Below are 54,928 nucleotides of genomic sequence, written 5' to 3' on the forward strand. Positions count from 1 at the left end.
TTAGCTCTTCGCGCGCATGGTCAGGCCAAAATAGAGGCACACGGCCAGCCCGATGAACACGGCCAGGATGCCGTGGGGACCGACCCCTGCCGGAGAGCTGGCCAGCCCGAAGTTGTGGGCGAAGGCCGCGCCCGCGATCATGCCGAAGACAAAGACCGCGGCATCGCCGTCGCCCTCGCCCGCCAGGAAGAGCTGACGGCCCGGGCAGCCGCCCGCCAGGGCAAAGCACCAACCGGCCAGCAGCATGCCCGCGAAGTTCCAGACCTGCTGGGTGTGGGCCACGGGCTGGTCCTCGAAGCCGATCTTGACCTGTCCGAGCAGCGCGTTGACCACCGAGGCGGCCACCAGCAGGGCGATGACGCCCAGGAGCAGGTGGGTCTGTTTGAAGAGAATCACGTCGCGGAAGGCACCCATGGTGCAGAACCGGCTGCGCTGGGCGATGAAGCCCACGAACAGCCCTGCCAGCAGGGAGATGAGCAGGGGCGCGTGCATGGCCCCGGGCCCCTTGACGCTGTAGAAGAGCACGCCGCTTTTGAGCTCGCCCTGCAACTGGGGCGAGGCGAGCATGAGGGCCAGCAACCCGGCCATGCACAGGGGCAGGATCAGTCCCACCGAGGGATACGTCTTCTGGGCGCGGCCCAGGGTGTAGCCCTTGCGGAAGAAGATAGTGCCGATGAAGATGCCTGCGATGAGGCCGAGGATGCCGAAGATGGCGCTCAGGTCGCCGCCAGCCAGCCGCAGGATGGCCCGCCACGGGCAGCCCAGGAAGACCAGGGCCCCGATCATGGCGAATGCGCCGAGCACGAACCGGGCCACGGGCGCGGACCCGGCCCGGGGCCGGAAATCGCGGAAGAGCAGCGCGGCGATCAGGGAGCCGACGACGAATCCGATGATTTCCGGCCGGATGTACTGGACCACCTCGGCCCGGTGCAGACCCAGCGCGCCGGTGATGTCGCGCTCGAAGCAGGCCACGCAGATGCCCATGTTGCCTGGATTGCCCCAGTATTGCAGCAGCGGCGCGAGCACGCCGATGGCCACACCCACGGCGATGATGCCCGCCCTGGACGAAAAGAATGTCTTCATGGTCCCCCTCGCACGGTTTGACGGTGGCACCGAAGCCCCCTTCGGCACACGGATTATTCTCATGATTGTGTAGGGGATGCCTCGGCCAATGACAAATCGATTTCTGCCGACCTGTAGCGGGCTTGATATAGATAATATCTATTGAGTGGATTGAGAAGAGCGGCGTGCAGCTGTGCGGGCGCCCCTTCGTCCTTTTGCCCCCTTGTGGATATGTTGAGCGTGGGGTAGCACAGGCAAAAAACGGGGCCATCCATGCTGACGATGTTCCGACTGCACTTGCACCGACCAGGGGCCTTGGCCAAAGGGGAGCGCCCGTGAGCGCCGCGCCCATGAACATGGGCGAGGGCAGGGTGCTGTCCGTGCTGCTGCGCCTCGGCGGCCCGGCCATGGTCTCCATGTTTTTCCAGAACCTGTATTCGCTGGTGGACACGGTCTTCGTGTCCTGGCTGGGCACGGCCGAGCTGGCCGCCCTGTCCTTGTCCGTGCCGCTGTTCTATGTGGCCCTGTCGCTGTGCAAGGGGCTGGCCGTGGGGTCCACGGCCCTCATGAGCCACGCGCGCGGGGCCGGGGATCAGGCCGGGGCCGGGGTCGTGGCCCGGGCCGCGCTGCCGCTGGCCCTGCTGGTGCTGACTCCATTTTGCCTGCTGGCGCTTCCGGCCCTGAATCAGCCGCTCTTCGCCCTGTTCGGGGTGGGTGGTGACGTGCTCGAACCAGCCGGGGAATTCGTCTTCTGGCTGGCCTGGACCTTCCCGGTCATGGGCTTTGCCATGCTCTGCGAGTCCGTGTTCCTGAGCCACGGCGATGCCCGCACGCCCATGCTGGCCATGATCGCGGGCAACGTGGTCAACATCGGGCTCGACCCGCTGCTGATCTTCACCTGCAAGATGGGCATTGCCGGGGCCTCGCTGGCCTCGCTCATCGGCTGGGGGGTGACCGGGGCCATCCTTTTCACCGTCCTCGGCCGACGCGGCATGGACCGCCCGACCCTGACCTGCGGCCGCGAGGGCGTGGCGGCCTGGGGAGGCATGGTCCGGCTCGGGTTTCCCGTGAGCCTGACCATGCTCATCATCCCTGCGTCCACGGCCGGGCTCAACTATGTGCTGGCCGGTTTCGGCCCCGCCTTCGTGGGCGCGTGGAACCTCTCCTCGCGCATGGAGCAGATGCTCATCCTGCCCATCTACGGCCTGACCTGCGCCCTGATCCCCTTTGTGGGCTTCAACATGGGCCAGGGCAACATGGAGCGCATCCGCGAGGCCGTGCGGCTGTGCATCCGCGCCTGCTACGCGGTCCTGATCCCTGTGGCCGTGCTCATGGGCGTGTTTGTCCACGCGGTCTTCGCCGTCTTCAACCCCGGACCCGAGGTGGCCACCCTGGCCGCCCACGCCTTCCGGCTGGCCCTGATCGGCATGGCCCTGGCTCCCTTTGACCTCGTGGTCCTGGGCGTGGCCCAGGGGGCGAGACGGCCCGGCTATTCCCTGTTCCTCGGCTTTGTCCGGCTGCTGGCCCTGCGGCTGCCCCTGGCCTTTCTCTTCGGCCACCTCCTGGGCGGCGAGGGCGTCTACCTGAGCCACCCGGCCTCTCTGGTCGCCTCGGGCCTGCTCAGCCTTTATCTGCTGCGCCGCCTGCTCAGTCACGTGGACGAGACCATCGCTGCCGGAGCGCACCGGGTCGCGGCCTGATATCCGGCCTAGAAATGGGCTGAGGGCGGTTTGGCATGGCGATCACTCCCTGCCGCCTTCCCGGCACATTGCGGCTGGCGCGGCGACGGGCTTTGCTGTAAGGTGGTGAGCCGTATCCCGCATCCACCACCAGCGCCGCCAAAGGGAACCCATGGCCGACACCACCCGCGTACCTGAACTGCTCGCCCCGGCCGGGGACATGGAAAAACTCGAAACCGCCATCCTCTACGGCGCGGACGCCGTGTATCTCGGTGGCGACGGCCTCAATCTGCGCAGCGGCGCGGGCGGGTTCTCCGATCAGGCCCTGGCCGAGGGGCTGGCCAAGGCGCGCGCGGCCAAGGTCAAGGCCTACTTCACCCTCAATGTCTACCCCCGCGAGAGCATGATGAACGAGGTGCGCCGCGTCATCGACAGGCTCGGCGAGTTGAGGCCCGATGGCGTCATCGCCGCCGACCCCGGGGTGGTCCGCCTGCTGCGCCGCCAGCTGCCGGAAATCCCGGTCCACATCTCCACCCAGGCCAACACCTCCAATTCCGAGGCCGTGCGCTTCTGGCGCGAGTGCGGGGCCAGACGGGTCAACGTGGCCCGGGAGCTGCGCGCCCAGGAACTGCTGGAGATGCTGGCCATCGCCCGCAAACAGCTGCCCACCATGGAGCTTGAGGTCTTTGTGCACGGGGCCATGTGCATGGCCGTGTCCGGCCGCTGCTACCTCTCGGCCTTGCAGAGCGACCGGCCGGGCAACCTGGGCCAGTGCTCCCACCCCTGCCGCTACGAGTACCGCCCCCTGTCCATGACCTTTGAGGAGCGCACCCGGCCCGGCGAGCCCATGTGGGAGGTGCGCGAGTACGGCACCGGCGAGGACTTCACCTTTGAGCGGGCCGAGGACGACTTCGCCTTCGAGCCCTTGGGTGACGACGAGCCGCGGGCCGTGACCCCGGCCGACCCGGCCCTGTCCCTGGCCCACGACACGGGCGGCTGGTCCGCCTTTTTCGCGGCCCAGGACCTGTGTCTGATCCACTATCTGGAATGGTTCGCCCGCATGCGCGTGGCCTCCCTCAAGATCGAGGGGCGGACCAAGAGCAGCGCCTATCTCGCCCAGGTGGTGGACGCCTACAAGACCGCCCTGCGCGACATCGCCGCCGGGAAGTTCGCGCCCGAAAAATACCTCTCCGAACTGGTCAACGCCGCCTCGCGGCCCCTGACCACCGGCTTCTTCGACCCCGAGCGCCGGGCCGCCATCGCCCTGCCGCCCGAGGAGGGCGAGAAGCGGGCCGTGCTCGCCCGCGTCCTGGAGCAGGCCGGGGACGGCCGGTGGCACGTCCAGACCAAGTCGCGCTGGCAGACCGGCCAGGACATGGAGCTGCTCATCCCCGGGCTCGTCCGGCCGCGCATCGCGGCCGAGGACTACGGCGTGGAGAACGACCTTGGGATCGGCCTGACCGTCTCGCACCCCGGCCAGCGCGCCCTGCTCATCTGCGACCACCCCGAGATCAGACCCGGCATGTTCATCCGCCAGCCCTGGGACCTGGACGCCCTGGACTGATTCCCGCCCCGTTCCGAATCCCCTTTTTTTCGCCCGGCCGTTGTCCCGAAAAGATGGCGAAGACTGTGGCGCGAGGACGCAAGGCGTGGTAATCATGGAGTCTGGATGTATGCAATGGTGGGCGCATGAAGCGCACAGGAGGTCGCATGCGGGCAGTCATCGCCGGGGGGACCGGCTTCATAGGGCAGGCACTGGTGGCCGAGCTGCGCGGCGCGGGCTGGGAGATCGTGGTCCTGTCGCGCTCTCCGGCCAAGGTGGCCGAGGTGTTCGGGCACGGGGTCATCGGCATGCGCTGGGACGGCTCCGGCTGGCTCGAGCTGCTGGGGCCGGACACGGCGGTGGTCAACCTGGCGGGCGAGAACATCGCGGCCGGGCGCTGGACCGCCGAGGTCAAACGACGGATTCTCGAAAGCCGCGTCAACGCGGGCCGCGCCCTGGTCAAGGCCGTGGCCGAGGCCCCGGCCAAGCCGGGCGTCTTTGTCCAGGCGTCGGCCGTGGGGTATTACGGCCCGCGCGGCACCGAGCCCTTGGACGAGGGCGAGGGGGCGGGCAACGGGTATCTGGCCGAGGTCTGCCGCGCCTGGGAGGCGTCCACGGCCGAGGTGGAGGCCATGGGCGTGCGCCGGGTCATCGTGCGCACGGGCATGGTCCTCGGCAATGGCGGCGCGCTGGCCCGGATGCTGCCGCCCTTCCGGTATTTTGTGGGCGGCCCGCCCGGCTCAGGGATGCAGGGCGTGTCGTGGATTCACCTGGACGACGAGGTGAGGGCCATCCGCTTTCTCATGGAAAACCCGGTGGCGCGCGGCGCGTACAATCTGACCGCGCCCGCGCCGGTGCGCTTTCGCAGGTTCGCGCGCATCCTGGGCCAGACCCTGGGGCGGCCCTATCGGCTCAAGGCCCCGGCCTTTGCCCTGCGCCTGCTCTTTGGCGAGATGGCCGACGAGGTGCTGCTCTCGGGCCAGCTGGCCCTGCCCACCCGCTTGGTCGAGGCGGGCTACGAGTTCCGGCACCCGGACCTTGAGGGCGCGCTGGCCGACCTGCTGGGCAAGGGTCGGGCCGCGGCCTGAAACGGTCGAGTCACTCCTTGAAGGAAACGGGCCGCTCCGGTATGACGGGGAAGGCCACGGCGCACGGGCCGGGCCGAATTATCACCGCGAGGAGCTGAGATGGGCGGCAGGATACTGATCATCGACGACGAGGAGGGCATCCGCTTCTCCCTGCGCGGCATCCTTGAAGACGACGGCCACGAGGTGATGGAGGCGGAGTCGGGCGAGCAGGGGCTGGAGCGGCTCGGCGCGGCCACGCCGGACATGGTCTTTCTGGACATCTGGCTGCCAGGCATGGACGGGCTGGCCGTGCTCGACGCCATCGCCCGCGACCAGGAAGGGCTGCCGGTGATCATGATCTCGGGCCACGGCACCATCGAGACTGCGGTCCGGGCCCTCAAGAAGGGGGCCTTTGACTTCATCGAGAAGCCGCTCTCGCTGGAAAAGGTCGTGGTGACCACGCGCAACGCGCTGGAGTTCTCCCGCCTGCGCCAGGAAAACCTCGCCCTCAAGACCCGCATTTCTTCCGAGCAGCCAGTGGTGCTCACGGGCCGGTCCGAGTCCATCGTTTCCCTCAACGACGTCATCTCCCGGGTGGCCCCCACCGACTCCTGGGTGCTCATCACCGGCGAGAACGGCACGGGCAAGGAGATCGTGGCCCGCTCCATCCACCATCAGTCGAGCCGCCGCCACAAGCCCCTGGTGGCCGTCAACTGCGCGGCCATTCCCGAGGAGCTCATCGAGAGCGAGCTGTTCGGGCACGAGAAGGGGGCCTTCACCGGCGCGGACAAGGCCCAGGCTGGCAAGTTCGAGCTGGCCGACGGCGGCATCCTCTTCCTCGACGAGATCGGCGACATGAGCCTGAAGACCCAGGCCAAGATATTGCGCATCCTCCAGGAGCAGTCCTTCGAGCATGTGGGCGGGCGCAAGACCATCACCGTGGACGTCCGCGTCATCGCGGCCACCAACAAGAACCTGCTGCGCGAGATCGAGGCGGGCACCTTTCGCGAGGATCTGTACTACCGGCTCAAGGTCTTTCCCCTTGAGGTGCCGCCCCTGCGCGAGCGCATCGAGGACATCCCCCTGCTCATCGACGATTTCATCGCCATGCTGGTGCGCCAACACGGGTTCAAGCCCATCGCCTTTGACGAGGGAGCCATGGAGGCCCTCGTGGACTACCCCTGGCCCGGCAACGTTCGCGAACTCAAGAATTTCGTGGAGCGGATGTTCATCATGTTTGCTGGCGAGACCGTGACCCGTGACAGGCTGCCCCCGGAATTCACCGGCGGCCGCCCGGCGCGGCCCCAGGCCCGGACCGGGGCGGCGGACGAGGCCGAGAGCGGCTCCCTGGACGCCCTCATCGCCGAGGGCCCGACCGACCTCAAGCAGGCCCGGGCCGAGTTCGAGGCGCGGTTTCTGGCGGCGCGGCTGCGCGAGTTCGACGGCAACATCTCCCAGCTGGCCAAGGCCGTGGGCCTTGAGCGCAGCTCGCTGTATCGCAAACTCAAGGCCTATCGGATTCAGATCGACTGATTCGGTCCGCCCCCTGGCCCGTCCTTCGGGCCGCCGGGGTCGGGTCGTAGTGCAACAGACCGGCCCGGGTGGCTGGTCCTTCAAAGCCTGAAGGAGAGGGCATGGGTTGGGACCCGGAACACTACGAGCAATGGTTCGACACGACCGAGGGTCGCTTCGCCCTCGACTGCGAGACGCGGCTGCTTCAGTCCGTGCTCGCGGGGTGGCCCCGGCGCGGCCACAAGCTGGTCGAGCTGGGCTGCGGGACCGGGCTGATGCTCGAGACCCTCTACCAGATGGGCTTTGACGTCACTGGCCTGGACAGCAGCCCGGAGATGATCATGGCCGCCCGCAAGCGGCTGGGCAAGCGGGCCGTGCTGAACCTGGGCGACGGCGAACTGACGCCCTACGCGGACAACGAGTTCGACTATGCCATGATCTGGTCCGCCCTGGAGTTCACCGACGAACCCGAGGCCATGCTGGCCGAGGCCGCGCGGCTGGCGGAAAAGGGCATCCTCGTGGGCTTTCTCAACAAGAATTCCCTCTACTACGCCATGAACGTGCGCAATACCGGCTCCACCCTGGACTCGGGCACATGGCACACCTGGTGCGAAATTCAGGACATGATCCGCCGGGCCACCGGGTTCCGGCCCACCCTGGCCCGCTCGGTGCTCCCCGGCCCGACCCGCACATGGCGCGCGGGCCGCGTCTGCCGCGCCATCAACTGCGCCCTCTACCCGCCCTTTGTGGGCGCCTTTGGCGCGGTGCGCGTGGATTTCGTCAACATGCGCCCCCTCAATCCCCTCTTTGCCTGGCGCACCGAGCCCGAGATGGGCTGATCTCCGTCGAAAAGCCCCTCGGAAAATCCCTACCTTTCGCCCTTCCTGAAGGGAATCAGCAGCGCCTTGGGATAGGCGGCGCGGCGCGACATGACGATCAGCGCGATGATGGAGAAGACGTAGGGCATCATCAGATAGAACTGGTAGGGGATGAGCATGCCCGACTGCTGCTGCACGCGCATCTGGATGGCGTCGAAGGCGGCGAAGAGCAGGCAGCCCAGCAGGGCCTTGCCCGGCTTCCAGGAGGCGAAGACCACCAGGGCGATGCAGATCCAGCCGCGGCCGTTGACCATTCCGATGTAGTAGGCGTCAAAGGCGGACATGGTCAGAAACGCGCCGCCCACGGCCATGAGGGCGCTGCCCGCCATCACGGCCCAGGTGCGGATGGCGAAGACCGAGAGCCCCTGCGCCTCCACGGCCATGGGGTTTTCGCCCGCCATGCGCACGGCCAGCCCGGCCGGGGTGCGATAGAGGACATAGGAGACCACGGCCACGGCCGCCAGGGCGACCATGGTCAGGGCGGTCTGGCCGATGAGTATCTGGCCCAGCACCGGGATGTCGGCCAGCAGGGGCGGGGCAAGGGGCTGGAAGGGCACGATCTTTGGCGGGGTGGTGGCGCTGGGCAGGAGCATGCGGAAGACAAAGGACGACAGGCTGGCCGCCAGCATGGTGATGCCCAGGCCGGTGACATGCTGCGACAGGCCCAGATGCACGGTGAAGAGGGCGTGGAGCAGGCCGAAGAGCGCGCCGATGAAGGCGGCGAAGAGCACCCCGGTCCACAGGTCGCCGCCCATGTACACCCAGGTCCATCCGGCCATGCACCCGGCGGCCATGATCCCCTCGATGCCGAGGTTGAGCACGCCCGCGCGCTCGCAGATCAGCTCGCCCAGGGTGCCGAGGATGAGCGGGGTGGCCATGCGCAGGGTGGCCATCCAGAAGCCGGTCTCCAGGAAAAAGGAGAGGATGTCCATGCTACCTCCACCTGATCCGGTAGCGGGTCAGGAACATGGCCACCAGCACGGCCAGCAGGCAGACCGCGGTGGTCACGTCCGCGATGTAGCTTGAGATGTTGATGGACCGGCTCATGGAGTCGGCCCCGATCTGGATCACGGCCACGAACAGGGCCGAGGCCACTACGCCCAGCGGGTGCAGGGCCGCCAGCATGGCCACCACGATGCCCGAGTAGCCGAAGCCGGGGGAGAGGTCCAGGGTCAGGTAGCCCTTGACTCCGCACAGCTCTGCCACGCCCGCCATGGCCGCCAGCCCGCCCGAGAGCAGGGCCGTGCGCACCGTGACGGCGGCCACGGGCATGCCCGCAAAAGCGCTGGCCCTGGGGCTCGCGCCCACGGCCCGGATCTCGAAGCCCCAGGTGGTGGCGCGCATGAACCACCACACGCCCACGGCGCAGAACAGGGCGATGAAAAAGCCGAGGTGCAGCCGGGTCTTGTCCAGCACCTGGGGGAGCAGGGCCTGGTCCACCACGGGCGCGGCCTGGGGCCAGCCCATGGCCATGGGGTCTTTCCACGGTCCGAAGACCAGCCAGTTGACAAAGAGGATGACGATGAAGTTCAGCAGCAGGGTGGTCACCACCTCGTCCACCTGGAGCCGGGTCTTGAGCAGGGTGGGCAGGAGCAGGAGCAGCCCGCCGCCCATGGCCCCGGCCAGGAAGAGATAGGGGATCATCAGGTACGGGGGCATGGCGAACGGCCCGGTGCCGAGCCATGTGGCCACCACTGCGCCCATGTAGAACTGTCCCTCGCCGCCGATGTTCCAGAGCTTGGCCCGGAAGGCCACGGCTGCGGCCAGTCCCGTGAGGATGAGCGGGGTGGCCCGGGTCAGGGTCTCGCTGAGGGCGAACTTGGAGCCCAGGGCGCCGCTGATCATCAAGACCCAGCCCTGGGTGGGCGAGGCCCCGGCCCAGACCAGCAGGGCCGAGCAGACGAGCATGGCCGTGCCCACCGCCATCAGCGGGGCAATGCCCTTCATGGCCAGGGACACTGATTCGCGTGGTTCGATTCTCATGCGGCGCTCCTGGCAGTGGTGCCGGTTGCGGCGTTGGGCGAGGCGTGGGAGCCGGACATGAGCAGGCCCAGTCCGGCCCGGTCCACCCCGGCTGCGGGCACGGGCGCGGACAGGGAGCCCTGGTACATGACCTGGATGCGGTCCGCCACCTGAAGCAGTTCGTCCAGGTCCTCGGAGATGAGGACCACGCCCGCGCCCCGGGCGGCCGCGTCCAGCAGCTGCTGGTGGACATAGGCCGTGGCGCCCACGTCGAGGCCCCATGTGGGCTGGTTGACCAGGATGACCGAGGGCGCGCCCGAGAGGACCCGGGCCAGGATGAGCTTTTGCATGTTGCCGCCCGAGAGGGTGCGCACCGGCGTGTCCACGGACGGGCAGCGGATGTCGAAGGCTTGGACCAGCTGGCGCGCCCGGGAGGCCAGGGCCTTGAAATTCATGATGCCGCGCCGGGCAAAGGCGGGCAGCCGATAGACTTCTGTGGACAGGTTTTCGAGCACGGTCATGTCGGCCACCAGTCCGGTGCCGGTGCGGTCGTCGGGCACCCGGCCTACGCCGTGGGCGAGCATGGCCGCCGGGCTGGGCGCGTGGACCCGCTTGCCGTGGATGACCATCTGGCCGTCGTCCGGCACGATCAGGCCCGAGAGCAGGTCGGCCAGCTGGGCCTGTCCGTTGCCCGAGACCCCGGCGATGCCGAGGATTTCGTGGCTGCGCAGGTTCAGGTTCAGCCCGTCGAGCAGGGGGGTCGCGCCCCGGCCGCGCACGGTGATGGCGTCGAGATACAGGATTTCCTTGCCCTGCCTCGGTTCCGGTCGGCTGGTTCTGGGGATGTCGCTGCCCACCATGGCCCGGGCCAGCTCGCCCGCCGAGGTCTCGGCCGTGGCTGCCTCGAAGACCACCCGGCCGTGGCGCAGGACCACGCAGCGGTCGGACGCGGCCATGACCTCGCGCAGCTTGTGGGTGATGAAGATGACCGACAGCCCCTGGTCCACCATCTGGTGCAGGGTGGCGAAGAGGTGCTGTGCCTCCTGGGGCGTGAGCACGGCCGTGGGCTCGTCCAGGATGAGGATGCGCGCGTCGCGGTACAGGGCCTTGAGAATCTCCACGCGCTGGCGCTCGCCCACGGACAGGCTCCTGATCATGGCCCGGGGATTGACGCGCAGGCCGAAGCGTTCCATGAGCCCGGTCAGCCGCGTGAGGGCCGCCCCGGTGTCGCGGGTGGGGGAGAGGAGCGATTCGGTGCCGAGCATGACATTGTCGAGCACGGTCATGTTGTCGGCCAGGGTGAAGTGCTGGTGGACCATGCCCACCCCGGCGGCCAGGGCGGCGCGGGGCGAGCCAGCGGGCAGGGCGCGGCCAAAGACCTCCACCTCGCCGCTGTCGGCCACATAGTGGCCAAAGAGGATGGACATGAGAGTGGTCTTGCCCGCGCCGTTTTCGCCGAGCAGGGCGAGCATCTCGCCGGGGCGCAGTTCAAGGGTCACGTTCTCGTTGGCCATCACCGGGCCAAAGGCCTTGGTGACGCCCGAGAGCTTGAGCACTGGTTCGGTCATGGAGTCCCGGTCGCAGGACGGGCCGCCCCGCATGGCGCGCGGCGGCCCGGTCATGGAATGCTAGAAGGTGGACTTGGGCTCGTCGTCGTTGATCTCCACCACGAAGGAACCGTCGAGGATGGCGGCCTGGGTCTCGGCCACCTTGGCCTTGATCCCGGCCGGGATGATCTCCTCGAACTCGTAGTACGGGGCCAGGGACGCTCCGCCCTTGGCCATCATGGTCCACTCGCGGTAGTCCTCGGCCTTGAACCCGCCCTTCTTGACCAGGGCGATGGCGTGGTTGATGGCGGGCTCCATGTGCCACAGGGCGGAGGTAACGACCACACCCGTGCCGTTCTCCTCCTTGTTCATGTCGTTGACGTTGCCAAAGGCGATGATGCCCTTGTCGCGGGCCGCGTCCACCACGCCGCCGCGCTCGGCGTAGAGCACGTCCACCCCGGTCTCGATCTGGGCAAAGGCGAATTCCTTGGCCTTGGGCGGGTCGTACCAGGAGCCGATGAAGGAGACCTTGAACTCCACGGCCGGATTCACGGCCCTGGCCCCGGCCATGAAGGCGTGGAAGAGGCGGTTGACCTCGCCGATGGGATAGCCGCCGACCATGCCGATTCGGTTGGTCTTGGTCATGGTCCCGGCGATCATGCCCATGAGGTAGCAGGGCTCGTGGATGTAGTTGTCAAAGACGGCCACATTGGTGCCGCGCGGGCCAAAGGAGTCGCCCATCAGGTAGGCCACGTTGGGGTAGTCGGCCGCGGCCTTGGTCACGTCGCGGGAGATGCCGAAGGCCTCGCCCACCACAAGTTGGACGCCCTTTTCCGAATACTCGCGCATGACGCGCACGTAGTCGGTGTTGGAGACCTTTTCGGAATAGACGTACTCGATCTCGCCCGCGTCGGCGGCCTTTTGCAGGGCCTTGTGCAGGCAGGCGTCCCATTTCTGCTGGATGGGCTGGGTGTAGATGCCCGCCACCTTGATCTTGCCGGAGGCCATGGCGGCCCCGCCCATGGCGGTGATGGCCAGACACAGGGCGGCGGCCAAAGTCAGAAAACGTTTCATGCGGATTCCCTCTCCTCGGTTGGGGTAAGCGTATGGGCCGCATCAGTGTCGATTGCGCGGCGTCACAGGACTGCAACGCTAATGCCAGAAACGCGCACCGGAGTAAATGGCCTGAAAGCCCCGCCGGTTGCGGAATCGCCCGGGGCCGACCGCGGGCCGGGACGCCTCCCGGCACCAGGCGATTGTGACAAAATAAGGAAAACCGAACTGCGAAAACCGCGGGTTTTGACAAGCCTGTGCACAATGAACCGCCCCGGCTGCCGGGAGCGGCCCCCGGAAGACAGGAAGAATCACCGAAAACAAACGGTGTTGCACGGCGTCGTCGTGAGCTTGTCGATAAGTCGTCGGCAATGACGAAAGGCTTGTCGGCAGGTGGTTGGCTGCGGTTCAGACCGGCAGGCCACGCTCGCGGCGATGGCGCTTCATGGTGTCGAGCAGGGCGGTGGGCACATGCAGGCCGCCCTTGCCCCGGCCCAGGGCAATCCTCGGTTTGACAGCCCCGTGAAAGTCGGAACCGCCGCTGATGAGCAGGCCCAACCGCTCGGCCATGGCTTTGAAGGCGCGGGTGGCCGCGTCGTCGTGCTCGGGGTAGTAGACCTCCATGCCGTCCAGGCCCTGGGCTTGCAACTCGCGGACCAGGGTCTCGGTGCCGGGCAGGTCCAGGCCGAGGATGAAGGGATGGGCCAGGACGCTGGTGGCCCCGGCCCGGCCGAGGATGGCCAGGGCGTGGTCGGGCTTGAGCTTGCGCTTGGGCACGTAGGCGCGGCCGTTGTCGCCCAGCCAGACCTTGAAGGCCTCGTCCATGGACGAGACCACGCCAAGGGCGAGCATCTCCTGGGCAAAGTGGGGGCGGCCAATGGTGCCGCCAGCCCGGGCGGCCACGGCCTCGTAGGTGATGTTCACCCCCAGGGTGCGCAGCTTGGCCACGATCTCGTGGTTGCGGATGCGCCGCCCCTCGATGACCCAGTCAAAGGCGGCCTGCAACTCGTCGGCCTGCCTGGGCACCCACAGGGCCACCATGTGCAGCCAGCCCGCGCCGCGCGGCGATTCCAGGCTCAGTTCGCATCCCCGGATGACCTCGATGCCCAGGGCGCGGCCCGCCTCCTCGGCCTCGTCGAGTCCGGCCAGGGTGTCGTGGTCGGTCAGGGCGATGGCGTCCAGGCCGATGTCCTTGGCCAGCGTGACCAGCTGGGTGGGGGTCAGGGTGCCGTCCGAGGCGGTGGAGTGGGTGTGCAGGTCTATCATGCGGGGCTTCCGTGGTCTGAGTGGGGCGGCAGGATGGCCGTGGGGAACAGTAGCAGGCAGGGACGGGGCAGGTAAAGGGCGGGAAGCCGTCCGGCCGGGATTTTGGGGTGCATGACGCGGGAGGGCGCATGCACGGCCCACTGCCAGCCCGGCCGTTGCCAGCCCGGCCCGATGGGTGTAGGTTCGGCAGATCGCAAGGAGGAACCATGACCCTGGACAAGGAACTCATCGACATGCTCGCCTGCCCCCGCTGCCGGGGCGCGGTGGCCCCGCTTCCGGCCGACGACGGCCTGGCCTGCCCGGCCTGTGCCGTGGTCTATCCGGTCAGGGACGGCATCCCGGTCATGCTCGCGGATCAGGCCGTGCCCGAGGCGCAATGGTCCGAAGGCAAGGCCAACGCTCAAGACTAGCCCCCTCGCCAACGCCGCATAGCTTCCGCCCGACCGGGCCGGACCTGTCGAGGTCCGGCCCGGTCGGCGTGTTTTTTTCCACAGGGAAACTTGACGCAATGAAAACCGTGCCTATTTTCGGGAAAACAACGACAAAGGAGGTGTCTCCCATGGTTATCGACTTCAACACCCTGTATCATTTCCCGTCCCGGCTCGACCGCGTGTTCGAGGAGTTCTTCAAATCCCCGATGGGGGATGACCGCCGTCTGGCCTATCCCCCGCTCAATCTGAGCAACGACGACGAGAACATCTATGTGCGCGCGGAGCTGCCCGGCGTGGAGCTGGCCGACGTGGAGCTGACCCTGTCGGACAAGACCCTGGTGCTCAAGGGCGAGCGCGCCGCACCCCAGGGAAAATACTATCGCCAGGAGCGGCAGAGCGGTGTTTTCCACAGGGTTGTCAACATTGCCGTCCCGGTGGACAGGGACAAGGTCAAGGCGGTCATGACCGACGGCATCCTGACCGTGACCCTGCCCAAGGCCGAGGACGTCAAGCCCCGTTCCATCAACATCGAAATTGCCTAAGGGAGGTGCGGACATGAGCGAGATCGTGAAAAACGAGGAGAGGAGCCCGGCCCGCTACCGGCCCGCAACGGACATTCTGGAGCGCGAGGACGGCTTCCACATCTACATGGACATGCCCGGCGTCAGGCGGGAGGATCTGAATATCGACCTACAGGACGACGAGCTGACCGTCCGGGGCCGCACCAGCCTGACCCCGGGCCAGGACGAGCGCTTCGCCGAGATGCAGTTCGGCGAGTGCGAATACGTGCGCTCCATCTCCATCACCGACATCGTGGACCGCGACAGGATCAAAGCCAACCTCGCCAGCGGGGTGCTGGAACTCCACCTGCCCAAGGTGGAGAAGGTCCTGCCCCGCAAGATCGAGATCACGGCCGGATAGCCCGGACAGGCGCGGCAGCAAGCCGCGAGCCGACACAACGAAAACAGCCCCTTCGCATCTGGCGAGGGGGCTGCTTGCGTTTCGTCGGTGCCGGAACTCGGCCGGTCCGATCAGCTTCCCGGCTTCCGGCCCGGGAGATCGGCCAGGCGCAGGAGCAGGTTGCCCGCCACCTGTCGGCGGTAGTCGGCAGTGGCCCGCACGTCCGAGATGGGGGCCACGGCGCGGCGGGCGGCCCGGGCCGCCTCGGTCAGGGCGGTCAGGGTCAGGCGGCTGCCCCTGAGGATTGCTTCGGCCTCGGGGCAGCGGACGATGGTCGGTCCCACGCTGCCCCAGGCGAGGCGGGCGTCCCTGATCCGGCCGTCTTCCACGGCCAGCATGGCGGTCAGGCTGACCACGGCGATGGCCATGGCCTGGCGCTGCCCGACCTTCTCGAAATGATGGATGGTGAATATCCGGGGTACGGGCACGACCACGCCCGTGAGCACCTCGTCCGGCTCCAGGGCGGTGCGGCCCGGGCCGGTGACGAAGTGGGGCATGGGCAGGATGCGCGCCCCGCGCCGCGAGGCCAGCTCCACCGAGGCGTTCATGACGTGCAGGGCGGGCAGGGTGTCGGCCGCTGGCGAGGCGGTGCAGATATTGCCGCCGATGGTGGCCGCGTTGCGCACCGTGGGCGCGGCAAAGGCCGAGGCCGCGCGGTGGAGCAGGGGCAGGCGCTGGCGCACGGTGTCGCTGCGCAGCAGGTCGGTGATGGTGGCGGCCGCGCCGATGCGCACGGCCGGGCCTGTGGCGGTCTCAAGGGCTTCGATGCGCCCCAGTTCGGCCACCCGCTCCAGGCAGACGAGGGTGCCCGGTGTTCGGCCCGCAGCGCGCAGACGCACCAGCAGGTCCGTGCCTCCTGCCATGATGCGCGCCTCGGGATGGTCGGCCAACAGGGCCAGGGTTTCGCTCAGGTCGGTGGGCAGGAAAAGTGGCATCAGCGTTTCTTCCGCATGGTTTCAGCCGCGTCCTCGATGGAGTCCACGATCTTGTGGTAGCCGGTGCAGCGGCAGAGGTTGCCGGATACGGCCTCGCGGATGGCGGCCCGGTCGGGATTCGGCTCGCGGCGCAGCAGCTCGGCCGCGACCATGGTCATGCCGGGCGTGCAGTAGCCGCACTGGACCCCGCCGCGCTCGGCCAGGGCTGTCTGGACCGGGTGCAAGGGGGGCTGGTCGGTGGTGTCCGTTGCCTCATTCTCATCCCAGCTGTCGGCCAATCCCTCGATGGTCGTCACTGCCCGGCCATGGAGCTGGCCCGCCAGGGTCAGGCAGGAGAGGCGGGTCACGCCGTCCATCCAGATGGCGCAGGCCCCGCATTCGCCGGTGCCGCAGCCCTCCTTGGGGCCGGTCAGGCCGCAGTGCTCGCGCAGCACGTCCAGGGCGCGCAGGGTGGGGTCCACGTCGAGGCGCTGTCCGATGCCGTTGAGGGTGAAGACGATCATGATGCGGCCTCGCTTCCGGTTCCGGGTTGGTCGTCCTCAAGGGCAGCCAGCACGCGCCCAAAGGTGAAGGGGGCGCGGGTCATGGGCAGCCCGGCGCTGTACAGGGCCGAGGCCACGGCCGGGAGCGGGCCGTTGAGCCCCACCTCGCCGATGCCCTTCATGCCGAAGGGGCCGGTGTGCTCGATGGTCTCCACGGCGTGGGATTCGATGTCCGGCAGGTCCAGGGACGTGGGGATGACGTAGGTACACAGGTCCGTGGAGCGCAGCACGCCCGCCTCGGTCAGGACATCCTCGGTCAGGGCGTAGCCCAGCCCCTGGGCCACGGAGCCGTGCACCTGCTGCTCGAAATTCTGCGGGTTGAGGACCCGGCCGCCGTCGGTGAAGGCCACGTAGTCGAGCACGGCCACCCGGCCGGTCAGCTCGTCCACCTCGATGCGGGCCAGATGGGCGGCGTAGGGAAAGAGGAGGTGCGGAAAGCCCAGGGTGAAGGCCTCGCCGCCGCGCACCGGCTCGGGCGTGACCGGCATGAGGTGCTCGGCCATGCTGATGCGGTCGTCCGGGTGCATCATGGCGGCCAGGGCGGCCAGAGGCAGATCGCGGCCCGTGGGCAGGTGGCGCACCCCGCCGGGGATCATGGCAAAGCCCGAGCCGTCGTCCACGAAGAGCATCAGGGCGGCCCGGTTGAAGAGCTTGTCGCGCAGGGTTTCGCACGCCTTGATCAGGGCCTTGCCGTAGGTGTAGGTGGTCCGTCCGGCTGCGGCCGAGCCCGAGGGGTGGGTGCGGTCTGTGTCCGGCTGGACCAGCTCCATCACGGACTCGGGCTGGCAGAGGATCTCGCCCGCCATCTGGACAAAGGTGGAGGCGTTGCCCTGGCCCATGTCGCTGACTCCGTTGTAGACGCGGATGCGGCCCGACCCGGTCAGGCGCACCTTGGCCACGGCGTAGTCGGCCAGCCCCCGGCCATAGCCCATGCCGTTGAAGACAGCGGCCACGCCCACGGCCCGGCGGGTGAAGGGGGGCGCGTCGGCCCGCCACGCCTCGCGGCTCTTCCAGTGCGGATGGTCGCGCAGGCGCAGCAGACATTCCTCCATGCCCGTGGAGGTGGTCATGGTCACGCCCGCGCAGTTGCGCTCGCCCCGGGTGATGGCGTTCCTGAGGCGAAATTTCAGGGGGTCCATGCCCAGGGCGTGGGCCAACCGGTCCATCATGCCTTCAAAGGCGAAGCTGACCTGGGCCACGCCAAAGCCGCGAAAGGCTCCGGCCACGGGATTGTTGGTGTAGACGCAGCGTCCCTTGGCCTCCAGGTGGGGCAGCCGGTACGGCCCGCCCGAGTGTTCCATGCCCAGGGCCATGATCTCCACGCCCAGGTGGGCGTAGGCCCCGGTGTCGTAGTCCAGCTCGCAGCGCACCGCGTGCAGGGTTCCGTCGCGCTTGGCCCCGGCAGTGAAGCGCATGCGCGCGGCGTGGCGCTTGTATCCGGCCAGCATGCTCTCCTCGCGGTTCCACCACATCTTGACCGGGCGTCCCTTGGCGTGCATGGCCGCCAGGGCCAGCAGACACTGGACCGTGGCCCCGTCCTTGCCGCCGAAGCCGCCGCCCAGATAGGGGCCGGTGACATGGATGCGCGAGGGATCGAGCCCCAGGGCGCGGCCGATCTCGAAGCGGTCGCGGAACGGGGCCTGGGTGGACACGGTCATGTGCAGGGTGCCGTCATCGTCAATGCGGGCCACGCCGTTCTCGGTCTCGATGAAGGCGTGTTCCTGGGCCGGGGTGTAAAAGGTCTCCTCCACCACCACGTCGCACTCGGCAAGCCCGGCTTCCGCGTCGCCCTTGGCGATGGTGGCCGCCTTGAGCACGTTGCCAGTGTCCAGGCCGTGGATGTTGGGGGCGTCGTCGGCCAGGGCCGCGTCCAGAGTGTCCACCACGGGCAGCGGCTCGATCTCCATCTCGATGGCCCGCAGCGCCTCGGCGAGCGCCCGGCGCGACTCGGCCAGCACCAGGGCCACGGCATCGCCCGCGTGGCGCACCCGGGTGCCGCAGAGCACGGGCATGTCCCAGTAGACAAAGCCCTGGCGGTTGGTGCCGGGCACGTCCTTGCGGGTCAGCACCGCCACCACGCCCTCCACCTTCTCGGCCCGGGCGGTCTCGATGCGCCGGATGATGCCGTGGGGCACGCCAGCGCGCAGGGCACCGGCCCAGAGCATGTCCGGGGGGTAGATGTCCGTGGCGAACTGTTCCGTGCCGCGTGCCTTGTCCAGGGCGTCGAAGCGGCGCGAGCGGCGGCCTATGTCCTGCATGGTGGCGGGTTCCTCGCATGGAGTTTGATGATGGATCACTGTGCGGCAAAGGGGTTAGCGTGTCAACGAGGCCATGAGGCGGGGCGTGGGCCAAAAAGGCATCTTTGTTTTTCATGCCGGGCCTTTCGCAGTGGGCCGGGGTATGCTATCAGGGAATCGAAACCAAGGAGGCAGCCATGCGACAAGAGGACAGGGGCATGAACCCCTATGTGGCCGGAGCGCTGGCCGGACTGGTGCTGATTCTTTCGGTGCTGGTGGCCGGGCAGTTCTTTGGCGCGTCCACCTCGTTCGTGCGCTCGGCCGGGCTGGTGGAGCAGATCGTGGCCCCGGGCCATGTGGAAGAGTCGAGCTATTTCATGAAATATCTGGCCAGGGACCCGGGCATCGACTGGCAGTGGATGTTCGTGCTGGGCATCTTCTTTGGCGCGTTCCTCGCGTCCAACGCCACGGGCTCCTTCCGCTGGACCGATCTGCCCGACAGCTGGCGCGACCGCTTCGGGCCGAGCCGGGTCAGGCGGTTCGCCACCGCCTTTCTCGGCGGGACTCTTGCCCTGTTCGGCGCACGGCTGGCCGATGGCTGCCCGAGCGGCCACGGGCTTTCGGGCGTGGCCCAGCTCTCTGTGAGCGGGCTTGTGGCCATGGCCTGCTTTTTCGCGGGCGGGTTGATCACGGCCCGCCTGCTCTACCCCGGGAGGCGATCATGACCCTGATGTTCGGACTGTTCACCGGCGTGCTCTTCGGCTGGCTGCTCCAGCGGGCCAGGGTGCTGCGCTACGACAAGCAGCTCGGGGCGCTGCGCCTCAAGGACATGACCATCCTCAAGTTCATGCTCTCGGCCATCCTGGTGGCCTCGGTCGGGGTCCACCTGCTGGCGGACCTGGGCTTGGCCGAGTTGTCCATCAAGGGGACCACCCTTGGCGCGCAGATTCTGGGCGGCCTGATCTTCGGCGTTGGCTGGGCCCTGCTCGGCTATTGCCCGGGCACCTCCTGGGGCGCGCTGGGCGAGGGGCGATTCGACGGGTTGTGGGGCATTCTGGGGGGCTGGTTCGGGGCCGCCCTGTATGCCGAGGCCTACCCGGCCATGGAGGCCAGCGTGCTCACCTGGGGCAACCTCGGCAAGCTCACCCTGCCCGGCCTGCTGGGCGTCAGCCACTGGGTGGTCATCGCGCTTCTGGCCCTAGGCTGCGTCGCCCTGTTCCGTTTCTTCGAGCGCAGGGGGCTTTGATCTCGGCACGAGGCAAAAACCGCTGGTGATTCGCAATGTCCCGGCGTAAATGATGGAGAGAAACCGTCTTGCGTCGGAGGTGACATGGGACTGGTCAAACGGCTCGGGGCGTGGCGGCTGCGTCAACGGACGCGGCACGCCGTTTCCTGGTCCCTCGGGGTGGGAAGTGCCATCTTCGCCTGCATCATCGTCTCGGGCGTCATCGGGTACATGACCATTGAGGGCTGGGGCTTCATCGACAGCTTCTACATGGTGGTCATCACCCTTTCCACGGTGGGCTTCATGGAGGTGCAGCCGCTTTCAAAAGCGGGCAGGATAATGACGGCGGCGATGATTCTGGGCGGTGTGGGCAGCTTTGCCTACCTCATGGGCACCATGTCTCAGGTGATCATCGAGGGCCGCCTGCAACACATCTGGGGGAAAAGAAGAGTGAGCAAGCTCATCAAGGGGTTGCGCGACCACTTCATCATATGCGGCTATGGCCGTATCGGCAGCGTGGTCGTGGAGGAGATAGAGAAGGCGGGGCACCCCATGGTGGTCATCGAGAAGGACCCCGAGGCGCTCATGGCCCTGGAGAACAGGGGCGTGCTTGTCGTCAGCGGCGACGCGACCATGGACGAGGTGCTGCTTTCGGCCGGGCTGGAGCGGGCACGCTGCCTGATCACCGCCCTGAGCCAGGACGCGGCCAACGTCTTCGTCACCCTCACGGCACGCCAGCTCAATCCGGGCCTGACCATCGTGGCCCGTACCGACACCGAGTCGCATATTTCCCGCCTTGAGCGGGCCGGGGCCGACCGGGTGGTCATGCCCTACAACATAGGCGGGCTGCGCATGGCCCAGAGCGTGTTGCGGCCCACGGTGACCAACCTGCTCGATCTGGCCGGCCGGGGCGACATCGACCTGCAAATGGAAGAACTGCCCGTGGCCCCCGACTCCGAACTGGTGGGCAAGCTGGTCAGGGACTCGGGCATCCGGGCCAACTTCGACGTGATCATCGTCTGCATCAAGTCCACGGACGGGAAGATGCTCTTCAACCCCGGCCCCGGGATTGAAATCAAGGCAGGGGACCTGCTCGTGGCACTGGGCAAGCCGGAGAACATGCCCGGACTCCAGGCGGTCTGCTCGCCGGGGCGCGATTTGGCGTCCGACAACACAAAACGGGAAATCGAAACATGAACCTGTTCGGCCTGCTGAGCATATTCCAGAGAGTGCGCGCCCGGGCGCGCGTCTGCCCTGTGTGCGGGCATCGACAGGTGGTGTCGGAAGAAAGGCGCGCCCAGGCGGTTCGCTGCGACAAGTGCGGCGCGGCCATCCCGCCCGGCGCGAAACAAACATGAGCCCGCCCCGGCCCGGCCCGGCCGCGCGGGCTCGCAATACGCCACGGAGAGTCGTGATGGTCAGAAGATGGTTGTGCCCGGCCCTGCTCATGTGCCTGTTCCTGCTGCCGACCGAGGCACTGGCCCAGCGTTCCCTGGGTCAGACCCTGTATGTTCCCTGCTATTCCCATATTTATCATGGTCCCAGGAACCGCACGTTGGACCTGACCGTGACCTTGAGCATACGCAACATTGATCAGCGCCTGCCCCTGACCCTGACCGTGGTGGACTACTACGACACTGACGGTCGCCTCATCCGCCACGAGCTGGACGAACCCCGTATCCTCGCCCCGCTGATGACCCTTGAATTCATGGTCCATCAACGCGACAGCGCGGGAGGATCCGGGGCCAACTTCATCGTGGTCTGGAAGGCGGACACCCCGGTCAACGCTCCGGTGGTGGAGACGGTGATGATCAGCACCGAGTCGAGCCTTGGGGTCTCCTTCACGAGCCCGGCACGGGTGATCGAGGAATAGTCCTGGTCTGACCGGAACCCGAGGCTCTTCCACGGAGGCTTTCGCCGTGCATCAAATGACGAGCATCACCATCGCCCTGATTCTGGTGGCGGGCATCCTGTGCCAGTGGCTGGCCTGGAGGGTCAAGCTGCCGGCCATCATCTTCCTGCTCTCCTGCGGCGTGCTGGCCGGGCCGGTGCTGGGCTGGCTCGACCCGGACCTGCTCATGGGCGAGCTGCTCTTTCCCTTTGTCTCCCTGTCGGTTGCGGTCATTCTCTTCGAGGGCAGCCTGACCCTCAAGCTGCGCGAGATACCCGGCCTTGAGAAGGTGATCCGCAACATGATCACCCTGGGCGCGCTCATCACCTGGGCGATCACGGCCACTGCCACGGCCCTGCTCCTGGGCTTCGCCTGGGAGATCGCCTGCCTGTTCGGGGCCATCATGGTGGTCACCGGCCCCACGGTGGTCATGCCCATGCTGCGTACGGTGCGGCCCCGGGAGAGCGTGGCCAACATCCTGCAATGGGAGAGCATCCTCATCGACCCCATCGGTGCCATCCTGGCGGTGCTGGTCTATCAGTTCATCGTGGCCGGGGGTGCGCAGGGCGGGGTGGCGGCCGGGGCCCTGGTCTTCGGCAAGATCGTGCTCATCGGCGTGGGGCTGGGCGCGGGTGGCGGGTATCTCTTCGGCCTGCTGCTCAGGAAATACTGGGTGCCCCAGTTTCTGCACAACATCATTGCCCTGGCCCTGGTCTGCGGCGTGTTCGCCCTCTCCAACCTGCTGGAGGCGGAGTCCGGCCTGCTCACGGTCACGGTCATGGGCGTGTGGCTGGCCAACATGAAGGGCGTTGACCTCGACGAGATCATGGATTTCAAGGAGAGCTTGAGCCTGCTGCTCATCTCGGTCCTCTTCATCCTGCTGGCCGCGCGCATGGACCTCTCGGCCTTCCTGGCCCTGGGCTGGCCCGCCCTGGGGGTGTTCCTGGTCATCCAGTTCCTGGCCCGGCCCCTGAGCGTGCAGGCCAGCGCCCTGGGCTCGGGTCTGAGCATGGCCGAGCGCCACCTGCTGTCCTGGATCGCGCCGCGCGGCATCGTGGCTGCGGCCATCACCGCGGTCTTTGCCATGAAGCTCGGCGCGCTGGGGTACGAGGACGCGCCGCAGCTGGTGCCCCTGACCTTCATGGTCATCATCGGCACGGTGCTGCTCCAGAGCACCACGGCCCGGTTCATTGCCAGCAGGCTCGGTGTGGCCGAGCCCGAGCCCCGGGGATTTCTCATCGTGGGGGCCAATCCCGTGGCCCAGGCCGTGGGGCTGGCCTTGCAGGAGAACGGCTACCGGGTGCTGCTGGCGGACCAGAACTGGTCGGCCGTGCGCGACGCCAAGCTCGCGGGCCTGCCCGCCTACTGGGGCAACCCGGTCTCCGAGCATGCGGAGCGCAACCTGAATCTGGTGGGCATCGGCCATCTGCTGGCCCTGTCTGCCAACGTGGAGCTCAACGCCCTGGCCGCGCAGTATTACCGGCTGGAATTCGAGCCGATGCGGATATTCTCGGTGCGCAACTGGCCCAGGAAGGACGGGGTGGCCGTGGAAAAATCAGCCTTTCGCTACGGCGGCCGCGTGCTCTTCGACGACGAGGTGGCCTACCGCGACCTCAAGCGCATGTTTCGCCAGGGCGGGGAGATTCGGCGCACGGCCCTGACCCGCGAGTTCACCTTTGCCGACTATCTGGCCGACGCCTCGACGCACCGGCTGCCCCTCTTCGCCATTGACGGCGACGAGGGCATCCACGTCTTCACGCCTGACGCGGACTTCACACCCAGGGAAGGGTGGAGCATCCTGGCCCTGACCCGCGAGGCGGACAGGGCGGACTCCGATGGAGAAGAGAAAACCTAGTGGAGCGGCGCTACTTCGCCCTGCCCATCAGGTCGTATTTCTTGAGCTTGTATTGCAGGTTGCTCTTGGAGAGGCCGAGCATGTCGGCGGCCTTGACTTGGACGAAGTCCGACTTGACCAGGGCGCGCCTGACCAGGGCGCCCTCTATCTTGTCCATGGTCTCGGCCAGGTTCAGCTGCGAGGGCAGCAGGTCCACCGCGCTCTTGAACTGGGCCTCCTCGTCCTTGATCTCGGGCGGCAGGTCGTCGGCGTCGATGACCTCGGTGCGGGCCAGCACCGTGCACCGCTCCACCACGTTCTCCAGCTGGCGCACGTTGCCCGGCCACTCGTAGGCGGTCAGGTAGTCCATGGCCGCGCCGGTGAACCCGGTGATCTCCACCTGATTCTCCTTGGTGTACTTGTCGAGAAAGTGGGCGGCCAGCAGCGGGATGTCCTCGCGCCGTTCGCGCAGGGGGGGCAGGAAGATGGAGACCACATTGAGGCGGTAAAAGAGATCCTCGCGGAACTCGCCGCGCGTCACGGCCTCCTGGAGGTTCTTGTTGGTGGCGGCCACGATGCGGATGTCCACGTCAAAGGTGTCGGTGCCGCCCACGCGCTCTATCTGGTGCTCCTGGAGCACCCTGAGCAGTTTGACCTGAAGCTCTGGCGTCAGCTCGCCGATTTCGTCCAGGAACAGGGTGCCCTTGTTGGCCATTTCGAAGCGGCCCTTGCGCATGGCCGTGGCCCCGGTGAAGGAGCCCTTTTCGTGGCCGAAGAGCTCGCTTTCGAGCACGCCGGGGCTCAGCGCCATGCAGTTGACCGTGATGAAGGGCTCGTCGCGGCGCGGGGACGAGGCGTGGATGGCCCGGGCCACCAGCTCCTTGCCCGTGCCCGACTCGCCGAGGATGAGCACGGTGGAGCGGCTGGGCGCGGCCCGGTCGACCATGTCCATGACCTGCTGCATGCCCTTGCCCCGGGCGATGATGTTGCCCTTGCCGAAGCGGTCGAGAATCTCGCGCTTGAGGCGGATGTTCTCGCGCTGGGTGGCGGCGTATTGCACGGCCTTGGAGACCGACAGGAGCATCTCCTCGTTGGCAAAGGGCTTGGTGATGTAGTCAAAGGCCCCGATGCGCATGGCCTCCACCGCGGCCTCGATGGAGCCAAACGCGGTCATGATCAGCACCGGGATGTGCGGGTAGGCCTTCTTGCAGCGCTCAAGCACGTCCTGGCCCGTGAGCTTGGGCATCTTCATGTCCGTCAGGATGATGTCCACCTCGGATTCTTCGAGATAGGCCAGCCCCATTTCCGGGTCGGACAGGGCTGTCACGCCGTATCCCTCGTCCTCCAGGATGGATTCGAGGATGAGCAGGTAGTTTTTTTCGTCGTCAAGGACCAGGATGTTGGCGGGCATGTGCTCTCCGGCTTGTTTCAGGGGATGTGCGGCAGGATAAATCAAGACGGCCCGAAAACCAAGGGGGCATTTGGCGCGTCGGGATTCGCATTGATTCCATCACCGCTGGATTGTGCCCCTGGCCCGTGGTATCGTCCGCGCATGAACACCATGGACAAGAAGCGGCTGCGCGGCGAGATGCTGGCCCGGCGCGGTCAATTGCAACAGGACGAGGCGGCCGTGAGCCGGGCAAGCGAAGGGGTTCAGGAGCTGATCCGCACCCTGGCCGAATGGCGTGCGGCGCGCGAGGTGCTGGTCTACTGGCCCAAGGGGGGCGAGGTGGATGTGCGCCCGCTGGTCAGCGAGCTGTGGGAGCGCGGCTGCCGGGTGCTCCTGCCCCGGTGCCGCCCCGACGCCCCGGGCGAGATGGACCTGGCCTGCGCCGCCTGCGAATCCGACCTGACGCCCGGTCCCTACAGTCTTCTTGAGCCGGACGCGCACCGCTGCCCGGCTGTGGCGTCGTGCAATCCCGATCTGGCCCTGATTCCGGGCGTGAGCTTTGACCGGCGCGGCTTTCGGTTGGGCTTTGGCGGCGGCTACTACGACCGGCTCCTGGCCTCGGGCACCATGGGCCGCCCCCTGCTCGTCGGCATCGCCTATGCCTTCCAACTGGTGGACGAGCTGCCGGTGCAGCCCTGGGACATGCCGGTGGACATTGTCTGCACCGAGGAGGAACTGTGGCGGCCATAGCGTTTTTCCCCTTCCTGTTCCCGAACATTCCCGGCGTGGGCTGCGTCTTCACCTCGCGCCGGGGCGGAGTGAGCGAGCCGCCCCATGACACGGCCAACCTCTCCTTCGAGGTGGGCGACGACCCGGCCGCAGTGCGCCAAAACCGCCGCCTGCTCCACGACCGCCTGGGCCTGAGCGGCTGGTGCGAGTGCCGTCAGGTGCATGGCGACGCCATCCACTTCGATCCCTCGCCCGCAGAGCCCGAGACCGAGCCGACCCTTGAGGGCGACGGCCTGGCCACGGCCACTCCCGGCATGGGGCTGATCGTCAAGACCGCCGACTGCCAGCCCCTGATCTTGGCCCATCGCGCGGGCCGCCACGTGGCTGCCCTGCACGTGGGCTGGCGCGGCAACAAGCTCGATTTCCCCGGCTCCGGCGTGGCCCGCTTCTGCGAGCGCTATTCCCTCTCGCCCGCCGACATCCTGGCCGTGCGCGGCCCGAGCCTCGGCCCGTCTGCCTCCCAGTTCGTCAACTTTGACACGGATTTCGGCCCCGGCTTCGAGGCCTACCGCGACCGCGTCACCCAGACGGCCGACCTCTGGCGCATGACCCGAGACCAGCTCCGGGCCGCAGGCATCCCGGCCCACCAGATATACGGCCTGGACCTCTGCACCCTGACCCACGCCGACACCTTCTTCTCCTACCGCAGGGCGTGCGCCTCTCCGGTCAAGGCCACAGGCAGGCAGGTGGGGGTGGTGTGGATCAAGGGGTAGGTGGGTGGAGTCTCCAGCTACTCAACTGTTTCTGACTGAGACAACGCTTTGATTTTTTTCAGCAAAGGATAGACTGACTGGAAGGCCTTGGGTGGCTGCTTACAAAGCCAATCTGCAAAAGTAATTTTTGATGCGCTGTCGATGTCATAGGCAAGGAATTTGTAGTCTGGGTGGATGTGCGGAGAAATTTTTTCGGTGAAATTGATACTTAACTTTGATTCCCTATCTCTTATGTCTTTAACAATTTGCCGAAGGACAAGAGCTTTTTCTTTGATTGCGCGAGCAATGACGTCTCTGGGGAATAAAAATTCTATAGGGATCGAGACAGAAAAACTTCCATCAATTTTCTTGTTTACCTTATTTTGTATCTCTTTTGCTTCGTCAGGCATAGGAATAAGCATGGCATACACTTTTTTGACTTTATTGATGACCTTTATGTCACCTCCAGACACTGTTTTTGCATATTTTAGTTTGTCGTACGCTTGTCTTCCTTCATTGTCATTGTCAAATATCCCAATTGTAGGAATATTGTTTGATTTTGTTATGTGGTCACATGCCTGAAGATATGAAAGGAGTTTTGTAGCGCAATTTGCCGGAACAAACTCACAAAAATGGTCTCTAGGAAAGAGGGCGGCTAATGCTTTGTCAAGAATTATTTTATCAGTCGGCCCTTCAACAACGACTTGTGTAAGAGTTGAGTCGCGAAGCTGCTGAGCCAGTTTTGCATTTGATTCTTTTAGTTCTGCATGTTCATTGACAAGGGATTTCGTCCTTGCGGCAATAAAAGCAGCAGTGCCGACAAAGCTATCCGCTTCATTTCTGGATGAGATAGGAGCCACGTGAGAAGACTTGTCTGTCATGCCTCCTCTGTCATGTTGGTAAACATGAAACCGCTTGGCTTTCTCTCCAGAGATGTCATAAAATGCTGGCGAGTGTGTTGTGATAAATATTTGATTCTCTTGTGAAAACTCATCCTTGAGTTGGAGGGCAAGGTCGTAAGCCTTGCTAATTTCTAAGGAGTTCTCTGGCTCCTCATATGCCCAGATGTGATGAACTTTTGATCTGCGAGCGACGAAGTCAAGGATGTATGGTATGTGCCGCGTCTGAAGGCCATCCCCTCTTTTTTGCAGCGGGATAAAGAAGTCGTTATGTTTAGTAGTAAAATCTAATGCGCTAAACAGAATCCGCAAGTCTTTAGGTACATCAATAGTGCTTTCAATCCCCAAAGCTGTTTGGATTTTTTCCGCCATACTTTCTGTGCTTTCATTGATTTTCCCCATCAGTGCCCCGGAGGAATCGGATATGCCAGCTTTTTCATCATCAATTAAAGCATCGTGAAGTAAATTTAGGTAACAGCTAAATATCTCTCTGCTTCTGACAGGCGGGATATAATGAAAACGGATCGAGTTTAAAAATTTACCAATTGTCGTCCTTGAGATCTCATCAGTATGCTTCATGTCCGGGGTTTGAGAGTATCTTGTCCAAACTTTTTTTACATAGAATGAATCTGGAAGAGATCTCCACTCTTTGAAGTTGTTGAAAGTAATTTTTACCCAAACAGTCATTCGCCCTTTCTGTTTCTTCGCTTCTTTTTCCCTTGTCCTCGAAATGTCATTCGTGAAGTTGAAAGCTGTGCCCAATTCCGTTTCGTTGTTGAAAAAAAGATTAAGCGCTTTGAGTATATTTGATTTTCCTGAATCGTTTTCGCCAATCAGTGTTGTTATGTCGCTAAGGTCTGTAAGCGTGATCGAATATGCAGACCTGAAGTAGTTAATTTCAATTTTGTTAATGACTTTCATGCATTCCTCTGTGTATTTGCGTTGATATATGTGTTGGCTATACGCTGATGCCTTGTCGTTGCCAAGATTATGTCGTAATTTATTACAGGAATTAGAGTGAGAGTCTTCACCCAAACACCGCCGCGCCCCAGTCCGGGAGCGCAGCGGTGTTTGAATGACCCAACTGTCCACGCTCGTGATCAGGGCTTCCGTCCCTCAATCCCCTTCACCAGTTCCTCAAAATCCCGTTCGGCTTCGATTTCGGCCTGCTCCAGTTCCCGCTGTCTGCGAGCATGGTCAAACGCCGTGTACTGGCGGTGGGCGTGCTCCTCTGCCTGCTTGTGGGAGACGGTGCCCGCGTCGGTCAGCACTCTCCATTCATTGAACGCAAGGAAGCGGTCGGCGATTTCGATCCATTCCTGCATGGTGATGCGCTGGCGTTTTTCGGCGCGATCCTCGGCATGGTCCAGAAACATGGTCACGAGCCGGTCCAGCCTGGAGAGTTCGTCCTGGTGCAGGTAGTTCTTGGAGGTAATCACATCGCCCTTGCGGACCACGTCGCCCTTGAAGCTGGTCAGCCCCATGTTGGGCGCAGAGGCATTGGCGCGTTCAACCACGATGGCTGCGGCTGTCTTGCCGGTGATGGCGTAGAGCATCTTGTTCTGGATGGTCTTGAAGAAAGTGCGCGCGGTTTCCGACGTGCCGTCATAGTCGGCGCTGGTCTGGGTAAACAGGTCCTTGATCTTCTGGTAGAAGCGCTTTTCCGAGGCCCGGATTGCCCGGATGCGTTCAAGCAGTTCGTCGAAATGGTCCCAGCCGCCGGGGTTCATCAACCGCTCGTCGTCCATGGTGAAACCCTTGACCATGTACTCCCGCAGGCGCTGCGTGGCCCAGCGCCGGAACTGGACACCCACGGACGAGCGGACGCGGTAGCCCACCGCGATGATGGCCTCCAGGCTGTAGTGCTTCAAAGTACGATTTATCTCACGATTCCCCTCACTTCGAACTTGTAAGTAATCCTTACACGTTGCCGGTTCATCCAGTTCCCCATCCTCATAAATCGTTTTGAGGTGCATTCCGATGTTCTGCGGGGTGGTCTGGTACAGGTCGGCCATGGAACGCTGCGTCAGCCAGACGGTCTGATCTTCGACATGGACCTTGACGGAAACGCCGCCGTTAGGGGCGTTGAATATCTCTATTCGAGAGTCTGGCGCGGGGTTGATCTCGCTCATCATGTGTCCTTTTCAAGATGGGTTGCCCGAGCATAATACAGCCCGCCCCTCACAACAAGCCCGCACGGACACAAGGAAAACCCCGAAGGCGCGAGCCTCCGGGGTTTGTATGGGGACAGTCGGCGTTCTTTCTTCCGCTCCTTCTCCGCCCCCGGCTACCCCCCGTAGCGCGCCTTGGCCTCCAGGCGTTTGGCGTGGAGGATGGGCTCGGTGTAGCCGCTGGGCTGGGCCGCGCCCTTGAAGATCAGGTCGCGGGCGGCCTGGAAGGCGATGCTGGTGTCGAAGTCCGCGGCCATGGGGCGGTAGGCCGGGTCGGCCTCGTTCTGGCGGTCCACCACCGCGGCCATGCGCTTGAGGGCGGCCAGGACCTGATCGGGGGTGCAGATCTTGTGGCGCAGCCAGTTGGCGATGTGCTGGCTTGAGATGCGCAGGGTGGCGCGGTCTTCCATCAGGCCTACGTCGTTGATGTCCGGCACCTTGGAGCAGCCGATGCCCTGGTCGATCCAGCGCACCACATAGCCCAGGATGGACTGGCAGTTGTTGGCCAGTTCAAGCTCCACCTCGCCCGCCGAGGGCCGGTCGGTCATCAGCGGCAGGGTCAGGAGCTGGTCGCGACTGGCCCGGCCCTTGCCGATCAGCGCGTGCTGCCGGGCAAAAACATCCACCTCGTGGTAATGCATGGCGTGCAGGGTGGCGGCCGTGGGCGAGGGCACCCAGGCGCAGTTGGCTCCGGCCTCGGGGTGCGCGCCCTTGGCGGCCACCATCTCGGCCAGTCGGTCCGGCCGGGCCCACATGCCCTTGCCGATCTGCGCCCGGCCGCTGAAGCCGCAGGCCAGACCCACGTCCACGTTCCAGTCTTCGTAGGCGAGAATCCAAGGCTGGCCCTTCATGGCCTCCTTGGGCACCACAGGCCCGGCCTCCATGCAGGTGTGTATCTCGTCGCCGGTCCGGTCCAGGAACCCGGTGTTGATGAAGATGACCCGGTCGGCCGCCCGGCGGATGCACTCCTTGAGGTTGAGGGTGGTGCGCCGCTCCTCGTCCATGATGCCGATCTTCATGCACCCGGCGGGCAGGCCCAGGGCCTGCTCGGTGCGGGCGAACAGCTCCACGGCAAAGGAGACCTCGGCAGGCCCGTGCATCTTTGGCTTGACGATGTGTATGGACCCGGCGCGGCTGTTGGTCAGCGGGCCGCGCCCCTTGAGATCGTGGGAAAAGATGAGACCCGTGGCCATGGCGTCGAGCATGCCCTCGGGGATTTCCCTGCCCTCGGCGTCGAGCACGGCGGGCGTGGTCATGAGATGGCCCACGTTGCGCACCAGCAGCAGGCTGCGGCCGGGCAGGGTCAGCTCGGTGCCGTCGGGCGCGATGTAGTGCCGGTCCGGGTTCAGGGTCCGGGTCACGATCCGGTCCCCCTTGGGGAACGACGCCTCCAGGGTTCCCAGCGCCAGCCCGAGCATGTTGGCGTAGGCCAGGGCCTTGTCCTCGCCGTCCACCACGGCCACCGAGTCCTCGCAGTCGAGGATGGTGGTCAGGGCGGATTCGAGGACCACGTCCCTGACCCCGGCGGGATGATCCTTGCCCACCGGGTGGGCGCGGTCGATGCATAGTTCGATGTGCAGGGCGTTGTTGACGAAGAGCAGGCGGCTGCACTGGTCCGCGCTGCCAGCGAACCGGTCGGGGTGGCGCAGGGGGGTGGCGTCGCCCCTGGCCAGCCGCGCCCGCAGGCCGCTTTCGCCAAGGACGTATTCGGTCACGTCGGCGTGGGAGCCCGAGGCCAGCGGCAGGGCGCGGTCCAAAAACCGGGCGCAGAAGGCAAAGACCTTGCTGCCGCGCACCGGGTTGTAGGCCCCGCCGCGCTCCGCACCGTCGGCCTCGTCGATGACGTCGCTGCCGTAGAGGGCGTCGTAGAGGCTGCCCCAGCGGGCGTTGGCCGCGTTCAGGGCGTAGCGGGCGATGGTGATGGGCACCACCAGCTGCGGCCCGGCAATGGTGGCGATCTCCGGGTCCACGCCCCGGGAGGTGATGGCAAAGTCCTCGCCCTCGGGCCGCAGGTAGCCGATCTCCTCCAGGAATGTCCGGTAGGCGGTGCGGTCGTGCGGCTGCCCGGCCCGCTCGCGATGCCAGTTGTCGATGGCCTGTTGCAGGGCCTCGCGCCGTTCGAGCAGGGCGCGGTTTTCCGGGCCAAGGTCGGCCACGATGCGCTCAAGGCCGCCCCAGAAAGCCGGGGCGTCGAGGCCCGAACCGGCCAGGGCGGTTTCCATCATTTCGTACAGGGGGGCAGCCACGGAAAGGCCGCCGACCTGGATTCTTTTTGTCATGCAAAGGGCTCCTTTGGGCTAATGGTCCGTCAGCCGAGCGGCACCGGCGGGCCGCGTCCCCCCGTCCAGCGCGAGGGCGGCGCAACTACAGGCTAGCCTTCCCGGCCGGGAAGCGCAATGCCCGATCACTGCGCGCAAGTCCGACACCGCCGCCTTCGCTCCCCGCCCAGCCCTGTCAATCCGTTTTCTTGCCCCTGCACGGGTCTTTTATCGCCCCCTGGCCCGGCTCCCTGGGGTGGTTGCCGACCAGCGCGGCGACCAGCGCGGCGACAAGGGCGGCGACCCGGACAGGTACCGGTCTTGTCTGGACGACCCAGTGAACGGGGTGGAGCCGACAGGTGTGCTGCGGCAGGCGGCGCAGTGTGCCGGGGTTACTTCACCCGGCGGAGGGTCGCGCCGTGTTCGCGGTCGGGGCGCAGTTCGAGGATGCGGTGGGCCGTGTCGGAAAAAAGGTCGATGGGGTGGTGGCTGATGACCAGCAGTTGCAGGCCGAGGCGGTCGGCTATCTCGGCGATGAGTTTCATGAGCTTGGGGACAAGGGCGGGCCTGATCCAGCAGTCCTGTTCATCGAGCACCAGGAAGGGGCGGTGCGCCTCGGGCGCAAGCTGGGACAGGGCGATGAGCCGAAGCCCCACGGACAGGATGTTGCAGACTGATCCGCCCTGGCCCGACAGGATGTCCTCCACCCGGTCGCCATCGCCCTGATTGTGGATTTCGAAGCGGATCTGGAGCCGGTTGTTGCGCACCTCGCGCCGGGTGGCCACCACCCGGTCCTGGCCGAGGATTTCGCGCACGGCATGGGTCAGGTTCAGTTCCACCTCGTCAAGCACCTGGCCGAACAGGGCTGTGGAAAGCTCCTCCAGCGTGTCCCGGGCGCGCGGGGCCAGGGCCAGGAAGTCGCGCACCCCGGCCAGTTCGTCGCGGACCCGGCCGTGTTCGGCGTGGGCCGCCTCGGCCAGGGCCGAGAGCCGGTCGAGCCGCCGCCGGACCTCGGTCGGATCAGGCATTGATTCGGCTCCGGATACCATCAATCCGCCTGCTCCAGGCTGTTTTCCACAGCGGAAAGGTCTGCCTGAATTTGTTGGACATGCTTACGGTATGTGGCGACAAGTCTTTCGTTTTCCTTGCGTTTTTCATCAAGAAGCAGTTGCAGTTCCTCGGGGTCGCTGGTGCCGTACTCGGCCAGGGCCTGGGCCTTGAGCCCTTCGAGCTGTCCGGTGAGGTGGGTGATGTCTTGCTCGGTGCGCACCCGCTGCTCGCGCAGGCGTTCATAATCCTGTCGCAGTTCGGCGAGTTCCCGCTCCAGCTGGACGTCCCGGGTCGTCCCGGTGTTGTTGGGGTTGCTATGGGTCAAGGGTGACCTCCTCGTAGAGTTCCCAGATGAGCGCCCCTTCGGGCGTCTCCCTGGACAGGTTTTCTTGCAGGAACTGGCGCAGGCCCATGCCCTCGCGGGTGCGTTTCCAGGCCAGCCGCTCAAGGCCGCTGATGAAGTCCGACTGCCCCCCGGCCTCCTGCGCCTGGGGCGGAAAATCCTGGTCCGGGAAGACCTGGTCAAAGGGCAGGAACGGCACGGGCCAGGACTCAAGCTCCTGGCAGCCGGGCGTCCAGATGGCGGCGGCGGGCTGCCGCTCCAGGGAGCGGCGCGAAAAGGTGAGCCGCGTGATGTTGCCGGGGTTGGCCCAGGTGGTCTGCCCGGCCCGTACCGTGGGCTGGGGCCGGTGGATGTGGCCGTTGATGAGCCAGTCGATGCCGGGCAGCTCGCGGATGGCGTAGGCCAGGTCCTCGAACTCCGGAAAACGGATGTTGTGATGGGTGAGCCAGACCACGGCTGACGGGCCGTCCGGTGCGCGCTCATATCCCCTGGGCAGGGGCGAGCCGTCCGGGCTGGCCCCGACCAGCACGGCCCCTGTGTCGGTCTCGAGGATGAACTGGGGCCCTTCCTCCTTCATCAACCGGAGGGCCCCGGCCGCCTCCAACACCGCAATGGTCAGGTCCTCGGTGAAGCGCGACTGGTACTTGTCGTGGTTGCCCACCAGCGCCCAGACCCTGTCCGACCCGGTGCGCGAGCCAAAGAGGCGGATCAGTTCCACAAGCATCTTGTTGGAGTTGTCACGGGGGCGGTGGAAGAGGTCGCCCAGCACGACCGGGACCATGCCAAGGTCGCGGGCGCGGTCCAGGCAGGCGCCCAGCTTGCTCATGATCTGCTCAAGATAGCCGTCGAGCCGCTGGCCCGGCGGAAGGTCCGCCAGATGCGGGTCCGCCACCAGAAAAAGCCCATTGGCCCGGATGGTCTCAACACTCATGGGCATGCCTCCGATCAAGGAAGGAGTCGGCATCGACCCGCGCCCCGCACAGGGGGCAGCCGCCGATGCCGGCCAGGGCTTCGGCCAGGGTTTCCCTGACCTCCTGCAACCGTGTCTCCAACCCGGCCAGTTCCGACTCAAGGGCCAGCTTGCGCACGCTCAGTCCGCGAAGGTCGGCAACCAGCTCGGCTAGGCGCGCGTCTGCCTCGACCCGGGGCGGCTCCGCAAGGCTCCGCAACACGTCCTCGCGGCGGGCCACCCGCCCGATGCGGTAGCGGGCCGCGATCATTTCATCCATAAGTTCGGAGAGTTGTTTCGTTTCGATGGCCTGCGGCGGCGCTGCCAACCCGGACACGGCCCGGCTTCTGACCTCAGCCTTCCGCAAGGCGCGGGAGGTGGCTTGCAGACGGTCGCAGATTTCGGCCAGTCGGCCGGTGTTTTCCACCATCGGCGGCGCGGCCAGGAGGGCCAGGGCACCACCTGTCCGCCCGGCGGCGGCCAGTCGCGTCGCGGTGCGGCCCATATCCGCCAACAGGGTGCGCAACCTATTGATCGGGCTGGGTTCCGGCACCGGCTCAAGGGTATTGAGGAGGGTTGCGGATCGGCGCAGGGCATCAAGTCCTGCGGCCAGTTGGCGCAGGGTCGAGCAGCGGCCTTCCAGGACCGGCATGGCGGCTTGGAGTTCCTTTGCGGAGGTTTCCAGTCGGCTGACCTCGTCCATGCGCAGGGCGATGTCCGGCATGGGGGCCAGGACGTTCAGCCGCGCCTCGATGCGCTCCCGGCGGGTCTCAAGTTCCCGCTCGCTCCGCTTGGCCTCGGTGGTGCGCGCCTTGAGGGCGTTCTGCATGGCCAGCAGATGGGCGCTCTCGGTGGAGGCGGCAAAGAAGGCGGCGATGTTGGACTCGGGCCGGTTGAGGAGGAAGACGGGCTCGCGCTGGTTGCCCAGGTGCACGTCCACGGGATCGCCGGTCTCAAGGTCCACCAGATCGAGCCGGAGCAGGGCGCGCACCTCGTCGGGCACCTTGCCCTGGAGCTTCCAGAAGGGCTCCTCGGGCTCGTTGCGGCCCGGCAGGGTGATCTCGTAGCCCGCGCTGCGCTTCTTGCGAATCCAGACGACCTTTGCCCCGTCACCCAGCACCACCGTGACCCGGGCCTCCCTGGCGCCATGGCGGATGCAGTGGCTGAAGGACGGGTTGGTGGTCACACAGCGCAGCGCCTCGACAACGGCGGACTTGCCGGTGTTGTTGGCCCCTGTCAGCGCGGTGATCCCCGGCCCCAGTTCCAGCTCGGTCCGCTCGTGGGCCATGAAATTTTCGAGGATGATGCTGCGTATCATGCTGTCCGGCGTGTTTGGTTCAATACTTCAAATCTGTTCACAAAAAGCATCACTTCTGTTTACTGCGTCCGGCACCTCCCGTCCCCATCGCCAACCTGCGAAGCAGGTGGCGGAAATGGTTCGAGTGCTAGGCGCAAGAGCCATGCAGGGCCGAAGCGTACTCCGGTACGCGAGGGTCTGCATGGGTCGCAGCAACGACGCAATCGGGCCATTTACGCCACCTGCTACGGGTAGCGCGGTTTGGGGTGGCGTGTAAAGAACCAGGGGGCCGGGCCGAGATGGCGCATGGCCTCGTTGTTGGCCTGCCAGCGCTCGGCCAGGGGGGCGGGCATCCCGTGGCGGTCGCAGGGGAAGTCGGCGCACTGGAAACAGTAGTTCACCCCGCGCTCGCGGGCGCAGGCGGGCACGGCGCAGCTTTTGAAGAGGCACCCGGCCTCGCGGCATCCGGTGCAGGAGCCCGAGGCGAGGTAGTCGAGCAGCTCGCGAAACGCGGCAAAGTTGCCAAAGGCCGGGTTCATGGCCGCGAAGCGCTCGGCATAGGGGGTGAAGTTGTCGCCAAGGGCCGCCTTGAGGGCGCTGGCCGACTGCTGGATGGGCCCGCCGTCAAAGGCGAGGCAGGTGGCGCAGAGCAGGCCGCAGGGCGCGAGCCGGGAGCGGACAAAGGCGGCCTCGTCGGGCAGATGGCCGGTATCGCGCAGCAGGTTCAGGGCGATGTCCACGGCCCGGACCACGTACTCGATGCAGCGGGCCTTGATGTTCTCGTCCCTGAACCTGGCCTGACCCTCGGGCGTGGCAAAGTCGCAGCCGGTCAGGTCGAAACAGTTGATGGAGCCGAAGGCATCGCGGAATTTGTCCTGGAATTCCTGGACCAGTCCGTAGGCCGGGTCGTACTCCCCGCCGGGCTCGGTGCGGCCCGCATGCAGGCCGATGCCCATGACCGCCCCGGACACCGCGCCGCACTGGCCGCAGGTGCGCGCCATGCCGCTGCAAAATCCGGTGGCCAGGGGCGTCAGGGGCCGGGGATCGCGCCCTCCGGCCTCGGCGATGAGCTTGAGCACGATCTCTGCACAGTAGAGGTCGCCGGAGTTGAAGAGATCGGCGGCTGCGGTGTGGAGGTGGTCATGCATGGGAATCCTCGCTTGGGGTGTGGGTGGTGCCTGGGGGGTCGCTGGCCCGCTCCCCCCGGCGGCAGGAGAGAAATGGACAGAAGGCGATGGCCTCGTCCGTCAGCCGCGTGTCGCGGCCAGAGCCGGAATGGAGTATCAGGGGCGGCTCCACGTGCAGGCCGGGTCTGCCCGCCTTGACTGCTTCCATCAGTACGGTGCGAGCCTCCTGACCGGCGCGGCTGTGGACCAGCCGCATGCGCTTGGGCGCGAGCCCGGCCCGGGTCAGTCCGTCCAGGAGTTCGGGCAGGCGCTCGGGCAGGTGGACAAAGGTGAACCGGCCGCGGGTCTTGAGGGCCACGGCCGCGCATCTGGCAAAGCGGGCGAAGTCGCCCCGGCTCTCGAAGCGGGCGGCGGCGCGGCCCTCGTCCTGGCTGACCCGGCCGCAGCCAAGGGGCCGATACGGAGGGTTGGCCACTACGAAATTCACCACGCGGTCGGCCCGCCACACAGCCACGTCGCCCTGGACCGGGGCATAGCGGTCCGCGAGATGGAGGGCGGCGGCATTGGCCTCGGCAGCCTCCACGCTCGGGCGGTCGATGTCCAGGCCGGTCAGGCGCAGATCGGGCTGACGCAGGAGCAGGGCAAGGCCGATCACGCCGCAGCCGCAGCCCAGGTCGAGGCCCTCCTGCCCGCGCCCGGGCCGGGCAAAACAGGCCAGGAGCAGCGAATCGAGGGAAAAACGGTAGCCGCCTTCGGGCTGGGCCATGCCCCGGGGAAAGGCGGCCCGCCGGTCGAGCACGGCCCGGGTGTCCACTGCGCCAGCGCGGCCCTCGCTCATGCCTTGTCCCGCTTTCTCCCGCGCCTGATACGGGAGCGGACCATGTCCATGAACAGGCGCGCCTCGGCCATGTCCAGGACCAGGGCCATGAACAGGTAGGCCACGACCCATGCGGGCAGCAGAGCCAACCACCACAGCCCCCAGGAGGCGGTGACGTGGGCGCCCAGGCCCACGCCGAGGCTGAGGATCAGGATCTTGATGGACGCGGCCAGTGGCACCAGGGTGGCCTCGCGTTTGCGGGCCAGACAGATGTGCAGGAGCACGCAATTGAGCATGGACGAGAGGCTGACGGCCAGGGCCAGCCCCACATGGGCCATGGGACGCATGAGCAGCAAGCCCAGGATCACGTTGGCCGCGAGGCAGAGCACGGCGATCCTGACCGGGGTGCGGGTGTCCTCCAGGGCGTAGAACCCGGCCACCAGCGGGCGCGCCAGGGCAATGAAGGGCAGGCCCACGGAGTAGGCGATGAGGGCGTGGGCCGTGGCGGTCACGGCCTCGGCCGTGAACTCGCCGCGCTCGAAGAGCAGGGAGACCATGGGCCCGGCCAGCCCGACGAGCCCGGCCGCGGCGGGCAGGGCGATGAACAGGGTCAGGCCCAGGGAGAGGGTCATGGCCCCGTCGTATTCCTCCATCTCGCCCTTGGCGGCCAGCCGGGCGAGGCTCGGCAGGGCTGCGGTGCTGATGGCCAGCCCGAAGACGCCAAGGGGAAACTGGACCAACCTGTCCGCATAGTAGAGGTAGGAGACCGAGCCCACGGGCAGGAACGAGGCCAGGAGCGTGCCGAGCAGGATGTTCAGCTGGTAGACGGCCGCGCCAAAGACCGTGGGCAACATGAGCAACCCCATGCGGGCCACCCCCTTGTTGCGCCACGACCACGGCCCGCGCCAGGAAAACCCGGCCCTGCGCAGATAGGGTTGCTGGAGCAGCCATTGGCCCAGGCCGCCGAGGAGCACGCCCCAGGCCATGGCATAGGCCACGTTGTAGCCGAAATAATAGCCGAACAGGGCCGAGCCGATGAGGGCCAGGTTGAGCACCGATGGGGACAGGGCCGGGGCCAGGAAGTGGTTGCCCGCATTGAGCACGCCCATGCACAGGGCCACCCCGCAGATGAAGATGACATAGGGGAAGCAGATGCGCACCAGATCCACGGTGGTGGCAAAGAGTTCCGGATTGCGCAGGAATCCCGGGGCGATGGCCAGGGTCAGCGGCCATGCCAGCACCTGGGCGGCCAGGGTGATGCCACCCAGGATGACGGCCAGCCAGATCATGGCCGAGCGGGCCATGGCCTGGGCCGCTTCCTCGCCCTCTTCCTCGCGCACCCGGGAGTAGACCGGGATGAAGGCCATGGTCAGCGACCCCTCGCCAAAGAGCCTGCGCAGGAGATTGGGGATGCGGAAGGCCACGAAGAAGGCGTCGGCAAACACCCCGGCCCCCAGGGCAAAGGCCACGATCATGTCTCTAACAAACCCCAATACCCGGGAAACAAGGGTCGCGCCCGCCACGACGGCCGCGTTTCTGGCTATGTCCCTGCCGTGTCTGCTCACCTTTTTGCTCCGCCCGAAGGCCGATTCGCCAACACCTTGAAATCTCGATGCGCCACTTTTCTCGAGTTTTTCTAGATAAAATTTAATATGCCGTCACGACATTATTTTATTCCGTAAGGACTTGTTAACCGTCTCCGGCGGGGGTGCCGTGGTCAAAGAAGCAGGGTTTGCAAAACAACATCCCGTAATAAAATAGTTTTTGACAAAAGAGACCATGTTCGCGTCAGGCCCTGCTTCTGGAGGGAAATGCCCGGGCCAACGCGTTTTGCGAGGCGGCATTTCCGGGCAGTCCGGCCGTGTCGCCAGCGGGCCAACCACAACGGACTTTTGCAGATGGTTGCGGTTCATGGTCAGCGCCTCTGCTGGCAGCGCGGGCAGAAGGTGGAGGTGCGCCCGGCCACCTTGGTTGATGCCAGGGTCGTGCCGCAGGCCGCGCACGGCAAGCCCTGCCTGCCATACACGGCAAAGCTGTTCTGGAAGGCCCCGGCATCGCCGCTGGCATTGACATAGTCGCGGATGGAACTGCCGTTTTCCGCGATGGCCTGGCGCAGCACGTCCTGAAGGTGTGCGAAGAGGCGCTCCGCCAGGGCCGGGCCCAGCCTGTTGCCGCGCGCCTGGGGGTGGATGCCTGCACGAAACAGGGATTCGTCCGCATAGATGTTGCCAACGCCCGCCACCACCGCCTGATCGAGCAGCAGCGCCTTGATCCGCCCGGCGCGCGTGAGCACCTGCCCGGCAAGCATCGCGGCATCGGTCTCCAGCGGCTCCGGCCCGACCCGGTGCAGGAAATCCCAGTGCGCCAGTTCGCCCGGCCCAAAGGCGCGCACATACCCGAAGCGGCGCATGTCGGCAAAGCACAGCAGCGAGCCGTCGTCCAGGATGAACCGGGTCCGGTCGTGCCGCTCCACCGGCCGCATGGGGCCATGCACCACCCGGCCGGTCATCTTCAGATGAAAGGCCAGGGCCGCGCCGTCCGACAAGTCCACCAGCAGCACCTTGGCCCGGCGGCGCACGCCAACCACCACGCCTCCGAGCACCTTGGGCACCAGCGTGTCCGCCGCCTCGCTCAACCGCGTGGAATCCACGGGCTCCACATCCGAGACGACACGCCCCACCAACGTGGCACCCAGACCCCGGGCAATGACCTCAACCTCTGGCAACTCAGGCATGGCACCCTACGTACCCGAATTCCGATGCAGAGAAAAGCGCGGAGGCATCCCCCCTGTTTTCATTTGGGGCGGGTTGGCGTAGGCTGGGCGATATTCGCGACACAAGGAGCATGTGATGAAGAAATCTCTCGGACCGGCCACGCTGGCCTTTCCCACGCCTGTCTGGGCCGTGGGTTCCTATGACGAGGACGGGCGGCCCAACGCCATGATCGCGGCCTGGGGCGGCATTTGCTGTTCGCAGCCGCCCTGTCTGACCGTGTCGGTGCGGCCCGGTCGCCACACCTTTGCGGGCATCATGCTGCGCAAGGCGTTCACGGTCAGCGTCTGCCCGCAGTCCCTGGCCGCCGAGGCGGATTTCCTGGGCCTTGTCTCGGGCCGCAAGACGGACAAGTTCGCGGCCACGGGGTTGACCCCGGTGCGCGGCGAGCATGTGGACGCTCCCTATATCGACGAATTCCCGCTGGTGGTGGAGTGCGCGCTGATCCATTCCTATGACCTGGGCGCGCACACCATGATGGTGGGCGAGATCAAGGACGTGAAGTGCGACGCTGACAAGCTGCTGGACGACAAGCACCCGGACCCGGCCAGGGTCCTGCCCCTGGTCTACGCCCCGGGTGTTGGCACCTATCACGGCCTGGGCCCGGTGGTGGCCAAGGGCTTCCATGCGGGCAAGACGTTCATGAAGTGATCTGGCCCGGCTTGGGCGGGGCAGGGTGTTGACTTTTCAGGCCAAACCGGGTCGAGTGCGAACATGAAGAACCCTCTGCGCCCCTGTGGCCGATTTTGGCGGGCCGTTGCGCGCACACTGTCCGTGCCGCTGGCCCTGTCAGTGGTCTGGTGTCTGGTCCTGGCCGGTTGCACGTCGCGCACGCCCGAGGGGCCGGTGGCCGATCTGGTCGTTCTGCCGCAGGACGCCGGGGTGTATCACACGCTGGACCCGGACCGGCCCCTGGTTCCGGCCGGGAGACAGGCCGAGGCGTATGCCGAATTTCTCAAGGCCCATTTTGCGCCATGGGAACCCGGGCGAACACCCATTGCGGCCGACACCGTCTACTGGGGGCTGGCCCAGTACGCCAGGGCGCAGCTCTACGGCGAAAACACCCTGCCGCGCGATGCGGACTGGATGGAGCGGCTGCGCCAGTATTCGCGGGCGGACCAGTATCCGTCCATGAGCCGCCGGGCCATTGCCGTGACCAATGCCAACATGCGCGTGCTGCCCACCATGGTGCCCACGTTTTTCGATCCCTCCCGGGCCGGGGAGGGCTTTCCCTTTGACGTCATGCAGAACTCACTGGTGCCTGCGGGCACGCCGCTGCTGGCCACCCACACCAGCGCGGACCGGGCCTGGATGCTGGTGGAGTCGCGCTTCGCCTTTGGCTGGGTCCGGTCCACGGACATCGCCTGGGTGGACGACGGGTTCGAGAGCTTCTACCGCACCGGGATCTACGCGGCCATCGTCCGCGACGACGTGCCCGTGGTGGACGGTGATGGCGTGTTCCGCTTCGACGCCCACATCGGCTGGATTCTGCCCGTGCTCGAAGGCGGGTTCGGCGACAACGGCATGGCCCTGGTCATCCCGGTGCGCGACCGGCGCGGCGATGCCGTGGCCCAGGTGGCCTTTCTGCCCGAGTCCGTGGTCCGGCCCGCGCCCCTTGCGGCCACGCCAGCCAACTTCACCCTGCTGATCAACGCCATGCTCGGCCGACCCTACGGCTGGGGCGGCCTGTACGAGGGGCGCGACTGTTCCATGGCGGTCATGGATCTGATGGCCTCCTTCGGCATCCTCCTGCCGCGCAACTCGCGGCCCCAGGCGGCCACCGGCGAGGTGGCGACCGTGGCCGGGCTCGACCGGCAGGCCAAGAAGCGGTTCATCCTGGCCCGGGCCACACCGTTTCTGACCCTGGTGGGCAAGCCGGGCCACATCATGCTCTACCTCGGCCAGCGCGACGGCGATCCCGTGGTCTTTCACGCGGTCTGGGGCCTCAAGACCATGCACGGCGACACGCCCGGCCGCGAGGTCATAGGCAGCTCGGTCATCACCACTCTGGAGCCGGGCCTGGAGATGCGCGCCCTGTCCCGGCCCGACGGCATCATCCTGGAGACCGTGACCTCCATCAACACCCTCTGTCCGCCCCCGGATTCGGCCCCGGCCTCGGACCAATAGCCCGGTCCGGCCGGGCGGCGGATTTTCGACACCCGGCGGCAAAGCGGCCGGGCCACCGCATCCAACCGGGCCATGGCCCTGGCAAATTTTCTGCCGGTACGGCTCATGCAACGCCCGGGCATGTCACGATCTTCGCGCCCTGCCTGGATGGCGGCCGCCCTGCTGGCCTTCCTGCCCACGTCCCTGGCGGGCTGTCTGGCCATCAACGCCATGTTCGGCGTGCTCGGGCTGGTCGGCCCGGCCCCGATCCAGTATGCGGGCACTGCCTATTCCGTGGGCGAATACACCTACCAGTTCGCGGTCAACGACAAGACCCCGGACGAGGTGCTGGGCGAGAAGTTCGCCTGGCTCATCGGCCCGGACGCATCGTCGACACCGCAAACCTTTCCGTCTGCGCCGACATTGGGCAAACCGACATTGATGCTCGCCGATGCCGGAGCCGCGCCAATGGCCGCCACGGAGCCGGTCGTCATGGTGCCGGTCTCCATGCCTTTGGGCCCTGCGACATCCGAGGAGAGCGAAGCCGCGATTTCGCGGGAGCCGACCCCGGACCCGGACCTGATCCCGATCCCGATGCGCCGGGCCTGGACCGATCAGCCAGACGCCGGGCCAGTCCCTGCCGCCGGGCCAGTCCCTGCCGCCGGGCCAGTCCCTGCCGCCGGGCCAGCCCGCGCCGTGGTCGCTGCCCGCGCCGGGGCCATCGGGCCGGACCTGCTGGCCCAGCGGCTCAACAGGCTCGAATCCTCGCTGGCCCAGGCCGAGCGCATGTACCTGCGCGGAATCGGCCAGGGCGTGCGGTGCACGGCCTCCACACCTGATGGACAGGGCGGAGTCAGCGGGACCGGCTCGGTCCGGCATCCGGTGATGCAGGCCGCCCCAGCCGGGCCATGGCGCGTGGCCCGGCCGGACTCTGCCCCGGAAGTCCTGTCGGGCGCGGGGGCCGGTCTACCCGCCCGGTCGTGATTCCCTTGGCCTGGGCTGGCACAAATCACCGGTCGGGGCGGGCCGCTCCATGTGCTGATTGCGCTGCTCGCGCAGCCAGGCGCGCAGGTCTTCGGGCAGGGCGCGCCATGTGCCCTTGACCCCCCGCTTCCAGGCGGGCAGGCCGTGCATCCTCACCAGTTGGTGCATGTTCTTGGGATTCTCACCCACGGCCAGGCAGATGTCCTTGGCCCCCTTCAGGCAGATGGAGTCCATGTCCCCTCCCCGTAGGCCTTGCGGATGGTCAGGTCGAAGCGGTCCTGCCCGGCGCAGCGCTCCAGGAAGGCGGCAAAGGCGTGGCCGGAATCGAGCACGGCCCGGCTGCGGCCCACCACGCCGAAGCGCGAGCCCAGCAGCACGCACCCGCTGGTGTCGGCCGCCACATTGCCCCGGTGGAACAGGATGTGCGTGCGCCCGGGCACACCTGCCACCTCAAAGGTGTTGCCGAACCGGGGCGAGTTGACCCGGCGGCATTGATAGCGCCCTGCCGGGACGCAGGACTCGCCCACCGCGTTGCCGCGATCCGGCGGCTCCAGGGTCAGGCAAAAAACCTGCCCGTCCAGGCTGAGCACGCCAAAGGTCCCGGCCTCGCCGCTCTCTATTCGTACTAGTTCCATGTTTTCAAGCATCTGCTCCTCCATTTGCGGGTCGCCCCCACAGGCATGAACAGGGAGAAGGTAGACGTTTGACTATACAATAGTCAACAAATTTTGTCATTCAACTTTAGACATTCATCAAATTCCGTGTATATGTATGCGTAACTTCGTATCATTCACAAGGGGATGATCATGGGATTCACTGAAGACGTGCGCCAGGCCCTGCTGAGCCGGGTGGGCCGGGGCAAACGGTATCCGAACAACAAGCGCATGGCCGACGAGCTGGGCATCGACCCCTCGCAGCTCAACCGCTTCCTCAAGCGTGAGCGCGGGCTCAACGCCGATTCCCTGGGGCACATCCTCGACCGCGTCGGCGTCTCGCTGGTCTTTGGCGACGAGCCTGCGGACGCGGCCCGGGAGGTGTGCTTCCGCCTGCCGGACAAGACCCAGGCCGTGCCCGGGGCTCCTGATCCGCAGCCGGATGACTATCTGGCCGTGCCCCTGGCCAGCTCGCCCGTGGCCGCCGGGCCGGGCCTGATTCCCGAGGACAAGGTCGAGGGCTGGGTGCTGGTCTGGCGGCATCAGGAGTCCATCCGCTTCCGGTCCAACCTGGTGGCCGTGGAGGTCGGCAAGAACGAACTCTCCATGATCCCCACCCTGCACCCCGGCGACATCGTGCTGGTGGACCGCAACGACCGCGATCCGAGCCCGGCGGGCAAGATCATGCTCGTCAGCGAGCCTGGCCCGGACGGGGGCGCCATGGTCAAGCGCGTCAACACCAAGCGGCTCGACGGCGACCTGGAGCTGATCTTCTACTCCGACAACAGCCGCCAGTTCCCGCCCGTCACCTACCGCCTGGAGCGCGACTACGACGGCGACATCAGTCGCGCCATCGGCGGCAATGTGGTCTGGGCGTGGAGCGACATGACCAGAAAATAGCCCTTGGGCGCTGGAGATCAACATGAAATTTGCCATTCGACTCTTTGTCCGGTTCCTGCCTGTGCTGTGCTTCCTGCTCACGGCCGGTATGGGCCTGGCCAGTCCGGGCGTGACCAGTTCCGGCATGACTGATCCGGGCGAGACTGGTCCGGGCGTGAACCCGGAAATCCCGGCCCTGGCCGACATCCTGGGCGGAACCGATCCCGAGGCACGTGCCCGGGCCGTCGTCCGTCTGAAGGCCATGGGCCAGCCTGCCATGCCCGGCCTCGTGGCCGCCCTGGCCGAGGGCGATGCCGTGCGGCGGCGCGGCGCGGCCCTGGGCCTTGGCCTGTTGCCCGCGCCCGGGTTGGCGGACAAGGCCATTGTCGCGGCCCTGGCCGACCCGGACACCACAGTGCGGAGCATGGCCGCCCATGCGTCGGCCGCAGCCGGGCCAGACATGGCTCCCGGGCTGGTGGGCCTGCTGGCCGACCCCGACCCGTCGAGGCGCGACGCTGCGGCCTATGGATTGAGCCTCATGGGGCGCAAGGCCGTGCCCGCCCTGGCCGCCGGACTGGCCGCGCCCGATGCCTTTGCCCGGGCCAAGGCGGCGTGGCTGCTGGGCCATCTGGGCCAGGATGCCGCGCCAGCAATCCCGGCCCTGATCCGCGCCCTGGACACCGACGACCAGCGCGTGGTCCATGTGCTGGCCGAGGCCATCGACACCATCAGCCCGCCCCCGGCCCTGGTCTGGCACCACCTCATGCTGCTGGGCGCGCCTTGTTCCGGGCTCTATCCCCAGGCCCGGCTGGGCAGGGCGGCGGCCCCCATCCTGGTGCGCCTGCTCGACAGGCCCGGCACGCCCCTGGCCCAGACCGCTTTCCGCGCCCTGCTGGGCATCGGCAACGACGCCATCCCGGCCCTGTCCCGGGCCGTGGCCACGGGCACCCCGAGCCAGCGCACCGGAGCCGCCCTGCTGCTCTCGGACATCGACCCGGCCTCGGTGCTCTCGCTGCCCGAAGACCTTCGCCAGTCCCTGTCCGGACTCAGGCACCAACCCTAGCCGACAGGAGGCACCCATGCCGAAACTGATCTATGCACTCATCTGCGCCGACCTGATCATTGACAGAGACTCAAGCAGCACCTCCTTCATCCGCACCGTGGAACACGCAGTGGTCCCGGCGCTCCCGGCCACGCTCCCTCCGGTGTTCTTCGCCAGCCTGTGGGAGCTTGGCGACACGGGCGGCCAGCCCTTCACCGTGTCCCTGACCCTGACCCCGCCCCGGGGCGAGGGGGCCATGCTCGGCGCCCAGGAGGTCACTCCCGGCGCGACCATGCTCCACAAGATGAACTTCCAGCTGCCCGGCCTCACGGTGTCGGACGAGGGCCGCCACGTCCTCTCTGCCGCCATCAGGACCGACTCCGGCTGGAAGACCGTGGCCGAGCTGCCCCTGTTCGTGTTCAAGGGGTCTGACAAGGCCTGACGCAACGCATTCCGCCCATTCGCCCGCGCCATGGCGGGTGGTGAATCGGCGGCGAGCCAGTCCGCGCCATCGGGCACGCGATGGCCCAAAGGCGTAAGGGCCGGTCTCGACCTGAGGTGTCGAGACCGGCCCTTGTGTTCGCGCCCGAGATCGCGCCCGAGTTCGCGCACAGGGTCGCGCCCTGGTTGCGGCAGAGGCCGATCCCGATGCATTGCTCAATGCAGTGACCTGAAATGCCGATGCATTATCAACGCAACACCGCCCCGCCCCATGGGTTCGAAACACCACGCTCGTGCGATTCGCCGCCCTCCCCCTTGCAGCAGGCAAAACCTACAATGTTATTTTAGCTTTTTTTCAAAGTAAAATAGGCAATTACGTACAATTTTGGTCAGTTTTTGCTGGACATTCAACCATGTTCGAACTAGCCTCTCGGCGAACTCTCTATATAAATACGGCTTACAATATCTAGCCTGCGATCACCTTGTGGCGGTCGCCATTTCGTGAGGTTGGGGATGCGGACTGCGCTCTTGATACGTGCCGGGGAGGGAAGGGGGCTGCCCACGAGCGGGGATTTCCTTCGGGCCGGATTTGTGGTGTCCACCGCCGTGGCTCGGGCCGACCGGCCCGGACAGGGCCAGGGCGCGCTCCAGGAACCGAGGGAGCCCGGGGACGAGCCGGATGGCGGGTGCTGTGGCGGACCAGCCGACGAAGGGGCCGGGGATGTGGAGGGGATGGCCGGGGAGATAGCGCCGACACTGGTGGCCAAGGCGTCGGCGGTCAAAAAAGAGGACAGCGCGCAGGTTTTCCCGCGCCTTCCTGAGGCATGCAGCGTAGGGGCGCGATGCCTGCGGGCGACCCGGCCGGAAGACGGCTACAGCACGTCTTCGTAACCGTCCAGGGCATCGTCCACGGCCATGCCATCGTGAACGACGCGGCCCAGCACCTGCACCAGCCGGGTGGGGTCGCGGTGCTGGAACACGTTGCGCCCCACCGAGAGTCCGGCTCCGCCCGCGTCGATGGACACCCGGACCATGTCCAGGAAAGCCCGGGTGGAATCGAGCTTGGGCCCGCCCGCAATGACCACGGGCACGCAGGCGCATTCCACCACATGGGCAAAGGTATCGGCGTCGCCGGTATAGTTGACCTTGACCACGTCCGCGCCCAGCTCCGCGCCCACCCTGGCGCAGTGGGCCACCACGTCCGGGGCATATTCGTCAGCCACCTTGGGGCCGCGCGCATAGACCATGGCCAGCAGCGGCATGCCCCATTCGGCGGCCGTGGCAGCCACCGCGCCCAGATCGGCCAGCATCTGTCCCTCGGTCTCGTCGCCCAGGTTGACATGGACGCTCACGCCGTCCGCGCCCAGGCGGATAGCCTCCTCCACCGTGGTCACCAGCCGCTTGACATTGGGATAGGGCGAGAGCACGGTGCCGGCAGACAGGTGGACGATGAGCCCGAAATCCCGACCCTGCATGCGGTGGCCGAGCTTGACCTGCCCCTTGTGAACCAGGCCGGCGTTGGCACCGCCCGCCACCAGGCTGGTCACGGTGTCGCGCATCTTCTCAAGGCCGGGGATGGGGCCCACGGTCACGCCGTGGTCCATGGGCACGATGATGGTGCGCCGGGTGTCGCGATTGAAAATCCTCTCCAGACGAATGGCCTTTCCTATATGCATCCTGCACCTCTTGCATGGTGGTTTGGTGTCGTGCCGCCGGATTTCTCGACAATGCAGTTGACATAATACACTCCCTGGCCGGAGGAAAGGACAATGATCGCTCCGGGCAGCGCCGGAATCCTGTTTTGGGCGCATTCCCCGTATTGACTCCGCCGGGAATTGTGACCACAATCCCTCAAGTACACGGCCCCAAAGAGAGGGACAATGGACGAGACAACCTACCAGACCATATTCGTCGCCCGGCAGCCCATTTTCACGGCCCACAACGACACCTGGGGCTACCTGATGCTCTTTCGGGACAGCCAGGACGCGGATCGGGCCGTGATCTCGGACAACTCCGAGGCGACCATGAACCTGGTGGCCAACCTGCCCCTGTGCCGGGGGCTGGCGGGCAACCGCTCGCGCCTGCTCATCCACTTCACCCCCGAGGACGTGGTGGCTGGCACGCCCCTGGCCGTGCCATCAGGCAACACGGTCATCACCCTTGAGGAGCAGGCCGATCCTCCGGGCGGCCTCCTGAAGGCCCTGCGCGACCTCAAGGGCGATGGCTACGAGGTGGCCGTCAACAACTTCGAGGGGCGCCCCGGCTGCGAGCCACTGGTCGAGCTGGCCGATGTGCTCGTGGTGAACATTGCCGACAGGGGGCCCTCCGAACTGGCCGCCATCGTTGCCAGGGGCCAGAAATTCGGCGTCTCCCGGATGATCGCCAAGTGCGTGGAGAACGCCGACGACCTGGAGCGGGCCAGGGAGGCGGGGTTTTCCCTCTTCCATGGCTTCTTCTTCAAGCACCCCCTGACCGAATCGGGACGCAAGATCACCTCCTCGGAGATCACCCGGCTCAAGCTCTTCGAGATCATCGAGAAGGACGAGCCCGACTTCGACGCCCTGGCCCCGGCCATCGAGGCAGACGTGGCCATCAGCTACCGGCTGCTGAATTTTCTCAACTCGGCCAGCTTCAGCTTTGCCACCACCATCACCTCCATCAGGCAGGCCGTGGTCCTGGCCGGTTGGAAGCCCATCCGCAACTGGCTGCGGCTGATCATCCTGACCGACATGGCCCCCTCGCAGAAGAGCCTCGAACTCTCCTACCTCTCGGCCCACCGGGCCAAGCTCTTCGAGACCGCGGCCCTGGGCGGCGGGTACGAGGATGAATCGGACAAGCTCTTCATGCTCGGCCTCTTCTCCCTGCTCGACGCCCTGCTCGACATGCGCATGGAAACCATCGTCAGGCACCTGCCCGTGGACGACGACATCAAGAACGCCCTGTGCGGCGAGGACAACCGCTACGCCCCGTGGCTCGCCCTGGCCAAGGCCATCGAGCAGTCGGACTGGGACGCGGTGGGGGCCACGGCCAAGACCCTGGACCTGCTCCCCGGCACCGTGGCCGTCAGCTACCAGCACGCCTTTACCTGGGCCGACTCTTTCTTTGTATCGGAAAGCCAGGAACATCCCAAACAATAAGAGTTTTCAGCAAACGATAGCGTATCGACAGCGCGCGTTTCACCCTTTCTCGACACCCCTTTCGGCCGCCTTGCCGGAAGGGGTGTCGCGCTTGTTGCGGCCTCTGATTCGGACACGGCCGCGGGTGGCTTCGCTGGCAAGGTCACGGACAAGGCCAAAGAGGGTTGAAGGCGAAAGGGGCGGGGAGGAGGGCTGCGGCAGGAAGAGGGGGCTGGCCGCTGCGGCCCGGTCAGGCGTCAGGAAGTTCGACGATGAACACCGTGCCCCTGGGGGAGTTGGGCGTGGCGCGCACCTGCCCGCCGTGGTCGGCCACGATGGAGCGGACAATGGTCAGCCCGAGCCCGGTGCCGCCCTTCTTCTCGGTATAGTAGGGCTCGAACATGCGCGAGGAGTCCTTGGGCAGGCCCGGGCCGTTGTCGGCCACGGTGATGCTGACCAGCCCGGCGTTGGTGTCGTGGGTGGCCCGGATCTCCACCCGGCCACCGCGATGGCCGCGCAGTGCCTCGGCCGCGTTGGTGAAAAGATTGATGAGCACGCGCCGGATGGCCTCGCGGTCAAAGGCGAAGGTGTTGATGGGCGTGACAAACTCCAGCTTCCAGTCGATCTTGCGGTAGGTGTTCTCGAACATGGCCGCCACCTCTTCCAGCACCGGGGCCAGGAAGTCCGGCCGGGGCTGGATCTCGGGCAGCTTGGCGTAGGAGGAGAACTCCGTGACCATGTTCTGCAACCGCTCCACCTGCTTGACGATCAGCTCGGTGCAGTCGTCAAAGACCTTCTCGTCCACGCGCTCGCCGTACTTGCGTTGCAGCCGCTGGGCCGAGAGCTTGATGGGCGTGAGGGGGTTCTTGATCTCGTGGGCGATGCGCCGGGCCACCTCGCGCCAGGCGGCCAGCCGCTGGATCTTCTCGAGCTCGGTGATGTCCTCGATCACCACAACGTGTCCGGCCTCGCGCCCGCCCACGTTGCGCAGGGAGACCACGTTGACCAGGGTCTTGATGTTGCGGCCGCGCACGGGAAGGTCGATCTGCCGCGACCACAGGGTGCCGGGATTGGCGCTGACCGAGGAGAGGGCTTCGTTCATCATGTCCGCGAAGTCGCCCGAGAGCAGCGACTGCGGCTTGCGGCCGATGATCATGGACCCGGGCACGCCCAGGATGTGTTCGGCCGCGGTGTTGACCGTGCCGATGCGGCCCTCCGCGTTCATGGAGATGACGCCCGAGGTGATGTTGTTGAGCACGGCCTCGATGTACTGGCCGCGCCGTTCAAGCTCCTGGTTCTGCTGGGCCAGACGCACATTGGCCTGTTGCACGGACTTCTGGCTCTGCTCCAGGTCCTCGGCCATGCGGTTGAAGGACTGGACCAGAAAGCCGAGTTCGTCGTCGGAGCGGTCCTCCAGGCGCACCGAGAGATCGCCGCGCGCGATGCGCTCGGTACCGGCGGCCAGGGCCTGGACCGGGGCGGACAATTCCTTGGCCAGTCGAAAGCCGAACCAGATGGCCCCCAGGATGATGAGCATGGCCATGACCCCCATGGTCAGGTACAGGTTCATCTTCCAGGGATATTTGCGTGTCTTGAGCTTCTTGTACTCGTCCAGGCCGCGCACGATCTGGTCCAGGCGGTGCATCAGGCCGTGGCCCACGGTCTCGCCGATGACCAGATAGCCGGAGCGGCCCTCGTCCACCGGAGTGACCCCCAGCACCAGGTCGCTGCCCGGCTTGGGGATGATGGTGGTCCAGGAGCGCGGGTCGGCCCTCAGGCTCTGCCAGTCCACCTTTTCCTTGATCTCGGGCCACGCCTGCTCCCACTGGGCCGTGGCGTGGGTGTTCTGCTCCGTGCCCTCGGGGGTGATGACGCCGATCAGGCTGAAGTCGTATTCCGTGAATTTCTCGCCCAGATAGTCGTCCATGGCCTTGCCGCCCCAGGCGAATTCGCTGCGCTTGATCACGGCGATCATGGCCTCGCCGCGCCGCTCGATCCGCTCCTGGGCCGAGCCGTAGAAGGCGCGGCCCAGTTCCAGGGCCTGCTCCATGGACTCCTCCACCTGCCCCTTGAACCAGTAGTCCACCGAGGCCTGCACGAACTTGACCGAGACGAGATAGATGAGGGCCGTGGGGATGAGGGAGAGGGAGATGAAGGCCAGCACCAGCCGCGTGCGCAGCTTGGAGCCGAGCACCCGGCGGCGGCGCTCCAGCATCAGGCGCACGGCGTTGCGCGCCACATAGAAGATCATGCCCAGCAGCAGGACCACGTTGAGGATGAGCAGGTTGAGGATGAGGTAGTAGTCGCCGCTCAAGTATTTCAACTCGGCCCAGGTCAGGCCGACGATGAGCAGCAGGAAGATCACGGCGACAACATACTCCCGCTTGCGCCGCTTCCGCTCGGTTCTGGTGGTCGGGTTGATGCGGATGGGATCAGGAGTCATGTCCGCCTCAGTAGGTGAAATCCAGTTGGAAGGAGGTGCCTGCCCCGGCGTCCCATGACCAGAAATAGATGAAGCGCGACAGCCCCTCGGGCGCGTCGGCATCGGTCATGAAGGCGTCGAGGGAGAGGCGGTATTTGCGGCCGCGCTCCAGCATGTCCCACGGCCCGAGGCCCACCTCCAGGGCTCCCCATCCTTCGACGAGCAGAGCCTGGATGTCCTTGCCGCGCAGGGGGGTGGTCCGGCCCGGCAGGGTCATGACGAACTCGCCGCTCAAGGCGTCGCGCGAGAGCGTGCTGACAAAGGAGGCCGAGGCCAGATGGCCGTCGAACCAGTAGTCGCGGGCCGCGCGCAGGCTGACCGAGCAGCGCAGGGCCAGCTGCGCCCCGTCCTCCAACTCGCCCTTGAGCACCACCGGCTCCACCACGCCGACGCCGAAACGGGCCGTGAGCACGCCCGAGACATTGGCCAGCGAGGGCGCCCGAAGGCTGATGGACTGGGCCAGGGCCGGGGCCGCGACCAAGAGCGCGCCCAAGGCCAGGGTCAGGGCGAGGGTGAGCCGGAATCGGGCCGGTGCCGGATCGACGTGGGTGTGTATCATGTATGCCAGCTGTGTATCAGCAGCGCCTGCAAAGGACAAGCGGCGCGGATCGCCGGGGGTGCCTCGCCGCTAGTCGTCCCGGGGCAGGATCTCGACGCGCCCCTGGTTGTAGGTCAGCCGCCAGGGTTCGGTGCGGACCACGGCGTCGAGCAGCGGGGTGAGCGGCGTCAGGCTGGTGATGGCCCCGTCGTTGGACGAGACCGTGACAAAGACCTTCTGCCCCTGCTTGGGGTTGAAGTAGACCGTGCCGGGCGAACGCTTCTGCCACGCGTTTTCCATGGTGTTGCAGCCGCCCACGAAGGTGTCCGGGGTAAAGGAGGTTAGGGCGTAGTCGGTCTTGAAGGTCACGCGCAGGAAGGTGCCCTCGGCCCCGGCCCCCATGCGCTGCACCCGGGTGATGACCGCGATGCTCTTGATCTCGGACTCAAAGGCCATCCGGTCCAGGTAACGGGTGTCCGTGGCCCGGGCCGGGAGGCTGGTGAGGGCCAGGGTCAGGAGTGAGATAAGTGCAACAATTCTCATGTGTTTCAATGGCATTTCCAGCTCGGTTCTTGTCAGGAAGAAGGCAGCCTAGCCCAACCCCCGGACATTGACAACTGTTATCAACATCAAGCGCGACCGGGCAGGCCGCTATCGGTCGCTGATCGCCGGGTCGCCCTTCATGCTCAGGGTGATGCGGCCGCGCGCATGATCCACGGCCATGACCGTGACCAGCACCTCGCGGCCGACGGCCACCACCTCGGCCGGGTCGCGCACAAAGCGGTCGGCCAGCTGGCTGATGTGGACCAGTCCGTCGCGGTGCACGCCCACATCCACGAAGGCGCCGAATTTGGTCACGTTAGTGACGATGCCGGGCAAACGCATGCCCTCGCGCAGGTCCTTGATGTCGCTGACGTTCTCGTCAAAGGCAAAGGCGCTGAACCCGGCGCGCGGGTCGCGGCCCGGTCGGGCCAGCTCGGCCAGGATGTCCTTGAGGGTGGGCAACCCCACCTCGTCGGACACGTAGGCCTCGGGCCGGATGCGCGCCCTGGCCGTTTCGTCGCGCAGCAGGTCGGCCACCGGGCATCCGGCGTCGCGGGCCATGCGCCGGACCAGTTCATAGCGCTCGGGATGGACCGCGCTGGCGTCCAGTGGGTCATGGCCCGGCCCCTGGCCGCGCACGCGCAGGAACCCGGCCGCCTGCTCAAAGGCCTTGGGCCCCAGCCGCTTGACCTTGAGCAGGGCGCGGCGGGAGGCAAAGGGTCCGTTCCCGTCGCGATGGGCCACGATGTTGGCGGCCAGGACCGGGCCAAGGCCCGAGACATGGGCGAGCAGCTCGGCGCTGGCCGTGTTCAGGTCCACGCCCACGGAATTGACGCAGCTGGCCACCACGTCGTCCAGGGCGCGTTTGAGGGGTGCCTGATCCACGTCGTGCTGGTATTGGCCCACGCCGATGGACCGGGGGTCGATCTTGACCAGCTCGGCCAGGGGGTCCATCAGCCTGCGGCCGATGGAGACCGCGCCGCGCACGGTCAGGTCCAGGTCCGGGAACTCCTGCCGGGCCACCTCGGAAGCGGAATAGATGGAGGCCCCGGATTCGTTGACCAGGACCACGGCCACGCCTTCAAGCCCCAGGCCGCGCACAAAGGATTCGGTCTCCCGGCCCCCGGTGCCGTTGCCCACGGCCACGGCCTCGACGGAGTGCCGGGCGCACAGCGTGCGCAGGGTGGCCCCGGCCTCGTCGCGCTGCCGGTTGGAGCCGGTGGGAAAGATGGTGGTGTGTTCCAGGAGCGCGCCCTGGGCGTCGAGCACGGCCAGCTTGGCCCCGGTGCGAAAGCCGGGGTCCAGGGCCAGGACCCGTTTCTGCCCCAGCGGCGGGACCAGCAGCAGTTGGCGCAGGTTGGCGGCGAACACGCGGATGGCCTCGGCATCCGCCCTGGCCTTGACCTCGGCCCGAACCTCGGTCTCGATGGACGGGCCGAGGAGCCGCTTGTAGCAGTCGTCCAGGGCCGCGCCTACCTGACGGGCGGCCGGGCCTTGGCCGCGCACCGCCGGGCGGCGCAGCAGCCCCAGGGCCTCGTCCTCGGGCGGACGCAGGGAGAGCTTGAGCATCCCCTCGCGCTCGCCCCGGAACATGGCCAGGGCGCGATGGCTCGGGATCGAGGCAAGGGGCTCGTCCCAGGAAAACCAGTCGCGATAGGTGGCCCCGGCCTCTTCCTGCCCCTTGACCGCACGCGAGACGAACCGGCCGCGCCGGACAAACAGGGCGCGCATTGCCCGCCGCGCCTCGGGATTTTCGCTGACGCGCTCGGCGATGATGTCGCGCGCCCCGGCCAGGGCCGCGTCCGTATCGGGCACGAGCCTGTCCGGTGCAATCTCGGGCGAGCCATCGGCGGGGGTGACGAATTTGCGCGCCTCGGCCACGGGGTCCATGTCCGGCCGCGAGAGTAGGGCTTCGGCCAGCGGGGCCAGGCCGCGCTCCCGGGCCATGGTCCCCCGGGTGCGCCGCT

Annotated in this window: 52 protein-coding genes (1 of these 52 cut by a window edge); 24 read left to right on the forward strand and 28 right to left on the reverse strand. The window is 66.4% G+C overall.

The genetic code is table 11. The annotated features are described in order from the left end of the window. Positions 1–1,146, reverse strand: a complete 1,146-nt coding sequence (gene yedE, locus QQS14_RS05655) for a YedE family putative selenium transporter (protein ID WP_285905983.1) — start codon at positions 1,144–1,146, stop codon at positions 1–3. 251 nt (positions 1,147–1,397) lie between these two features. Between yedE and QQS14_RS05660 the strand changes: the two genes are divergently transcribed. From QQS14_RS05660 to QQS14_RS05680, 5 genes are all read left to right on the forward strand, one after another. Next, positions 1,398–2,762, forward strand: coding sequence for an MATE family efflux transporter (locus QQS14_RS05660; protein ID WP_285905984.1), 1,365 nt, complete (start codon positions 1,398–1,400; stop codon positions 2,760–2,762). A gap of 151 nt (positions 2,763–2,913) precedes the next feature. Further along, positions 2,914–4,305, forward strand: a complete 1,392-nt coding sequence (locus QQS14_RS05665; RefSeq protein ID WP_285905985.1) for a peptidase U32 family protein — start codon at positions 2,914–2,916, stop codon at positions 4,303–4,305. Between the two features lie 146 nt (positions 4,306–4,451). Then, entirely contained in the window at positions 4,452–5,372 is a 921-nt protein-coding gene (locus QQS14_RS05670; RefSeq protein WP_285905987.1) for a TIGR01777 family oxidoreductase, read from the forward strand. Positions 5,373–5,471: 99 nt separating this feature from the next. Then, a complete protein-coding gene (locus QQS14_RS05675) occupies positions 5,472–6,884 on the forward strand; it encodes a sigma-54-dependent transcriptional regulator (protein ID WP_285905988.1) in 1,413 nt (470 codons plus the stop codon). A 101-nt stretch (positions 6,885–6,985) separates the two neighbouring features. Beyond that, complete coding sequence (locus QQS14_RS05680; RefSeq protein WP_285905989.1) at positions 6,986–7,702, forward strand: class I SAM-dependent methyltransferase; 717 nt, start codon at positions 6,986–6,988, stop codon at positions 7,700–7,702. 29 nt (positions 7,703–7,731) lie between these two features. Here the strand turns inward: QQS14_RS05680 and QQS14_RS05685 are convergent, their stop codons facing one another. The 5 genes from QQS14_RS05685 to QQS14_RS05705 form a co-directional block, all read right to left on the reverse strand. Then, complete coding sequence (locus tag QQS14_RS05685) at positions 7,732–8,673, reverse strand: ABC transporter permease (RefSeq protein ID WP_285905990.1); 942 nt, start codon at positions 8,671–8,673, stop codon at positions 7,732–7,734. 1 nt (position 8,674) lies between these two features. Further along, the gene (locus QQS14_RS05690) at positions 8,675–9,724 is read right to left on the reverse strand and encodes an ABC transporter permease (RefSeq protein WP_285905991.1); all 1,050 of its coding nucleotides are present in this window, start codon (positions 9,722–9,724) and stop codon (positions 8,675–8,677) included. After that, positions 9,721–11,271, reverse strand: coding sequence for an ABC transporter ATP-binding protein (locus tag QQS14_RS05695; RefSeq protein ID WP_285905992.1), 1,551 nt, complete (start codon positions 11,269–11,271; stop codon positions 9,721–9,723). Before QQS14_RS05695 ends, QQS14_RS05690 begins: the two co-directional genes overlap by 4 nt. A gap of 60 nt (positions 11,272–11,331) precedes the next feature. Then, positions 11,332–12,324 (reverse strand): BMP family protein, encoded by a 993-nt coding sequence (locus QQS14_RS05700; RefSeq protein ID WP_285905993.1) that lies wholly within the window; start codon positions 12,322–12,324, stop codon positions 11,332–11,334. Positions 12,325–12,711: 387 nt separating this feature from the next. Further along, a complete protein-coding gene (locus QQS14_RS05705) occupies positions 12,712–13,569 on the reverse strand; it encodes a PHP domain-containing protein (RefSeq protein ID WP_285905994.1) in 858 nt (285 codons plus the stop codon). Between the two features lie 206 nt (positions 13,570–13,775). Between QQS14_RS05705 and QQS14_RS05710 the strand changes: the two genes are divergently transcribed. From QQS14_RS05710 to QQS14_RS05720, 3 genes are all read left to right on the forward strand, one after another. Then, the gene (locus QQS14_RS05710; RefSeq protein ID WP_285905995.1) at positions 13,776–13,979 is read left to right on the forward strand and encodes a Trm112 family protein; all 204 of its coding nucleotides are present in this window, start codon (positions 13,776–13,778) and stop codon (positions 13,977–13,979) included. A 149-nt stretch (positions 13,980–14,128) separates the two neighbouring features. Next, complete coding sequence (locus QQS14_RS05715) at positions 14,129–14,542, forward strand: Hsp20/alpha crystallin family protein (RefSeq protein WP_155933371.1); 414 nt, start codon at positions 14,129–14,131, stop codon at positions 14,540–14,542. A gap of 13 nt (positions 14,543–14,555) precedes the next feature. Next, positions 14,556–14,921, forward strand: a complete 366-nt coding sequence (locus QQS14_RS05720; RefSeq protein WP_285905996.1) for an Hsp20/alpha crystallin family protein — start codon at positions 14,556–14,558, stop codon at positions 14,919–14,921. Between the two features lie 110 nt (positions 14,922–15,031). On the opposite strand, the gene QQS14_RS05725 is transcribed toward QQS14_RS05720, so the two are convergent. The 3 genes from QQS14_RS05725 to QQS14_RS05735 are packed head-to-tail and all read right to left on the reverse strand — an operon-like array spanning position 15,032 to position 18,695. Continuing rightward, a complete protein-coding gene (locus QQS14_RS05725) occupies positions 15,032–15,895 on the reverse strand; it encodes an FAD binding domain-containing protein (RefSeq protein ID WP_285905997.1) in 864 nt (287 codons plus the stop codon). Next, positions 15,895–16,398 carry a (2Fe-2S)-binding protein gene (locus QQS14_RS05730; protein ID WP_285905998.1) on the reverse strand — a complete coding sequence of 168 codons (504 nt, stop codon included), beginning with the start codon at positions 16,396–16,398 and terminating at the stop codon, positions 15,895–15,897. The genes QQS14_RS05725 and QQS14_RS05730 overlap by 1 nt, the downstream gene beginning before the upstream one ends. Then, positions 16,395–18,695, reverse strand: coding sequence for a xanthine dehydrogenase family protein molybdopterin-binding subunit (locus tag QQS14_RS05735; protein ID WP_285905999.1), 2,301 nt, complete (start codon positions 18,693–18,695; stop codon positions 16,395–16,397). Before QQS14_RS05735 ends, QQS14_RS05730 begins: the two co-directional genes overlap by 4 nt. Positions 18,696–18,871: 176 nt before the next feature. On the opposite strand from QQS14_RS05735, the gene QQS14_RS05740 reads away from it, so the two are divergent. The 6 genes from QQS14_RS05740 to QQS14_RS05765 all read left to right on the forward strand — a co-directional run bounded on the left by QQS14_RS05740 (position 18,872) and on the right by QQS14_RS05765 (position 23,645). Beyond that, a complete protein-coding gene (locus QQS14_RS05740; RefSeq protein WP_285906000.1) occupies positions 18,872–19,399 on the forward strand; it encodes a YeeE/YedE thiosulfate transporter family protein in 528 nt (175 codons plus the stop codon). Continuing rightward, positions 19,396–19,920, forward strand: a complete 525-nt coding sequence (locus QQS14_RS05745; RefSeq protein ID WP_285906001.1) for a YeeE/YedE thiosulfate transporter family protein — start codon at positions 19,396–19,398, stop codon at positions 19,918–19,920. Before QQS14_RS05740 ends, QQS14_RS05745 begins: the two co-directional genes overlap by 4 nt. Positions 19,921–20,004: 84 nt before the next feature. After that, positions 20,005–21,096: a potassium channel family protein gene (locus tag QQS14_RS05750; RefSeq protein WP_285906002.1), complete on the forward strand. Its 1,092-nt coding sequence runs from the start codon at positions 20,005–20,007 to the stop codon at positions 21,094–21,096. After that, a complete protein-coding gene (locus tag QQS14_RS05755; RefSeq protein ID WP_285906003.1) occupies positions 21,093–21,257 on the forward strand; it encodes a hypothetical protein in 165 nt (54 codons plus the stop codon). Before QQS14_RS05750 ends, QQS14_RS05755 begins: the two co-directional genes overlap by 4 nt. 56 nt (positions 21,258–21,313) lie before the next feature. Continuing rightward, complete coding sequence (locus tag QQS14_RS05760) at positions 21,314–21,772, forward strand: DUF3124 domain-containing protein (protein ID WP_285906004.1); 459 nt, start codon at positions 21,314–21,316, stop codon at positions 21,770–21,772. Between the two features lie 55 nt (positions 21,773–21,827). Further along, the gene (locus tag QQS14_RS05765) at positions 21,828–23,645 is read left to right on the forward strand and encodes a cation:proton antiporter (protein WP_285906053.1); all 1,818 of its coding nucleotides are present in this window, start codon (positions 21,828–21,830) and stop codon (positions 23,643–23,645) included. Between the two features lie 10 nt (positions 23,646–23,655). Here QQS14_RS05765 and QQS14_RS05770 read toward each other — a convergent pair whose 3' ends face one another. Then, positions 23,656–25,035 carry a sigma-54-dependent transcriptional regulator gene (locus QQS14_RS05770; protein ID WP_285906005.1) on the reverse strand — a complete coding sequence of 460 codons (1,380 nt, stop codon included), beginning with the start codon at positions 25,033–25,035 and terminating at the stop codon, positions 23,656–23,658. Between the two features lie 141 nt (positions 25,036–25,176). On the opposite strand from QQS14_RS05770, the gene QQS14_RS05775 reads away from it, so the two are divergent. Then, positions 25,177–25,764, forward strand: a complete 588-nt coding sequence (locus tag QQS14_RS05775) for a 5-formyltetrahydrofolate cyclo-ligase (protein WP_285906006.1) — start codon at positions 25,177–25,179, stop codon at positions 25,762–25,764. Continuing rightward, entirely contained in the window at positions 25,752–26,516 is a 765-nt protein-coding gene (locus tag QQS14_RS05780) for a purine nucleoside phosphorylase YfiH/LACC1 family protein (protein WP_285906007.1), read from the forward strand. The genes QQS14_RS05775 and QQS14_RS05780 overlap by 13 nt, the downstream gene beginning before the upstream one ends. Positions 26,517–26,533: 17 nt before the next feature. Here the strand turns inward: QQS14_RS05780 and QQS14_RS05785 are convergent, their stop codons facing one another. From QQS14_RS05785 to mutM, 11 genes are all read right to left on the reverse strand, one after another. Further along, entirely contained in the window at positions 26,534–28,315 is a 1,782-nt protein-coding gene (locus QQS14_RS05785; RefSeq protein ID WP_285906008.1) for an ATP-dependent nuclease, read from the reverse strand. A gap of 179 nt (positions 28,316–28,494) precedes the next feature. Next, positions 28,495–29,526 (reverse strand): virulence RhuM family protein, encoded by a 1,032-nt coding sequence (locus tag QQS14_RS05790; protein WP_285906009.1) that lies wholly within the window; start codon positions 29,524–29,526, stop codon positions 28,495–28,497. A gap of 155 nt (positions 29,527–29,681) precedes the next feature. Further along, positions 29,682–31,844: a malate synthase G gene (locus QQS14_RS05795; RefSeq protein WP_285906010.1), complete on the reverse strand. Its 2,163-nt coding sequence runs from the start codon at positions 31,842–31,844 to the stop codon at positions 29,682–29,684. Positions 31,845–32,215: 371 nt separating this feature from the next. After that, positions 32,216–32,851 (reverse strand): P-loop NTPase family protein, encoded by a 636-nt coding sequence (locus QQS14_RS05800; RefSeq protein ID WP_285906011.1) that lies wholly within the window; start codon positions 32,849–32,851, stop codon positions 32,216–32,218. Between the two features lie 20 nt (positions 32,852–32,871). Continuing rightward, positions 32,872–33,198, reverse strand: a complete 327-nt coding sequence (locus QQS14_RS05805; RefSeq protein ID WP_285906012.1) for a hypothetical protein — start codon at positions 33,196–33,198, stop codon at positions 32,872–32,874. Next, a complete protein-coding gene (locus tag QQS14_RS05810) occupies positions 33,188–34,147 on the reverse strand; it encodes a metallophosphoesterase family protein (RefSeq protein WP_285906013.1) in 960 nt (319 codons plus the stop codon). Before QQS14_RS05810 ends, QQS14_RS05805 begins: the two co-directional genes overlap by 11 nt. Then, positions 34,137–35,483 carry an AAA family ATPase gene (locus QQS14_RS05815; RefSeq protein WP_285906014.1) on the reverse strand — a complete coding sequence of 449 codons (1,347 nt, stop codon included), beginning with the start codon at positions 35,481–35,483 and terminating at the stop codon, positions 34,137–34,139. Before QQS14_RS05815 ends, QQS14_RS05810 begins: the two co-directional genes overlap by 11 nt. A 224-nt stretch (positions 35,484–35,707) precedes the next feature. Continuing rightward, positions 35,708–36,610 (reverse strand): C-GCAxxG-C-C family (seleno)protein, encoded by a 903-nt coding sequence (locus QQS14_RS05820; RefSeq protein ID WP_285906015.1) that lies wholly within the window; start codon positions 36,608–36,610, stop codon positions 35,708–35,710. Continuing rightward, a complete protein-coding gene (locus QQS14_RS05825) occupies positions 36,603–37,427 on the reverse strand; it encodes a tRNA1(Val) (adenine(37)-N6)-methyltransferase (RefSeq protein WP_285906016.1) in 825 nt (274 codons plus the stop codon). The genes QQS14_RS05820 and QQS14_RS05825 overlap by 8 nt, the downstream gene beginning before the upstream one ends. Continuing rightward, complete coding sequence (murJ, locus tag QQS14_RS05830; RefSeq protein ID WP_285906017.1) at positions 37,424–38,971, reverse strand: murein biosynthesis integral membrane protein MurJ; 1,548 nt, start codon at positions 38,969–38,971, stop codon at positions 37,424–37,426. The genes QQS14_RS05825 and murJ overlap by 4 nt, the downstream gene beginning before the upstream one ends. A gap of 350 nt (positions 38,972–39,321) precedes the next feature. Next, positions 39,322–40,140 carry a bifunctional DNA-formamidopyrimidine glycosylase/DNA-(apurinic or apyrimidinic site) lyase gene (gene mutM, locus QQS14_RS05835; RefSeq protein WP_285906018.1) on the reverse strand — a complete coding sequence of 273 codons (819 nt, stop codon included), beginning with the start codon at positions 40,138–40,140 and terminating at the stop codon, positions 39,322–39,324. Between the two features lie 115 nt (positions 40,141–40,255). On the opposite strand from mutM, the gene QQS14_RS05840 reads away from it, so the two are divergent. The 3 genes from QQS14_RS05840 to QQS14_RS05850 all read left to right on the forward strand — a co-directional run bounded on the left by QQS14_RS05840 (position 40,256) and on the right by QQS14_RS05850 (position 43,267). After that, entirely contained in the window at positions 40,256–40,828 is a 573-nt protein-coding gene (locus tag QQS14_RS05840; RefSeq protein ID WP_285906019.1) for a flavin reductase family protein, read from the forward strand. A gap of 63 nt (positions 40,829–40,891) precedes the next feature. Further along, on the forward strand, positions 40,892–42,304 hold the full coding sequence (locus QQS14_RS05845) for an NlpC/P60 family N-terminal domain-containing protein (protein ID WP_285906020.1): 1,413 nt from the start codon (positions 40,892–40,894) through the stop codon (positions 42,302–42,304). A gap of 120 nt (positions 42,305–42,424) precedes the next feature. Continuing rightward, on the forward strand, positions 42,425–43,267 hold the full coding sequence (locus QQS14_RS05850) for a hypothetical protein (protein WP_285906021.1): 843 nt from the start codon (positions 42,425–42,427) through the stop codon (positions 43,265–43,267). Here the strand turns inward: QQS14_RS05850 and QQS14_RS05855 are convergent. Further along, on the reverse strand, positions 43,250–43,501 hold the full coding sequence (locus QQS14_RS05855) for a MerR family transcriptional regulator (RefSeq protein ID WP_285906022.1): 252 nt from the start codon (positions 43,499–43,501) through the stop codon (positions 43,250–43,252). The genes QQS14_RS05850 and QQS14_RS05855 overlap by 18 nt on opposite strands. Continuing rightward, positions 43,483–43,902: a DUF5675 family protein gene (locus QQS14_RS05860; RefSeq protein WP_285906023.1), complete on the reverse strand. Its 420-nt coding sequence runs from the start codon at positions 43,900–43,902 to the stop codon at positions 43,483–43,485. Before QQS14_RS05860 ends, QQS14_RS05855 begins: the two co-directional genes overlap by 19 nt. Positions 43,903–44,073: 171 nt before the next feature. Here QQS14_RS05860 and QQS14_RS05865 point away from each other — a divergent pair, with 171 nt between their 5' ends. The 4 genes from QQS14_RS05865 (at position 44,074) to QQS14_RS05880 (ending at position 47,173) form a co-directional block, all read left to right on the forward strand. Further along, a complete protein-coding gene (locus QQS14_RS05865; RefSeq protein ID WP_285906024.1) occupies positions 44,074–44,820 on the forward strand; it encodes a S24 family peptidase in 747 nt (248 codons plus the stop codon). 22 nt (positions 44,821–44,842) lie between these two features. Further along, the gene (locus QQS14_RS05870) at positions 44,843–45,862 is read left to right on the forward strand and encodes a HEAT repeat domain-containing protein (RefSeq protein WP_285906025.1); all 1,020 of its coding nucleotides are present in this window, start codon (positions 44,843–44,845) and stop codon (positions 45,860–45,862) included. Between the two features lie 16 nt (positions 45,863–45,878). Continuing rightward, positions 45,879–46,283, forward strand: a complete 405-nt coding sequence (locus tag QQS14_RS05875) for a hypothetical protein (protein WP_285906026.1) — start codon at positions 45,879–45,881, stop codon at positions 46,281–46,283. Positions 46,284–46,810: 527 nt separating this feature from the next. Next, positions 46,811–47,173 carry a hypothetical protein gene (locus QQS14_RS05880; protein ID WP_285906027.1) on the forward strand — a complete coding sequence of 121 codons (363 nt, stop codon included), beginning with the start codon at positions 46,811–46,813 and terminating at the stop codon, positions 47,171–47,173. Here QQS14_RS05880 and QQS14_RS05885 read toward each other — a convergent pair. Next, entirely contained in the window at positions 47,155–47,958 is an 804-nt protein-coding gene (locus QQS14_RS05885; protein ID WP_285906028.1) for a 2-amino-3,7-dideoxy-D-threo-hept-6-ulosonate synthase, read from the reverse strand. The genes QQS14_RS05880 and QQS14_RS05885 overlap by 19 nt on opposite strands. Positions 47,959–48,162: 204 nt before the next feature. On the opposite strand from QQS14_RS05885, the gene QQS14_RS05890 reads away from it, so the two are divergent. Beyond that, on the forward strand, positions 48,163–49,419 hold the full coding sequence (locus QQS14_RS05890) for an EAL and HDOD domain-containing protein (RefSeq protein ID WP_285906029.1): 1,257 nt from the start codon (positions 48,163–48,165) through the stop codon (positions 49,417–49,419). A 229-nt stretch (positions 49,420–49,648) separates the two neighbouring features. Here the strand turns inward: QQS14_RS05890 and QQS14_RS05895 are convergent, their stop codons facing one another. From QQS14_RS05895 to QQS14_RS05910, 4 genes are all read right to left on the reverse strand, one after another. Then, complete coding sequence (locus QQS14_RS05895) at positions 49,649–51,841, reverse strand: sensor histidine kinase (protein ID WP_285906030.1); 2,193 nt, start codon at positions 51,839–51,841, stop codon at positions 49,649–49,651. 7 nt (positions 51,842–51,848) lie between these two features. Continuing rightward, on the reverse strand, positions 51,849–52,439 hold the full coding sequence (locus QQS14_RS05900) for a DUF4390 domain-containing protein (protein WP_285906031.1): 591 nt from the start codon (positions 52,437–52,439) through the stop codon (positions 51,849–51,851). A gap of 69 nt (positions 52,440–52,508) precedes the next feature. Continuing rightward, a complete protein-coding gene (locus QQS14_RS05905) occupies positions 52,509–52,961 on the reverse strand; it encodes a hypothetical protein (protein WP_285906032.1) in 453 nt (150 codons plus the stop codon). Positions 52,962–53,069: 108 nt separating this feature from the next. Beyond that, positions 53,070–54,928, reverse strand: partial view of a Tex family protein gene (locus QQS14_RS05910; RefSeq protein WP_285906033.1) — the 3' portion only. Its footprint extends 373 nt past the window's final position; 1,859 of the gene's 2,232 nt are visible here — the last part of the coding sequence; its start codon lies beyond the right edge, outside the window — the gene reads right to left on this strand; the stop codon is at positions 53,070–53,072.

It is taken from the genome of Pseudodesulfovibrio pelocollis, from assembly GCF_030282845.1.
In the GTDB taxonomy this organism is placed as follows: domain Bacteria; phylum Desulfobacterota; class Desulfovibrionia; order Desulfovibrionales; family Desulfovibrionaceae; genus Pseudodesulfovibrio; species Pseudodesulfovibrio pelocollis.

What these genes read in the sequence shown, in the direction of transcription:
- yedE (WP_285905983.1), bottom strand. Translation starts at nt 1,146, where the DNA reads ATGAGAATAATCCGTGTGCCGAAGGGGGCTTCGGTGCCACCGTCAAAC.
- QQS14_RS05665 (WP_285905985.1), top strand. Translation starts at nt 2,914, where the DNA reads ATGGCCGACACCACCCGCGTACCTGAACTGCTCGCCCCGGCCGGGGAC.
- QQS14_RS05670 (WP_285905987.1), top strand. Translation starts at nt 4,452, where the DNA reads ATGCGGGCAGTCATCGCCGGGGGGACCGGCTTCATAGGGCAGGCACTG.
- QQS14_RS05675 (WP_285905988.1), top strand. Translation starts at nt 5,472, where the DNA reads ATGGGCGGCAGGATACTGATCATCGACGACGAGGAGGGCATCCGCTTC.
- QQS14_RS05680 (WP_285905989.1), top strand. Translation starts at nt 6,986, where the DNA reads ATGGGTTGGGACCCGGAACACTACGAGCAATGGTTCGACACGACCGAG.
- QQS14_RS05685 (WP_285905990.1), bottom strand. Translation starts at nt 8,673, where the DNA reads ATGGACATCCTCTCCTTTTTCCTGGAGACCGGCTTCTGGATGGCCACC.
- QQS14_RS05690 (WP_285905991.1), bottom strand. Translation starts at nt 9,724, where the DNA reads ATGAGAATCGAACCACGCGAATCAGTGTCCCTGGCCATGAAGGGCATT.
- QQS14_RS05695 (WP_285905992.1), bottom strand. Translation starts at nt 11,271, where the DNA reads ATGACCGAACCAGTGCTCAAGCTCTCGGGCGTCACCAAGGCCTTTGGC.
- QQS14_RS05700 (WP_285905993.1), bottom strand. Translation starts at nt 12,324, where the DNA reads ATGAAACGTTTTCTGACTTTGGCCGCCGCCCTGTGTCTGGCCATCACC.
- QQS14_RS05705 (WP_285905994.1), bottom strand. Translation starts at nt 13,569, where the DNA reads ATGATAGACCTGCACACCCACTCCACCGCCTCGGACGGCACCCTGACC.
- QQS14_RS05710 (WP_285905995.1), top strand. Translation starts at nt 13,776, where the DNA reads ATGACCCTGGACAAGGAACTCATCGACATGCTCGCCTGCCCCCGCTGC.
- QQS14_RS05715 (WP_155933371.1), top strand. Translation starts at nt 14,129, where the DNA reads ATGGTTATCGACTTCAACACCCTGTATCATTTCCCGTCCCGGCTCGAC.
- QQS14_RS05720 (WP_285905996.1), top strand. Translation starts at nt 14,556, where the DNA reads ATGAGCGAGATCGTGAAAAACGAGGAGAGGAGCCCGGCCCGCTACCGG.
- QQS14_RS05725 (WP_285905997.1), bottom strand. Translation starts at nt 15,895, where the DNA reads ATGCCACTTTTCCTGCCCACCGACCTGAGCGAAACCCTGGCCCTGTTG.
- QQS14_RS05730 (WP_285905998.1), bottom strand. Translation starts at nt 16,398, where the DNA reads ATGATCGTCTTCACCCTCAACGGCATCGGACAGCGCCTCGACGTGGAC.
- QQS14_RS05735 (WP_285905999.1), bottom strand. Translation starts at nt 18,695, where the DNA reads ATGCAGGACATAGGCCGCCGCTCGCGCCGCTTCGACGCCCTGGACAAG.
- QQS14_RS05740 (WP_285906000.1), top strand. Translation starts at nt 18,872, where the DNA reads ATGCGACAAGAGGACAGGGGCATGAACCCCTATGTGGCCGGAGCGCTG.
- QQS14_RS05745 (WP_285906001.1), top strand. Translation starts at nt 19,396, where the DNA reads ATGACCCTGATGTTCGGACTGTTCACCGGCGTGCTCTTCGGCTGGCTG.
- QQS14_RS05750 (WP_285906002.1), top strand. Translation starts at nt 20,005, where the DNA reads ATGGGACTGGTCAAACGGCTCGGGGCGTGGCGGCTGCGTCAACGGACG.
- QQS14_RS05755 (WP_285906003.1), top strand. Translation starts at nt 21,093, where the DNA reads ATGAACCTGTTCGGCCTGCTGAGCATATTCCAGAGAGTGCGCGCCCGG.
- QQS14_RS05760 (WP_285906004.1), top strand. Translation starts at nt 21,314, where the DNA reads ATGGTCAGAAGATGGTTGTGCCCGGCCCTGCTCATGTGCCTGTTCCTG.
- QQS14_RS05765 (WP_285906053.1), top strand. Translation starts at nt 21,828, where the DNA reads ATGACGAGCATCACCATCGCCCTGATTCTGGTGGCGGGCATCCTGTGC.
- QQS14_RS05770 (WP_285906005.1), bottom strand. Translation starts at nt 25,035, where the DNA reads ATGCCCGCCAACATCCTGGTCCTTGACGACGAAAAAAACTACCTGCTC.
- QQS14_RS05775 (WP_285906006.1), top strand. Translation starts at nt 25,177, where the DNA reads ATGAACACCATGGACAAGAAGCGGCTGCGCGGCGAGATGCTGGCCCGG.
- QQS14_RS05785 (WP_285906008.1), bottom strand. Translation starts at nt 28,315, where the DNA reads ATGAAAGTCATTAACAAAATTGAAATTAACTACTTCAGGTCTGCATAT.
- QQS14_RS05790 (WP_285906009.1), bottom strand. Translation starts at nt 29,526, where the DNA reads ATGAGCGAGATCAACCCCGCGCCAGACTCTCGAATAGAGATATTCAAC.
- QQS14_RS05795 (WP_285906010.1), bottom strand. Translation starts at nt 31,844, where the DNA reads ATGACAAAAAGAATCCAGGTCGGCGGCCTTTCCGTGGCTGCCCCCCTG.
- QQS14_RS05800 (WP_285906011.1), bottom strand. Translation starts at nt 32,851, where the DNA reads ATGCCTGATCCGACCGAGGTCCGGCGGCGGCTCGACCGGCTCTCGGCC.
- QQS14_RS05810 (WP_285906013.1), bottom strand. Translation starts at nt 34,147, where the DNA reads ATGAGTGTTGAGACCATCCGGGCCAATGGGCTTTTTCTGGTGGCGGAC.
- QQS14_RS05815 (WP_285906014.1), bottom strand. Translation starts at nt 35,483, where the DNA reads ATGATACGCAGCATCATCCTCGAAAATTTCATGGCCCACGAGCGGACC.
- QQS14_RS05820 (WP_285906015.1), bottom strand. Translation starts at nt 36,610, where the DNA reads ATGCATGACCACCTCCACACCGCAGCCGCCGATCTCTTCAACTCCGGC.
- QQS14_RS05825 (WP_285906016.1), bottom strand. Translation starts at nt 37,427, where the DNA reads ATGAGCGAGGGCCGCGCTGGCGCAGTGGACACCCGGGCCGTGCTCGAC.
- mutM (WP_285906018.1), bottom strand. Translation starts at nt 40,140, where the DNA reads ATGCCTGAGTTGCCAGAGGTTGAGGTCATTGCCCGGGGTCTGGGTGCC.
- QQS14_RS05840 (WP_285906019.1), top strand. Translation starts at nt 40,256, where the DNA reads ATGAAGAAATCTCTCGGACCGGCCACGCTGGCCTTTCCCACGCCTGTC.
- QQS14_RS05845 (WP_285906020.1), top strand. Translation starts at nt 40,892, where the DNA reads ATGAAGAACCCTCTGCGCCCCTGTGGCCGATTTTGGCGGGCCGTTGCG.
- QQS14_RS05850 (WP_285906021.1), top strand. Translation starts at nt 42,425, where the DNA reads ATGTCACGATCTTCGCGCCCTGCCTGGATGGCGGCCGCCCTGCTGGCC.
- QQS14_RS05855 (WP_285906022.1), bottom strand. Translation starts at nt 43,501, where the DNA reads ATGGACTCCATCTGCCTGAAGGGGGCCAAGGACATCTGCCTGGCCGTG.
- QQS14_RS05860 (WP_285906023.1), bottom strand. Translation starts at nt 43,902, where the DNA reads ATGGAACTAGTACGAATAGAGAGCGGCGAGGCCGGGACCTTTGGCGTG.
- QQS14_RS05865 (WP_285906024.1), top strand. Translation starts at nt 44,074, where the DNA reads ATGGGATTCACTGAAGACGTGCGCCAGGCCCTGCTGAGCCGGGTGGGC.
- QQS14_RS05870 (WP_285906025.1), top strand. Translation starts at nt 44,843, where the DNA reads ATGAAATTTGCCATTCGACTCTTTGTCCGGTTCCTGCCTGTGCTGTGC.
- QQS14_RS05875 (WP_285906026.1), top strand. Translation starts at nt 45,879, where the DNA reads ATGCCGAAACTGATCTATGCACTCATCTGCGCCGACCTGATCATTGAC.
- QQS14_RS05885 (WP_285906028.1), bottom strand. Translation starts at nt 47,958, where the DNA reads ATGCATATAGGAAAGGCCATTCGTCTGGAGAGGATTTTCAATCGCGAC.
- QQS14_RS05890 (WP_285906029.1), top strand. Translation starts at nt 48,163, where the DNA reads ATGGACGAGACAACCTACCAGACCATATTCGTCGCCCGGCAGCCCATT.
- QQS14_RS05895 (WP_285906030.1), bottom strand. Translation starts at nt 51,841, where the DNA reads ATGACTCCTGATCCCATCCGCATCAACCCGACCACCAGAACCGAGCGG.
- QQS14_RS05900 (WP_285906031.1), bottom strand. Translation starts at nt 52,439, where the DNA reads ATGATACACACCCACGTCGATCCGGCACCGGCCCGATTCCGGCTCACC.
- QQS14_RS05905 (WP_285906032.1), bottom strand. Translation starts at nt 52,961, where the DNA reads ATGAGAATTGTTGCACTTATCTCACTCCTGACCCTGGCCCTCACCAGC.